The sequence below is a fragment of the Brucella sp. HL-2 genome, assembly GCF_025846885.2.
GTDB classification, from domain to species: domain Bacteria; phylum Pseudomonadota; class Alphaproteobacteria; order Rhizobiales; family Rhizobiaceae; genus Brucella; species Brucella quorumnocens.
This window is the reverse complement of record NZ_JAOYTK010000009.1, coordinates 57,672-115,342: the sequence shown is the minus strand read 5'-3', so window position 1 is coordinate 115,342 and position 57,671 is coordinate 57,672. Positions and strand designations below refer to the sequence as shown.

The following is a 57,671-nucleotide window of genomic DNA, read 5'->3' as shown; positions in this document are numbered from 1 at the left end:
CCAGACTGCGTATCTTCAGCCTGCTTGAAAGATAAGCTGCCTTCACCGCTCAAACCCAATGTGGAGAGATCCAACTGTAAATCCCCTGCCAGCACCGTGTCACCGGAATTAAGGCTAATCGGTGCCAGTCGGGCAATGCCACCGGCGACAGTGAAATCAAACCGTGCGTTACCAGCAGCAAAGCTTCCCTGACCGACTGCCTTGTCTGCAATCGCCGCAAACTGCTTTGCATCTAGTTGGGAAGCGCCTGCAGGTTGATCGCCCATGGCATCAGCCGCTGTAAGCATCCCCGCGAAAGCATTTTGATCAAGGCCATTGATCGCAAAGTTTTCAACATCTGCACTGCCTGATCCTGCGAGAGATGAAACAAGATCGGCCACGCTCGTACCGCTACCATTCAAAGACAGAGCGGCTTTCACCGTACCTGAGAAGGGATTGCTACCGTCTGGCAGACGGTAAAAATCCTGAAGCGCAGCACCGCTCCATTTGAGATCGGAGGTCAAAAGCGCAGTCTTATCATTGTTGCGCAGCGAAACATTGCCAACCAGATAGCCGCCGGCCCAATTACCTGTCAGCTCGCCAAGCGTCAGATCATCCATGCCCTTCTGGAGTCGGGTAGAAAAATCGCTCAAAACTCCAAACCCATCCATATGAGCCTGTGCTGCGTTAAGCTTCATATCAATGAGCAGCGGCAAGGATGGTCGCACAGAAAATGGTGTCTTTGGCCAGATCGATACTTTTGATGCCTTTACAGGCTCAATAGCCTCCTGCCCCAACATGATCGCTGCCAGACTACCAAGCTCGATAGAAGCCAGTTTGGCCTCACCCTTGAGTTGTGGCAGACCGCTATCGGAAAAATTTGCTTCTATGCGCGCCGAAACATCATCTCCGCCGAGCTTGCCAGAAAAGTTCGGAAAGCGAAGAAGGCCTTTTGCAAACTGGAAATCGCTGGAAAGATCAGCGGACAGCCCCTCGCCAAATCCCGGCAAAGAATAACCAGCTGTCGCGATAAATGGCTGCAAATCGTCAGATTTCAACTGAGCCTTACCGCTTGCGGCAATATCGCCTCCAACTAGCGAGAGGATGCCATCGGCGGCAGCCGTTCCATCGGGCGCCGTTAGCTTAAGTTGTGTCCGCATACCGGCGCTCGGCGCACCCTGCATGGTTAAATCCGCCGTCAACTCACCAGCAAGCCCCAAAGGCAGTGACGGCAGGCCCAGAAGCGCGAGAACAGTTTCTCCGTTCTGAGATGTTGCAGTTCCGTTCAGCTGCATCTGCATCGGATCACTCTCGGAACTCCCGCCACTCGTGGTGCCTGAGAGATCCAGCTTCATCCCGCCCGCTTTGCCGGTCACGCTGAAAGATGCTTCACCGCCCTTGGCGGGGGTCTTTGTGTTCGCTTCTTTGGTCCGCGCACTCTTGTCTGTGCCAGCATTCTTGCCAGCACTGTTGTTTGCAGAAGCGACTGGCGCAGCATCACCATTCGGCGCTGCGACTGCATTGGCAATAATGTTAATTTCGGTGTCATCAAACAGGCCCGGATAATTGTCCGCACGTGCCGAAAGCGACCTGAAAAATGGGATTTGTGGATGACGATGCGCGACCAGCGTCAGAAAATGCGACAGATCTGCAGACAGCAAAGTCGCATCCAGCGTACCTGACGGCGCAGACGCAAACGGCTCATAGGCACCCGTCGCCGTTAAAGTCGTACCGGCTACATCGTTGACCATCAGGCGATCAAAATCAAAACGTCCACCATGCACGCGCACAGCAAGATCAACACTACCTGCTTCCATATCCTCGTACTGAACTGGCCCTGCCTTGAAACCGATATCAAGCGCCTGCCCTTCAAGAGAAGCCATGCCATGACCGCTTGAGAAAAAGCCTGTAAAGGCCCGCAACGCATCGCTATCGACTGCGCCACCATGAAGCCTAAGCGTAACAGCTGGCTCAGCAGAGCCAGCGACTTGTCGCAGGAAGCTGCCTTTCAGCGACGTTTGCCCCAATCCGACTTCAAGTTCGTCAATACTCTGCATGCCATCACGCAGATCGACTTTGCCGGAAAAGCCGACGCTATCAAGTTTGCGGATCGATTCATCGACAGTCTCATTGAGCCATGAGGCAAGTCCTGATGGCTGGCGCGAAGCCACAAGCATATCGCCTGCAAAGCCAAAATCCTTACCAACAGAAAGCTTGCCCTTTGCTTCAACCTTCGTGCGTCCCGGCAGATCAGCGGAAAACTGGCGGATATTCCAGCCGTTGCCGTCAGGGCCTGCACTGATCGTCACGGAGCGAATTGTGGTGCCACCGGCAATCACCGCAGGCAAACGCAGTTCCACGTTGCCGGGCATTCCGGGGATTGGTAATTGTTCAAGCATACGGCGGACAAGTGCCACACGATCACCGAGCGGCACGGGTGTAACAGCCTGCTGGTCTTCCGTGGTTTCGACGGGACCCCAGAAAATCTGCTGTCCATCGGCGCTGATATCAAAACGCGGCGTGTCGCCGTAATCAATAAATGCCTTGCCGTTTACCACATAAGGATTATCGGCAGGCCCTTGTTCCATACGGAATTCGCGGGCATCAAACCGGCTTCTGTCCGCCTCGAACTTGCCCGACAGCCGTAAATCGCTAAAAAACGGCTTCTCAGTTGGTGTCTTCTGATTTTTGGTATTCAGTGCAACGGCATCCGCCGAACGAAGCGAGAAGTTGCCTGCATAGTTGAGACGCCCCTCCTTCAAAGTAATATCGCCATCTGTTTCAAAGGATGCGGGAATTGCATCGGGAGAAATACGTGCCCGCAGTCGCAACGAACCATCGGGCTTTGCCTCACCACTGTTGAGATCAAGCGCGAGCTTCTGCCCTTCAATATCCAAAGTACCATTGGCCTGCCAGGGCCCGGAAAGACTATTCGCAGACATCACCGCATTGATAGATGTCGCCGTATGAAGACGTCCGCTTGCTTCATCATGTAGGGTCGCTGTGCCGTCCAGAATTGAAAGCCGCTCGACCTTGATATGGGCCGGATCAATTGGCGTGGAAGGACGAATTGCCCAATCCACCTTACCGTCCTTATCGAGGGAAACAATGGCCTGCGGGCGCTCAACGCGCATATCGAAAATCAAGAGCTGGCCGCGCAGAAACGGCATCAATTCTGCATCCATCGAAAACGTATCAACCGTCATCACCGGACGGGCGACATCACCTACGCGGACATCGGAAAATGCCACAGAAGGAAAAGGCAGTAGACGCGCACTCACATCACCCGTCACATGCACCGGACGGCCAAGTACCCGGCTTGCTTCACGTTCGAAATCGGCACGGTAGCCGCTCCAGTCAACAAAGGGCGGCACGACAAGCGCTGCCGTCAAAAGCAACACCAAAAGCCCTCCGACGATGACGAATATGCGGCCCAAGAAAAAACTCCGGTATTGTGCGAATTTCAGAATTACACGAAAACAAACGGTGAATCACGCTCTCGTTACAGCGCAACATAAAGCATGAGCCCGGAAAGTGTGAAATGCTTTTCGGGTCTAATCATATTTCTGCAAAAACGACATCAGTCCGGCGATAACAAGGCCCGGCGATAACAAGACAAAGTGCCTCACGCCGAGCCGAATTAAAAACCTGATTGAATCAACGTCTGAAAAACGCTCACCAAACCGCTGATTTGATTCACGGAATAAGAATCTTGCCGGGGTTCATAATATTGTCCGGATCAAGCGATTTCTTGATCATGCGCATGTAATCAGTCGCCTCGCCAAGCTCCATGGGGAGGTATTTCATCTTGCCCTGGCCGATACCGTGCTCGCCCGTGCAAGTGCCTTCCATAGCCAGAGCGCGCTTGACCAGTCGATCCATGAACTCTTCCGCCCGCGCCATTTCCGCTGCGTCATCCGTATCGAGTAGCAGAAGAAGATGGAAATTACCGTCGCCGACATGGCCGACCACCGGGGCGATCAGTCCGCTTTCAGCCAAGTCTTTTTCGGTCTCTGCGATGCAATCGGCAAGGCGCGAAATCGGTACGCAAACATCCGTCGAGACACCCTTGGCACCCGGACGCAGAAGGAAGGAGGCCAGATAGGCATCATGCCGCGCACGCCATAGCCGGTCGCGCTCTTCAGGATCATTGGTCCAGCGAAATTCACCTCCGCCATTTTCGGCAGCAATTTCACCAAAAATTTCCGCCTGCTCAGCAACGCCGGTTTCCGTGCCGTGAAACTCTACGAACAAATAGGGTTGTGCTTCATAAGGCAGTTTGGAATGCAGGATCAACGCTTCCATCTGAAGCTTGTTGACCAGCTCAATGCGTGCCACCGGAATACCCATCTGAATGGTTTCGATCACTGCACGGCAGGCCGATTCAACATCGGGGAATGGACAGATGCCGCCCGATACTGCCTGCGGGATGCCCTGCAGTTTCAAAGTAAGCTCGGTGATAATGCCGAGCGTACCTTCCGAGCCAATCAAAAGTCTGGTGAGATCGTAACCCGCTGCGGTCTTCTTCACGCGCTTCGATGTTTCGATCAGGCGACCATCCGGCATGACAGCTTTGAGCGCCATTACGTTTTCGCGCATGGTGCCATAGCGAACCGCATTTGTACCGGAAGCGCGTGTAGAAGCCATGCCGCCAAGCGTTGCATTCGCACCCGGATCAATTGGAAAGAAAAGCCCAGTATCGCGCAGATATTCATTCAATTCCCGTCGCGTGATACCCGGCTCTATCACACAATCAAGGTCTTCTGCATGAACCGCCAGAACACGGTTCATCCCAGTCAAATCGATCGACACGCCACCGGCAGGTGCATTTACCTGGCCCTCAAGCGAGGAACCGGCACCAAATGCGATCACCGGCACCTTATGCTCGGCGCAGATGTGAACGACATCCTGCACGTCTTGTGTTGTCTGTGCGAAAATGACGATGTCGGGTGCCTGCGTCGGCACATATGTCGTCGTGTGGCCATGCTGCTCGCGGATTGCCTGCCCGGTCTGGGCGCGTTCACCAAAACGTTGTTTCAGGATAGCAACAGCGGCTGCAATGCCCTCCTCATTTCGCTGAAGGGCAACCACATTCTGAAGCGACATCGTTCATTCTCCGTATTTCAATTTTCAAACAGCGGTCAAAGCCAGCGCGACCGGGTCCTGTCCCAGATGCTCGGCAATGGCCCGCACGACAAGGTTATGATCTTCGCGTTGCGGCAGACCAGAAACAATGGCCGTTCCGATAACGCCCGCTCCTGCAACATGGATTGGGAAGCCTCCGCCCGCCAATGCATAATCCGCTACATCCAGCGCCTTGTGTGCGGCAAACATTTTGTCGTCGCGGTTCTGCTCCAGAACAAGGCGATAGCTCGAAGCATGAAAGCGACGCACCACGTTGAACTTGCGGCGAAGCCATTCCGTGTTATCGACCGTGGTTCCGGCTGTCGCAGCGAAGAACAAACGGCGATCCCAGAGCGATATATCAATGGCGACTGGAAGCTTCTGCTTTACAGCCAGATCACGTATCCGCTGGCCCAACGAAAACGCGTCGTTTTCATTAAAAGACGTGAAAATCAGCGCCTGCTCCTGTCGGATGATCTGCTTGATATCGTCACTCTGCGGCATGATCAATTTTCTCCCCTGAGCACGTCGCGGAAAAGTGGGAACCGGTTTTCCCATAACGACATGCTGAAAGTAAAATTTAAAGCGCAGCGCGCTTTAAGCTCAATGTGAGTTCTTTTGCGCCCTCATTCGCATGATTGCAACAGGCGAACAGTGTCATCAAACTTGATTGATGGGACACAAGCGGCTAGTGGAACTTTATGGCTCAGAACCCAAATATTGATGTACCCGCAAAAGGTGACCGCATACCGGAGTTTGTGGAAACCGCCGTCTTTAAACGCGATGTATTTTCCGAAACCCGCGCAGGCTATTTTGCAGGCGAACCCGACACACGTATCATCCGTCGTGTGGTCAGCGCTGCACCATGGTGGTCGAAGCCGCTTGCATGGGTTCTGGCGCGGCGCGAAATCCGTGGCCTTAAGACCGTGCGCGGCATCGAAGGTGTTCCACAGCTTCTTTATACCGACCGCGATGGGCTCTATCGTTCGTGGACGGAAGGCACACCGCTGCATCTTGCGCGTCCATCCGATCCAAAATGGTATCGTACAGCACACCGTATTCTACGCGACATGCGGCGCCTTGGCGTTACACATAATGACCTTGCGAAACCACAAAACTGGCTTATGACGCCAGAAGGCGAAGCAGCCGTCATTGATTTCCAGCTTGCAAGCGTGCATCGTCGTCGTGGTGCGTTTTATCGCCTGCTGGCCTATGAAGATTTTCGCCATCTCATCAAGCAGAAGCGCGCCTTTGCTGCCGATCTGATGACGCCGACCGAGAAGCGCATTCTTGCACGCCGTTCGCTGCCGTCGCGTATCTGGCTGGCAACCGGCAAGAAGGTTTATAATTTCGTCACCCGCGGTATCTTCAATTGGTCAGATGGTGAAGGCACAGGCGACCGGATCGACAATGAAGGCCCAACCATCATGGCCGCCCTCAAATCCGATCCGCGCGTAAAGGATATGGCGCTGGCGCTTTATTCGCTGCCAGCGAAAGGCGTTGGCCTTTATGCATTCGTTGAAACGCTGGATGCGGACGAAAAGAGCCTGCGCGCGCGCCTCAAAGGCACCAAACTCGAACTCATCCAGCCGGTAGCACATTTACCGCGTCGGGCTGATGGTACGATCCGCGATGACATCCTTCGTCTGATCGCAATGAACCAGATGACAGAACTCGACGACCTGCTCAGTCGCGAGCCGGAAATGCGTGGTCTGGTCGAAGCTCTGGCTTCACACCGCCTCAATTTTACCGACCGCCGCGTCACGCAGCTCGAATAGTTTAACGCTTTCGCTGGTTTTTCATCGGCGAATCACTACATTCGGTAGCAATGTCCGATTTCCCTGATGATATGCCGTTCTTCGGCAATGAAGCACCGGCTGACCGCGCGCCAGCTGCCGGAGGCATTGCTGCGCGTGCTATGGCAGCGCGCAACCAGCAACGTGGTGAACCTGATTATTTGCAGGGCCTGAATCCTGAACAGCGCCAGGCCGTTCTGACCACCGAAGGTCCGGTTCTGGTTCTTGCAGGTGCAGGCACTGGCAAGACACGTGTGCTTACCACCCGCATCGCGCATATTTTGACGACTGGCCTTGCCTATCCAAGCCAGATCCTTGCCGTGACCTTTACCAACAAGGCTGCGCGCGAGATGAAAGAGCGTATCGGCCATCTGGTCGGCGGCGCTGTCGAAGGCATGCCATGGCTCGGCACGTTTCACTCCATAGGCGTGAAGCTTTTGCGCCGTCATGCGGAACTGGTGAACCTCACTTCTGATTTCACCATTCTCGATACCGACGATGTGATCCGGTTGATCAAGCAGCTTATTCAGGCCGAAGGTCTGGACGACAAGCGCTGGCCGGCTCGCACTTTCGCCAACATGATCGATGGATGGAAGAACAAAGGCTTTGGCCCTGCAGATATTCCGGAAGGCGATGCGCGTTCGTTCGGCAATGGCAAGGGCCGCGAGCTTTATCATTCCTATCAGGAGCGTTTGCGCACCCTGAACGCCTGTGATTTCGGTGATCTGCTGCTGCACCCGATCCGCATCTTCCGCACGCATCCAGACATCCTGCGCGAATATCATGCAAAGTTCCGCTATATTCTGGTGGACGAATATCAGGATACCAACACCGCCCAATATATGTGGCTTCGCCTGCTTGCTCAGCGACCGCAATCAAGGACGACGGCACCAGTGCGAGCCGGTGATCAAAGCGAACTCGGCGCGAGCGAAAACAAAGTAAACTTGTGCTGCGTTGGTGACGACGATCAGTCGATCTATGGCTGGCGTGGTGCGGAAGTGGATAACATTCTCCGCTTCGATAAGGATTTCCCTGGCGCAGTGGTTATCAAGCTTGAGCGCAACTATCGCTCGACAGCGCATATTCTTGGCACAGCCGCTCATCTCATCGCGCACAATGAAGGGCGCCTCGGTAAGACACTTTTCACCGAAGCACCAAATCCCGACGATCCGAAAGTCAAAATCCACGCTGCTTGGGATTCTGAGGAAGAAGCCCGTGCAGTTGGCGAAGCGATCGAACAGGCGCAGCGACAGGGCCATTTGCTCAACAACATGGCGATCCTCGTGCGCGCATCGTTCCAGATGCGCGAATTTGAAGATCGCTTCGTGACGCTCGGCCTCAATTACCGGGTTATCGGTGGTCCGCGTTTCTATGAACGCCTCGAAATCCGCGATGCAATGGCTTATTTGCGCGTCGTGGCCCAACCCGCAGACGATCTGGCCCTTGAGCGCATCATCAACACGCCGAAACGTGGCCTTGGTGAGGCAGCAATCCGTCAGGTGCATGACTATGCCCGTGCACGTGACATTTCGATGTTTGCTGCCGCCTGCGATCTGGTGGAAACCGAAGAACTGAAGCCCAAGCCACGCTCGGCTCTGCGCGAAGTGGTCGATAATTTCCGCCGCTGGCAGTCGCTCATCGACAATACCCCGCATACGGAACTAGCAGAAAACATTCTGGATGAGTCTGGCTACACGGCCATGTGGCAGAACGATAAATCAGCAGAAGCACCGGGACGTCTCGAGAACCTCAAGGAACTTATCCGTTCCATGGAGGAATATGAGAGCCTGCGCGGTTTCCTTGAGCATGTCGCGCTCGTCATGGATGCTGAGAAGAACGAAGATATGGATGCCGTCAACATCATGACGCTCCATTCCGCAAAGGGTCTGGAATTTGAAACCGTCTTTCTGCCCGGTTGGGAAGAAGGACTGTTTCCGCACCAGCGCGCACTGGATGAAGGCGGACGTTCAGGCCTGGAAGAAGAACGCCGTCTTGCCTATGTGGGCGTGACACGGGCCAAAAGGAACCTGCATATCTGGTTCGTTTCCAACCGTCGTATCCATGGCATGTGGCAATCGACTATTCCGTCACGCTTTCTGGAAGAGCTTCCTGAGCCGCATGTGGAAGTGGCCGAGATGGAAGGCAACTACGGTGGCTATGGCAATAGCGGTTATGGACAGTCGCGCTTCGACAAGGCCGATCCGTTCCAGAACACCTATTCAACGCCCGGCTGGCAGCGCGCGCAACAGAACCGCACGGAAGCGACGCGTAACAATTGGGGCTCACGTTCCGGTAGCAAGGTAGAACGCATCGGCTATGGCGAGACGGATTCCGGCTTTGGTGCCGGTCGTGGTTCTGTCAAAGGCCGCACGATTGACGGTGAACTGGTTGCGAAATCGGTAGCCGACAAGCCGTCAGACTATTTCGTTGGCGACCGCGTGTTCCACATCAAGTTTGGCAATGGAACAATCGCAACAATCGACGGCAACAAGCTCACCATCGATTTCGACAAAGCTGGCCAAAAGCGTGTTCTCGACAGCTTCGTCCAGCGCGCATAATCCCTAAGATAAGAACAGCCGGGCCTACTCCGGCTTTCCTTGTTCCCAAGTTACATCACCCTTGAAAAGCGGAACGGTTGAGAGCGATGTCTTGGCCGATCCGTCCTGCACCTGCGTAGCGTGTGCGAGATACAGCAACGTATTGTTTTTCTGATCGTAGATGCGCGTGATGACCAGCTTCTTCCAAATCAGGCTCGTACGCTCTGAAAAGACCCGCTCGCCACCCTTGCCGAGCTTGATGTCGCCAATGGTAATCGGGCCGGATTGCTCGCAGGAAATCGAGGCGTTCGAAGGATTTTCAAACCAGTTGCCTTTTTGCAATCGGTCGATCATCCCGCGTGAGAACGATGCGAGATAACAGGTTACGCCCTGCACTTTCGGGTCCTGCACGGCATCTACCACAATGTCATTACCAAGCCAGTCAACACCAACCTGGCCAACCTCCTCGGCAGAAACAGCTGCTGAGGCCCCGAGCAGTAACATCGGTGCAACCAGGAAACCGGCAAGCTTACTCAATTTGGACATTCGATATCTCCAACAATCTCCACACGACAAGTGGAGAAGCAAATCAGGCAATGCAAGACGGCCGCACTTAAAGCGTGTCGCGTTTGATCATAATATTGCGACACGCTTTAATTCTTTGTTTTCAAGCACGAGTTTATCCCAAAAATGGTTCCGACTTTTGGGAGTCATGCTTAATCGCCCCATTTCTCCAGAAATGCTTCGATTTCAAGTGCCTGAATATCCGGTACTGCCTCATAGAGCTTTTCCACCGGCCAATCCCACCAGCAAAGTTTTAGCAGTTTATCGATAATTTTCTCGTCAAAGCGCTTACGGATGATACGCGCAGGAACGCCCCCGACCACATGATAAGGCGCTACATCTTTTGTCACCACAGCATTGGCGCCGATCACTGCGCCATGACCAATTGTCACGTCCGGAGTAATCACTGCGCCATGGCCGATCCACACGTCATTTCCGATTGTGACACGCTTCGCCTGCCGCCTTGCACGAAAATCACCATCAACACCCAGATAACGGAAATACTCGTTCGGGCGATAACTCACCTTGTGGGTCGTCAGCCGTTCCATTGGATGCTCAAGCGCGTTGATACGCACATTGGCCGCAATCGAGCAAAATTTGCCGATTTCAGCGTAAATCCCCTCGCCGTTTCGTTCAAAATAGGTGAAGTCGCCAACCGTCACTTCACGCAGGATCACGCGCTCGCCAATGTCGGCATAACGGCCCAGTTTCGAAGCTTTAAGCTGTGCTGTTGAATGAATACGGGGTTCGCTATTCTGGAAACGGAGGTCTTCACCCTGCGTCATTTCAAAACTTTCTGAAATCTTTGTATTCTGCTAGACTGAGTTTATCGTTCCAACATCGTTTGCAGCGGCGAGTTAGTGCTTGCATATAAGCGCTTTCCTGTCGCAGATCGATGTAAATTCTAATTAGCGCGCTTATGTGCGATAAACGCAAAACAAAATTCAAGGCTGACTGGACATGAAAAAATTCCTGCCCATCTTCATCTTCGCCTTCATCATCGTAATTGTCGGTGCGGCTGGCTTCAATATGCTGCGTGACCGCAACGCAGCCGACGAGCCTTTCGGCGGATCGTTTAATCTCGTCGCGATGGACGGACAGCCTTTTACTGAAAAAGATCTGCGCGCCACACCTTCTCTGGTTTTCTTCGGCTTCACACATTGCCCGGACGTATGCCCAACCACGCTTTACGAGCTGGACGGCTATCTGAAACAGCTTGGTCCGGAAGCCGCTGATATTAAAGCGTATTTCATCTCTGTAGATCCGGAACGCGATACGCAGGAAATCATGAAAACATACGTCAGCAACGTGTCTGACCGTATCATTGGCGTGACCGGAACGCCTGAAAGCGTCGCTGAAGTGGTGAAGTCTTACCACATCTATGCGAAGAAGGTTCCGACTGAAGATGGCGAATATACCGTGGATCACACGGCTTCCGTGTTTCTGCTCGACAAGGGCGGACGCTTCCGTGGCACTATCGCTTATCAAGAGAATGCAGATACAGCACTGCAAAAGTTGAAGAATCTGGCAAAGGGCCGCGCAAACGGTTAAAGAACTACTCTGAATCTTTTAGAGAGTTTTTACCCATGCCCCAATCACGCCTCTTCTTCTCAGTGGACAAGACGGAAGCAGAACGAATCTATGACATCCTCGAACGCGCGTTCGAGGATGACGGCTTTCCGATCGCGATTACCGAAATCGATGAAGACCGACAGATTTCTGAAGTTTCCGTCTATACCGAGGACGGGGCTGAAGAGCTTGCAGCACGTATCGACGCCCTGGTCGGCGCGGGCAAGTTTGAAACTGAAGAGCTGCCAGACATTGATTGGGTTACACATTCGCTCGAAGGTCTGAAGCCTGTTCGTGCGGGCCGTTTCTTCGTGCATGGTTCGCATGATCGCGACAAGCTGCAGCCAAACGAAATCCCGATTTTGATCGATGCCGGACTTGCTTTTGGTACTGGCCATCATGGCACCACATCCGGCTGCCTTGAAATGATTGAGGAAGTGGTGGAGCGCGAGCATCCAACCAATGCGCTTGATCTTGGAACAGGAAGCGCAGTGCTAGCAATCGCTATCGCCAAGCTTGCACCGATCCCGGTTCTCGCTACAGATATCGACCCGATTGCAGTCACCGTTGCAGCCGAAAACACCGTTCTCAATGATGTGAGTGAACACGTCATCACAGCGACGGCAGAAGGCTTTGACCATCCGATCTTCCGCTCTTACACACCGTTTGATCTGATCGTCGCCAATATTCTTGCCAATCCTTTGGTGGAACTAGCACCATCACTCAAGTCACATCTGGCACCAAGCGGCTCGATCATCCTTTCGGGCATCCTCGACAGCCAGCATGATATGGTGCTTGCAGCCTATCAGGCGCAGGGTCTTACCCACGAGAAAACCTTTCATCGCGAAGGCTGGGTCACAATCCACCTCAAATAATGGCCGCCTCAAATAATGGCCACCTGAATGAGTGGCCACCTGAAATAACGCTGCTTTCCTTATTTTTGCGAGTTACGCTCATGGCTTTTCAGACTTTTGATGTAACCACCGATCCGGCCAATGGTGCGCCGCGTGTAGCTTTGCTACGCGCGAAGCTGGCCGAGCAAAGCCTTGATGGCTTTCTCGTTCCGCGCGCCGATGAACATCAGGGCGAATATGTACCGCTACGCGCCCAGCGCCTTAGCTGGCTCACAGGCTTTACGGGCTCGGCAGGTGCAGCACTGATCCTGAAAAAGCTCGCCTACATTTTCATCGACGGACGTTATGAATTGCAGGTTCGCAATCAGACTGATGGCAATGTGTTTTCCTATGAAAGCCTCGTCACCAATCCGCCTGCAAGCTGGCTCGCAGAAAACGGCAAAGGCCTGACGATTGGCTTTGATCCGTGGTTGCACACGATTGCGGAAGCGGCAGCATTGCGCGAAGCTCTGGAAAGCCAAGGCGGCAAGCTCGTACCAGTCGCCCAAAATCTGGTTGATCTCATCTGGGATGATCAGCCGGAAGCGCCTCTTGCGCCGGTCACTATTCAGCCTGCCCGCTTTGCTGGCCATGAAGCAGAAGACAAGATCAAGGAGATGCAGAAGGCCGTGGCAAGCACGGGCGCAAGCGCGACCGTGCTGACCGACCCGTCATCCGTCGCATGGGTGTTTAACATTCGCGGAAAAGACGTCTCCAATACACCCCTTCCATTGAGTTTTGCGATCATCCCGGCAGAAGGTGAGCCTGAATTGTTCATTGACGAGCGAAAGCTTGCCATCGAACCTCGCGCCTATCTCACGCAGCTCGCCACACTTTGCGAACCGTCCAAGCTTGAAGGCCACCTGAGCGCGCGGGCAGCACAAGGCGAAACCATCCTGCTTGATCCGGCATTAGCTGCAGAAAAGTTGCGCCTTGCAGTTGAAGCCGCTGGTGGTAGCGTGATCCACGGCAAGGACCCCGCCCGCCTGCCCCGCGCAATTAAGAACAAGGCTGAACTCGACGGCTCCCGCTCCGCCCACGAGCGTGATGGCGTGGCCATGGTCAGTTTCCTGTCCTGGCTTGACGGTAAGACACCTGGCACAGTTGATGAAATCGCGGCCGCGCAGCAACTGGAAGCAAGCCGCGACAAGGCTGGTCGCGATTTCCAGATGCCGCTCGAAGAGCTTTCCTTCGATTCGATTTCCGGAGCAGGCCCAGACGGCGCAATTATCCATTATCGCGTCAACACCGATACCAATCGCAAACTCGAAGATGGTGAGCTTTATCTGATCGATTCTGGTGCACAATATCGCGACGGCACAACCGACATCACCCGCACGGTTGCAATCGGCACGATCAAACCCGAAACGATCCGTTCTTTCACGCTTGTTCTCAAAGGCATGATTGCGATCACTACCGCACGTTTCCCGAAAGGCACGCGCGGACAGGACATCGACGTGCTGGCGCGAATTGCACTTTGGAAACAAGGCTTTGATTATGCGCACGGCACCGGTCACGGCGTCGGTAGCTACCTCTCGGTCCATGAAGGCCCACAGAGCATTTCCAAGAAAGGCGCACACGAGCTTCTGCCCGGCATGATCCTTTCCAACGAACCGGGCTACTACAAGCCGGGCGTTTACGGTATCCGCATCGAAAACCTGATCATCGTGAAAGAAGCGGAAGTGCCAGCAGGCGGTGATCTGCCGATGATGAGCTTTGAAACGCTCACCTTCTGCCCCATCGACCGCCGCCTGATCGACAAAACACTACTCACACAGGAAGAGCTTGACTGGTTGAACGCCTATCATGCAAGGGTGCGTGAGAAGCTTATCGGTCATCTCGATGGCGCGCAGGCCAAGTGGCTAGAGACGGCAACGGCTGCTCTTTAAAATTAGGCCGGAAAGAAGTGGCGTAGCGCGATCAACAGCGCTGCGCCCGTAAAAAACATCGTCATCATGCCAACGCGCAATGACAGCAAAACGCAGAAGACGAGCACGAGCAGCTCGCGCCAACCATGATCCGATGCGGGTGCGGCAACGATTGCCGTCAAAACTGCCGCAGGCACTGCATTCAATGCCGCTTCGACGCGATAATGCACACGCTCAAATCGCGATAAAATCAGGTGTCCGCCGACGCGGGTGAGATAGGTGCAGACCGCACCTGCAAGAATGATCCAGATCGTCGTTGACATGGTTTCAAGCCTCCCCTGTTTGCGGCTTTGCGAGGATGGCTGCAAGCAAAACACCACCTACGGCACCCAGCGTCACATGCCACGGCGAGCCGACAAGTTTATAGGCAACCACAGCACAAATAGCGCTGACGATAACCACCGGCCACCAGTGCTCGCGATGGCGGAAACTCATCACCATGCCAAGAAAATAGATCGGCAGCAGGAAGTCGATGCCGAGCGCATAGGGATCAGAAATCAGATTGCCGAACAGCGCCCCTATAAGCGTTTCAAGCAGCCAGCAGACATAGATCGTGAGGCCCAAGCCCATATACCAGGCAAAGCTGATCTTCTTCCCCGTCTCGGCGCGGATTTCAACCTCGGCATATTGTGGATCAACCAGTAGAAAAAAAGCTGCCGCTTTCTGCATGAATGTGAAATGGCGGATACGCCGCCCGACTGTCGCAGAATAAAGCACATGGCGGAAATTAACCGCAAAGATCGACAGAACAATCATCCATGGCGCAATGTTCTGGCCGAAAAGATCGAGCCCGACCATCTGGCTCGCACCCGCATAGAGCATCGCACTCATAAACACGGCTTCGCTGATCGACAGACCGTTATCGAGCGCTACAGCACCGAACAACAAGCCAAACGGGGCGCCTGCGGCAACAATGGGAACACCTCGTTTGACGCCGACCCAAAAATCGTTGCGTGCTGAAGCCGGTGCCGACCGAAAACCCTGATCCACAAAAATCACTCCTCAATCATACCGAGGCGCGGTGCGCGAGCATCTCCGTGCCTTAATATGAGAGTGTGCTTAGGAAATTTTTCGCTAAGTTGAAATCAGTTTTCGCAAAAAATCATACTATAAGAATCCCAGACAAGAAATTGCCCGTGATCAGCTGCATTTCAGCATCACCTATAAGAAAGCATGATGGATCAATGCATTACTCTGATGTTTGCGGAACCGTGCCTTCAATCTTTTTTACCCAATCTATCAGCGGGCGCGACTGCTCGGCAAACTTGAACAATCGATCAGACAAGTCTGCACGAGTGATCGTTTTCGGATCGATTTCCAGGCGCACCGCAAAATGCCGGTTACGAATAGCATCGAGCAAATCCGGTTCTGTCACGCTTTCAAAGCCGCGCGGCGTGCGCTTTAACCGATCATTGTCACTGATCTGCAAACCGCTTTTCTTGAGCTTTGCCACGACAGTGCGATAGTCGTCCGGCTTTTCGACAATTGCATCGCGGATGGCTTGCAGAACTTGTTTCTTCGGCCCCCACCATGCAACGCCTGCATAGCAATCCCGCACACCCGGCAAACCGATGCAGACATAGAAGCAACCGCTCTCGTCCCATTTGGTGCCAGAGTTCGAGAGAAGCGCTGACAAATGCCGGTTATAAGGAGCCTTATCCTTGGAAAAACGCGTGTCCCGCTTGATGCGGAACTGCGCTTTCACACGATCTCCCTTGAACGGTAGCCCGGCTTTTTCAAACCGCCCCGTCAACTCCTCAACCAAATCGCCAAGCGGCTCCTTGAGGTGCTCTTCAAACAGGTCCTTATTCTCAACAAACCACTCGCGGTTTTGATGAAAATCGAGCGCCTTCAGAAAGGGAATGGCCTTGTCGCCGAAACCTTTGAACGGAGCCATCAGCCTTCCCCAACCAATGCGAGCCACGCATCTTCGTCAATCACTTCAATGCCAAGCTCAGAAGCCTTTGCAAGCTTTGATCCGGCACCCGGGCCGGCCACAACCAGATCAGTTTTCTTCGAAACAGAACCTGCCGTCTTGGCTCCATACCGCTCGGCCATGGCTTTGGCCTCGTCACGCGACATGCGTTCAAGGCTGCCGGTAAATACCACCGTCTTGCCTTCCACTGGCGAGCCAGTTGCGACGCGCGCTGCTTCATCGAGCGGCTTCACTTCGGCCAGAAGCGCATTCAGCACTTGCACATTATGCGGTTCGGCATAGAAATCGACGACAGCCTCGGCAACAATACCGCCGATGCCTTCGACAGCAATCAGATCCTGCCACGCTTCATTGCCCTTGTCGGCGCGGTCGCCTTCTTTCGGCGGAACAGCAGATGTCGCGGCCTCGGCAAACTTATCATAGGTGAGATAAGCCTTCGCAAAGCGCTTGGCATTCACTTCGCCAACATGGCGGATACCGAGTCCAAACAGGAACCGATGCAGCGCAATCTCACGCCGGTCATTGATCGCATCATAGAGCTTCTTCACGGACGTTGCGCCAAAGCCCTCGATATTTTCGAGCTTCTTTAAGGGTGATTCAGCCTGTCGCCTTTGCAGCGTGAAAATATCCGCAGGCGATTTGATCTTGAGGTTGTCATCTTCCGCATGGAAGAAGAACTCGACCTGTTTTTCGCCAAGCCCTTCAATATCGAACGCATTGCGCGATACGAAATGACGAATGCGCTCTACCGCTTGAGCAGCGCAAGTCAAACCGCCTGTGCAGCGATAGACCGCTTCGCCTTCTTCACGCACCGCATGGCTGCCACAGACCGGGCATTCATGCGGGAAATGGAACGGCACAGCATCTGCTGGGCGCTTCTCCAACACCACATCGACAATCTGAGGAATGACATCGCCGGCGCGCTGCACGATCACCGTATCGCCGATGCGAATGTCGTGTTCCTCATCGCGGATACGTTCGCCCTTGAGGCCAATTCCCTTGATGTAGTCTTCATTATGCAACGTCGCATTGGTGACAACGACACCGCCGACGGTAATAGGTTCAAGTCGTGCAACCGGTGTCAGCGCGCCTGTACGTCCAACCTGAATGTCTATGCCACGCAGGATCGTCGTCGCCTGTTCTGCCGGGAATTTATGCGCAATGGCCCAGCGCGGGCTGCGTGAACGGAAGCCAAGCCGCGTTTGCAGATCCAGCCGGTCCACTTTGTAGACAACGCCATCAATATCATAATCTAGCTTAGCGCGCTCAAGACCAATGGCGCGATAATGCGCAATCAGCTCATCCGCACTATTAAGCCGCTTCGTCAGCGGATTGACTGGAAAGCCCCATTTGCGGAACACCTCGACCATGCCGTGTTGGGTATCAGCAGGCATGTCCGACATCTCACCCCAGGCATAGGCAAAGAATTTGAGCTTGCGGTTTGCAGTTACCTTGGCATCCAATTGGCGCAGCGATCCCGCTGCTGTATTGCGCGGATTGACGTAAGTCTGTTTGCCCTCAGCTGCCATCTGCTCGTTGAGCGCAAGAAAATCGCTCTTGGCCATATAGACCTCGCCGCGAACTTCCACGACCGCAGGAACACCCGCCGGAAGCTTGTTCGGTATCTCGCCGATGGTGCGGATATTGGCCGTCACATTTTCGCCGGTCGTACCGTCCCCACGCGTGGCAGCACTGACCAGGACGCCATTCTCATAGCGGATCGACATGGAAAGCCCGTCGATCTTCGGTTCAGCCGTGAAAGCAATTGAATTATCCGGCAACTGTCCGAGAAAACGATAAACGCTGCCCACAAAATCGCGCACGTCTTCATCAGAAAACGCATTGCCAAGCGAAAGCATCGGACGCGCATGAACAACCTGCGCGAACTTTGAAACCGGCGTACTGCCAACGCGTAAAGATGGGCTATCTGTGCGCACCAAATGTGGAAAGCGCTCTTCGATTGCATCATTGCGCCGCTTCAGCGCGTCATAATCTGCATCCGAAATCTCAGGCCGGTCATTGGCATGATAGAGCTCATCATGATGAGCTATTTTGCGCGCCAGCCGCTCCAGTTCAGCAACAGCTTCAAGGTCGGTCAGTTTTTCAACGGAGATATCGGACATATGCGTGGCAAAACCTGCTGATTCAATTTTGCTCAACATAAACAAGAAATGAGGCTACGCCTATGAAAACAGCAAATCGCACACAGACTGCTGACAGCTCGCTATATAGCGAGCGCACTGTTCTCGGCCAGCAAGCGCTCAGCAGCAGCGCGCGCTTCATCGGTGATGCTCGCACCGGCAAGCATACGCGCGATTTCTTCCTGCCGCTCATCAACCCCGATCGAACGAATTGAGGTCGACATGCGATCTTCATTGGTCGCGGATTTCGCTATCAGGAAATGCGTCAAGGCACGCGCGGCAACTTGCGGCGCATGGGTGACGGAAAGAACCTGCACGCGAGACGACAACCGCGCCAGACGCTGACCAATGGCATCAGCAACCGCACCACCCACGCCAGTATCGATTTCGTCGAACACAAGCGTCGGGGCAGAACCACGATCAGCAAGCGCCACTTTCAGCGCCAGCAGAAAGCGCGATAGCTCGCCGCCCGAGGCGACCTTCATCATCGGTCCAGCACGGGTGCCCGGATTGGTGCGAACCCAATATTCAACCGTATCAATACCTTCAGCAGCGCGCGCATCGGCATCGGTGGTCATTTCCACGATGAACTCGGCGCGTTCCAGCTTGAGTGCCGGAAGCTCTGCCATAACAGCAGCTTTTAGATGATCAGCCGTGTCCTTGCGGCGTTCAGACAGAGCCTTCGCCGCAGTATCGAAAGAAGCACGCGTTTCGGTTGCCTGTACCTCCAGCTGGATCAGCTTTTCCGCACCCGCATCAAGATCGGCAAGGTCTGCATCCATCTTGTCGCGCAGTGCAGGCAAACCTTCAACCGCAACTGAATATTTACGCGCAGCAGCTCTGAGAGCAAAAAGTCGCTCTTCCACCTGTTCCAGCACACGCGGATCAAAGTCGATCTCACGCATGGCATGGTCAATGCCATCCTGCGCAAGGGCCAAACTATTGAGCGCTTCGTCAATTGCCTTGCAAACCGGCTCAAGAAGATGCGGTGCTTCAGGAATTTTACGCTCCAAGCGACGCACGAGGCTTGCCAGTGTCGGAACCGGTGAACCATTTCCCGACAGAAGCTCGCCTGCTTCATTCACGTCACCGGCGATCTTTTCAGATTTCATCATGATTGCGCGGCGTTCTGCGAGTTCGTCTTCCTCGCCCGGCTGCGGATCTAATTTGGTTAGTTCTGCAACCGACGAGCGTAGATAATCACCTTCCCGTTCCGCTTGCTCGACGCGCGCACGATGTTTTGACAAAGCATTTTCAGCATCGCGCCAAGCCTTGTATCTTTCGCGAACAACAGCGGTCTCGGTATCAAGTCCGCCAAATGCATCCAGCAATGTACGATGAATATCGATATCGATCAGCGCACGGTCATCATGCTGACCGTGGATTTCAACAAGGCGTTTGCCCAGTTCTCGCAGCAGCGCAACGCTTGCAGCCTGATCGTTGATGAAGACGCGCGTGCGGCCATCACCCATCTGGAGACGACGCAGGATAACGTCACCGTCATCATCAAAACCATTATCACGGAGAAAACTTCTGGCAGGGTGTACGCCAGGCACATCAAACACGGCAGTCACCTGCCCCTGATCCGCGCCGTGGCGAACCAGAGAAGCGTCGCCGCGTGCGCCAAGCGCAAGCGACAACGAATCGAGCAAGATGGATTTGCCCGCACCGGTCTCGCCCGTAAGTACGGACAAGCCGGTCTTGAACTCGATGTCGAGCCTTTCAATCAGGACAATATCGCGGATCGATAGGTGCGACAGCATGCGGGTATCGGCTTAGGCGCCGCCACCCGTGATGAGTGCCGAGGCCTTGGCGAGCCACGAACCGCCATTCTCACGTGGCTCAAGACCACCGCTCTGCAAGAGCTTGTAAGAATCCTTATACCAGCGGCTGTCTGGGAAGTTTTTGCCAAGCACCGATGCAGCCATCTGGGCTTCGGAAGTCAGGCCAAGCGCATAATAGGCTTCCACCAGACGAGCCAATGCTTCTTCCACCTGTCGAGTGTTGGAATACTCTTCAACAACCAGACGGAAGCGCTTGATCGCGGCAAGATACTCTTTGCGCTCAAGGTAATAACGGCCAACCTGCATTTCCTTGCCGGCGAGCTGGTCACGAGCAACACGAATCTTCGTCTTAGCGTCATCAACATATTCGGAGGTCGGGAAGCGATCGACCACTTCCTGCATCGCGGCAATTGCACGACGACTTGCGGCCTGATCACGTGTCACGTCAGGAATCTGACGGAAATAGCTCAAGCCGATGATGTAGTAAGCGTAAGCAGATTCAGGCGAAGTCGGATAAAGCGTGTTGTAACGCTTGGCCATGCTGATTGCTTCTTCGTAATTACCCTGACGGTAATTCGTGAAGGCGGCCATGACGAGCGACTTACGTGCCCATTCAGTGTAAGGATGCTGACGATCAACAGCGGCAAACTTCTTCGCAGCTTCGCCGAGACGACCTGCATCTAGGTTAGCAAGACCTTCGTTGTAAAGCTTGTCCGCCGGATCGATCGTCTCCACATACTTGGAAAGATCGATATCGTCGTTTTTGCTAGCACATCCCGCAAGCGGAACAAAAACGGCAAGAGCGCTGGCTAGCAGCGCGGTTTTCGTCTTCACCGGGAATTTCGAACTCGTCATGCGGTCTCCGGCCATCTGGCAACGTCTTTTCTGTCTGGAGCAACGTGAACTCTTCAATTCACGGCTTTCCCCATTCTTCCCAATACATCAGCATCAGCGCATAGGTAAACATAGCCGAGGCTGTTTTGGCAGTTCATAAACCACATGCTGGCGAAATCGGCAATCGTCAAGCTGATCAATCGTCCGAATTTGGCGCGCATAAGGCATGAATACCTCGGCCTAAAGCTATATCTATGCAAACCAATGGCTTTTCCTCATCCAATGCAGAGGCTTGGCTGTCAGTCCACAACAAATACGCCGACTCAAAGCGCAGAAGACCCGGCGATCACGGCCCAATTATGGCCATAAACGTCCGAGCCTTCTACACGAACTTTAAAGCGCCCAAGGCGCAGATATATTTGGCAGTGCAGCTACAAAATCCGAGCTGTCTGTATTCCGGCGCACACCGCTTGCTTCGACGATATCGTAATTCGACTTGTCAGCAAGTAGTGCCTTGACGGTTTCCGCATTCAATCTGTGACCACCGCGATAAGAACGGAAGCAGCCAATAAACGGAAGACCAGCAAGCGAAATATCGCCCACGGCATCCAGCATCTTGTGACGCACGAATTCATCCTTGAAACGCAATCCGCCGGGATTGATTACTGAATTATCGTCGCCAATCACAAGAGAATTATCGAGCGAGGAACCAAGAGCCAGACCTGCCGCCCAAAGGCGCTCAACGTCCTTCATGAAGCCAAAGGTCCGTGCCGTCGATATTTCCTTGCGAAAGGTTTCTTCCGACATATCGGCAGCAAACTTCTGTCGACCGATAAGCGGGCACTCAAAGTCAATCTCGACCTCAAAGCGTGTCCCAGAATACGGCTGGAATTCACCCCATGAACCACCGGCTTCAACGCGCACTGTCTTCAAAATGCGAATAAAGCGCCGCTTTGCTTCCTGCAACACGATACCGGCTTCGTCAAAAGACTCTATGAAACGTGCTGACGTTCCATCGAGAATTGGAATTTCAGGCCCATCCACTTCGATAATCAGATTGTCGATCCCAACCGCAGCGATTGCGGCCATCAGGTGTTCAACGGTATTGACGCGTGCTTCCTGCGGCCCCAGTGCGGTAGACAGATCCGTCGCACCAATTTCCGAGACATGAGCGTGGATGTCGCGCGAAGCAGTCCCCAGGTCCGAGCGCTGGAAAATGATACCCGCATCCGCATCAGCCGGTAGAAACGTCACCGACGCGGGCGCTCCGCCATGAACGCCAACGCCAGATAGCGTAACCGCGCGACCGATTGTTTTTTGATAAGCGCTCAAAACCAGTCCAATCTAATTATCATATGAAGTAAGAGCGAAACCTCTACCGAGATGCCCCCACCGAGCGTGCAGTGCCTGTATTAAGCAATCACCAGTTTCCGTCATGTATTTCTATAATAAGATAGATATGGCGAAAATAGCGACGAACGCACGAAAAGTGGCTCGCGTCCATATGCGAACCTTATCATGCTATCTCGTAGAAAATAGTGATGCTCGGCAGCTGTTCAAAATCACGCTTTCTTACAAAGTATAACGACAGCTACTAATACCAAAGTTCATTGAGTAAGACTCATCGGACTTTGGTTAAGTCCGTGTGGCGATTGAACCTTTTCAAGGCGTGATGCGTCAGCATCGTAGCGCCTTGGTATAAAGCCAGTCATGGAAATGCAGAGGACGGCTTTCCCACAACAACATGCTTCAAAACCACGAGCTGAAGCGTGTGAGGCAACAATTGTGAACAACGGTATCTAACGAAAAAAGCCGTGGGAAAAATCCCACGGCTTTTTCTATTTCAAAGTCGGATCAGATGATTAGTTCGACTGGCGGCGCAGGAATGCCGGGATTTCGAGCTGATCTTCTTCTGAGGCAGCGCGTGGCTGCGGACGACCCTGATCATCGAGCTGGCCACGGCGTGGAGCATAGATCGAGCTGTCCTGCTGCATTGGGCGGCGCTGTTCCGGCTGGCGCATTGCAGGCTCACGATGCTGCGCTGGCTCCAGACGAGCTGCTGGCTGTTCTTCTTCACGGCGCGACGACAAACCATGGGTCAGGCGCTTGAGAAGGCTCATCGGTCCGCGTTCTTCCTGAACAGGCTGCTGAGGCGCTGCACGACGTGCATTGATTTCTGCCTGAGCGACTGGGGGAAAGTCAGACACCGCCGGCATGCGTGGAGCAGGACGTGGCTGTGGAGCTGGTTCTGCATGCATCTGCTGTGGCTGCTGGTATGCCTGCGGCTGCATCGCATGAGCCGTCGCCTGATTGTTGATCATCTGCGGCTGTGGAGCTGCAGGACGGGCAACAGGTGCGCGTTCAAAGCTGTCAGCAGCAGGAGCCTGGAAAATACGGCTCTGCGGACGGAAGTCTGGAGCAGCCGAAGCTGCAGGTGCAGCAGTCGCAGCTGGCATTTCACTTTCGATCGACTGAGCAGCCGGAGCGGCTGATTCAGCCTGACGTGGTTGTTCAGTAACCGGAAGACGCAGAGCGCCATGCGGAGCCATTGGCTTTGCCTGCTGAGCGGCTGGTTTTACTGGCTGGCGAAATTCCAGCGGCGCCGGGGCCGCATCTCCAATCTGCTTGTCGATGCCGGTTGCAACAACGGATACACGGATGACGCCTTCGAGGCCTTCGTCGAAGGTCGCGCCGAGAATGATGTTGGCTTCCGGATCAACTTCTTCGCGGATACGGGTTGCAGCTTCATCGACTTCAAAGAGGGTCATGTCACGACCACCAGTGATCGAGATCAGGAGACCCTTTGCACCGCGCATCGAAGTTTCGTCGAGCAGTGGATTAGCAATCGCGGCTTCAGCAGCAGCCATCGCACGGCCTTCGCCCGAAGCTTCGCCGGTGCCCATCATCGCCTTGCCCATTTCGCGCATGACAGAACGAACGTCAGCAAAGTCGAGATTGATGAGGCCTTCCTTGACCATCAGATCGGTGATGCAGGCAACACCGGAATAGAGCACCTGATCGGCCATTGCGAAGGCGTCAGCGAAGGTGGTTTTGTCGTTGGCAATGCGGAAGAGGTTCTGGTTCGGAATGACGATCAGGGTATCGACGTTCTTCTGCAGTTCTTCGATGCCGTACTCAGCCGTCTTCATGCGGCGAGCACCTTCGAAGTGGAAAGGCTTGGTAACAACGCCAACGGTGAGGATACCGCGTTCGCGTGCTGCACGTGCCACAACAGGAGCGGCACCTGTACCGGTGCCACCGCCCATGCCTGCCGTTACGAAGCACATATGCGTGCCGTTAAGATGATCGACGATTTCATCGATGCATTCTTCAGCGGCTGCGCGGCCAACTTCTGGCTGAGAGCCAGCACCGAGGCCTTCGGTGACAGCAGCGCCAAGCTGGATCATGCGTTCAGACTTTGACATCGTCAGAGCCTGCGCGTCGGTGTTGGCAACGACAAAATCCACGCCGCGTAGACCGGCATTGATCATGTTGTTTACCGCGTTGCCGCCGCCACCGCCGACACCGAATACGGTGATGCGAGGCTTCAGCTCGGTGATGTCCGGCTTTTGCAGATTAATGGTCATGGTTCTCGTTCCTCTTAAGCCTCTCACCGCTTCGCCGCCGCGGTGCTAATTGGTTATTACGCTGATGGTTACGCCCACATCACGCAATCAAATCACTCAATGTGTACTCAAAAACTCTCTCTCAGCCATTGGCCGACACGTTGAATCCGCCCGCCCGTACCAGTCATAAGACCGGAGGAGGCTGCCTTCACTGACCGTTCTTCAATGCCTGCCACCTGAGGGTAGATCAGAAGCCCGACGGTCGCGGAGAAAGCCGCACCCTTAGCCGCCTCAGGCAATCCCGCTATGCCTAGCGGACGCCCGATACGTACATTTCTTGCAAGAATCCGTCGCGCAGCTTCAGGCATGCCCGGCAACTGGCTTGCGCCGCCTGTCAGGACAACACGCTTGCCGACAATATGTCCGAGGCCGGACTGGTTCAGCCTGTCGCGAACCAGTTCCAGTGTTTCTTCCACTCTTGCACGGATGATCCGCGTCAGTACCGAGCGCGGATATTGATTGGGTACATCACGCTCGTCGTCGCCGATTGGCGGAACTGAGATGAGGTCGCGGTCATCGGCAGCGCTTGGCAGCGCCGAGCCGTACATGACCTTGAGACGCTCAGCATCCTCCATACGGGTGGAGAAGCCGCGTGCCACGTCCATCGTGACGTGATTGCCGCCAATGGCAACAGCATCAGCGTGAATGAACTTACCTTCGGAGAAGACCGAAATCGTCGTCGTGCCACCGCCCATATCGATGCAAGCCGCACCCATTTCAGCTTCATCACCTACGAGCGCCGCAAGGCCACTCGCATAAGGGGTCGCAACGATAGCTTCGACCGAAAGGTGGCAACGATTGATGCAGAGTTCGAGATTGCGCAATGGCGCTGCATCAGCGGTTAGCACGTGCATGTCAACGCCGAGGCTATCGCCCAGCATTCCGAGCGGATCGCGAATGCCGCGTTCACCATCGAGCGTGTAGCCAACCGGCAGCGAATGAACAAGGTGACGTTCTGCTGCAAGAGCCTGCTTGGCGCCAGCGGCCAGTACTCGGCGAATATCAGTCTGCTCGACTTCATGACCGCCGAGATTGACGCTCGCGGTAAAGGTTTCACTCTTGAGGCGTCCAGCAGAAATATTGACGATAAGGCTATCAACCGTCAGCCCAGCCATGCGCTCGGCAGCATCAACTGCGAGACGAATGGACTGTTCAGCCGCATCCAGATCAATGATGACACCGGACTTCACACCGCGCGAACGCTGATGACCGATGCCAAGCACTTCCATGCGATGCGTGCGACCCGGCAGCAGCGCGCCACTTTCATGTGGACGCAAGCGCGCAATTACACAGGAAACCTTGCTTGAACCAACATCCAGAACCGTTAGAAGGCGCACCTTGCGCCCTGAAGTTCCGACCTGTGATGAACCTTTTCCGCCAAGAATACTCATACGCGCTTCCCCGTGCGGGATAATTCTTTTTTACGCTCCGCCAAAAACTTCTGGCGTTGCTCCATGCCACTCGCAGTCAATTGAACGGTAACGCGATCATCCAGACGAAGATCGACAGATGCGATATCACGCGACAGAAGTTGCTTTTCGCTATCCAGACGCTCAACCTCGGCGAGAGCCTTCATCGGCTCATCTTCCGGCAGCATAATGCGAACGCCATTTTCGAGCAGAATATCCCAACGGCGGTCAGCGACGCGGATATAGGCACGAACCTTGCCAGCCAGCCCCGGATAGGCCGCAACCTCGTCTACGAAGCCCTTAACGCGCTTTTCGGCACCCTCACCCACGACAAGCGGGAGAGCGTTGTAACGACCCGGACGAAATGGAACGATGGTATCGCCGGCAGAATCAATCAGAGAAAGCTCCTGGCCGTTCTGCCAGACGGCGAATGCCTTGCGCTCTTCGAGAGAAACAAGCAGCGTACCCGGATAAACCTTACGCACTTCTGCGCCTTCAACCCAAGGCAGCTTGGCGATAGCCTGACGCGCCTGTTCGGCACTCAAACCGACCAGTGAGGTTTCACCATCCAGCTCAAGCTGACCCAGAATATCGATGTCAGAAGTTTCGCTGTTGCCAACGACCTTTACGTCTTCAATCGCAAAGCCAAATGTCGAAGCCGTTGCCTTGACCATGTTTTCGGAATGGCCGCCAAGGACCATGCCATAAATACCAGTTGCTCCGAGAAAGCCGAGCATGCCAATCGTGCCAGCATAGCGTGGAACGTTGATATTGCCCTGAAACAGACGGACAGCAAAGCGGAATGGCTTCCGCAGAAGGCGCGGCAGAACAAAGGCTGCACCCGATGCATCCCGCATCGCGCCCGAACGCCTATATTCCTGAGATCTGCCGTTTACCGCAAACAAGACGCGTCCTCCACCATCCAACTCAACAATTCACCAAAAGAGATACCTGCCGCCTTCGCGATATCAGGCACGAGCGATGTAGGAGTCATTCCTGGCTGGGTGTTAATTTCCAGCCAAATAACTTCGCCTTCTTCGGAAAAACGATCATCGAAACGGAAGTCTGATCTGCTTACGCCCCGACACCCGATTGCCCGATGCGCCGTAAGGGCCATTGTTTGTATTTTTTGGTAAATATTTGGTAAAATTTTTGCCGGACATGCGTGAGTTGATGCGCCAGCCACATATTTTGAATCATAATCGTAGAACTGATGACCCACTGGAATGATCTCGCAGACATCCATCGCGCGATCACCCATCACAGCGCAGGTCAATTCACGACCGGCAATATAACCCTCGACCATGACCTCATCGCCATAGCGCCAGTCAGTAGAACCAATAATCTGAGGCGGATGCGACTGGTCTTCCTTGACGATAACGACACCGAAGCTTGAGCCTTCACGCACAGGTTTGACGACGTATGGCGGCTCCATCGGATGCTCTGAACCAATATCAAAACGGTTCATCAAACGTGATGGCGCAATAGCCACACCGGCAGCAGCAGCAACCTTCTTGGCGCGATCTTTGTCCATAGCAAGCGCCGAAGCGAGCACGCCGGAATGCGTGTAAGGGATCTGAAGATATTCGAGGATACCCTGAATAGCGCCATCCTCACCAAAAGGGCCATGCAACGCATTGAACGCCACATCAGGCCTCAGCTCTGCAAGAACGCTGGCGACATTGCGGTCGACATCGATACGCGTGACGCGGTAGCCGCACTCTTCAAGCGTTGTCGCACAGGCAGCACCGGAGGATAGGCTGACAGGACGCTCAGAAGAGAAACCGCCCATCAAAACGGCAACATGCTTTACAGCCTTCTGTCCAGCCACGTTAGTCATCCCCTCTGCACATTCCCTGCGCTCGAATCAAAAATAGAATCAGGATAGCCCGGCGACACAAGCCGCAGACACCCAAGTCAGGAAAACCCTGACGAATCAAATCACTGTACGGTTAACCATAAAGAATCAGAGAGTTGATTCCGTGGCAAGCCCCTATCAAAAGGGGAGCAACTTACGCATGACTCAACAAGCGCAAAAAAGCCCGGTATTTCAGTGGGAAATCCGGGCTTCTTAAAATGTTAATTTTTATAAGAATTCTTTCACTTGCTTGCCTTCTTGGAACAAGCCGAGCCGTTTAATCTCCCAATGAAGGCGAATGCCGGAATTCTCATAAACTTTAGCGCGAACTGTCTCACCGAGCGTTTCGAGGTCATATCCGGTCGCATTGCCGGTATTGATCATGAAATTGCAGTGCATCTCTGACATCTGCGCCCCACCGACACGCAGACCACGACAGCCTGCCTTGTCGATTTCTTTCCATGCGGATGTGCCTTCGGGGTTCTTGAAGGTTGAACCGCCGGTTTTTTCGCGCACAGGCTGTACTGTCTCGCGGTGATTCTGCACCTCGTCCATCGCCTTTTTGATTTCCTCCCGGTCGCCCGGAATGCCCTCAAACAATGCTGAGGTAAAGATCAAATCTGGTGAAGTCGATGAGTGCCGATAGGCATAGCCCATATCGGCATTGGACAGGATGTGCAGATCGCCCTTGCGATCAAGTGCGCGCACTTCCACCACGCGTTCGCGCGTTTCAACGCCATTAGCACCCGCATTCATGCGCAAAGCGCCACCGATGCCACCGGGAATGCCGTGATAGAAATGAAAGCCACCAAGACCAGCGTCAAGGGCCGCAGCAGCCACGCGCTTGTCTGGCGTTGCCGTCCCTGCCCTGAGCTGCGTTTCAGAAACCTGCTGAACTTCTCCAAAGCCCTTGGCCGACAAACGAACCACAAAGCCCGGGATACCGCCGTCACGTACCATCAGATTGGAGCCGATACCTACAACCAGAAGCGGAATCTCTTCTGGCACAGCTTTCAGAAATTCCGACAAATCTTCTTCGTCAGCTGGTTGGAACAAAACCTGTGCAGGGCCACCGGCACGGAACCAAGTGATCTTGTCCATGCCAGTATCCGGCATCAGCTTGCCGCGCAGGCCCGACAGCTTGCCGTCGAGCTTCTTGAGAAGCGCCTCGCCGCTTTCCATTACTTGCTTCCCTGTTCAGCCAGTTCTTTGGGAAGCGCATAAGCCCATTGCGTAATATTGCCTGCACCCAGACAAACCACGAAATCACCGGGTTCAGCGATGGATGCCACCAGTGGCGCAAGTGCCTCCGGCCCGCTTGCATAACGCGCGTCGCGGTGACCAGCCGTTTTGATACGCGAAACCAGCGCTTCCGAATTCACGCCCTCAATCGGGTCTTCGCCAGCGGTATAAACTGGCGTCACAATGACTGTATCGGCGTCGTTGAAGCACGCTGCAAACTCATCAAACAGGCTGTGCAGACGCGTATAGCGATGCGGCTGGACGATACCGACGACTCGCCCCTTGGTTGCTTCGCGTGCGGCTTTCAGCACAGCGCGGATTTCAACGGGGTGATGTCCATAATCATCAAATATCTCGACACCATTCCACGAACCCGTATGCGTAAAGCGGCGTTTCACACCACCGAATGCTCCAAGACCACGACGGATATCGTCGGGTGAAATACCCAGCTCATGCGCCACGGCAATCGCAGCTGTGGCGTTGGAAACATTGTGCAGACCCGGCATTGGCAGACGCAGGTCTTTGATCTCCGTCGTCTCACCCTTGCGCGAACGGATCAGCACGTCAAACAGGCTGACAGCACCTTCCATGCGATGGTTGAGAAAACGCACATCAGCCTGCGGGTTTTGCCCATAGGTCACAATACGACGATCCTCAATGCGGCTCACCAGAGCCTGAACTTCCGGATGATCGAGGCACATCACACCAAAACCGTAGAATGGCACGTTCTCAACGAACTGCGCGAAAGCTGCGCGCACATTGTCGAAATTGCCGTAATGGTCGAGGTGTTCGGGATCGATATTGGTTACAACCGCGATATCAGCTGGAAGCTTCAGGAACGTGCCGTCGCTTTCATCCGCTTCAACAACCATCCAATCGCCATCGCCCATACGGGCATTGGTGCCATATGCATTGATGATGCCGCCATTGATGACGGTAGGATCAAGATGACCGGCATCAAGCAAGGCTGCCACCATTGAGGTCGTTGTGGTTTTGCCGTGTGTGCCGCCAATAGCAACTGCACGTCGGAAGCGCATCAGTTCAGCCAGCATTTCAGCGCGGCGAACGATTGGCAGAAGTTTTTCACGTGCAGCGACAAGCTCAGGGTTGTTTTTGCGGATCGCAGTCGAGACGACTATCACTTCCGCGTCGCCAAGGTTCTCGGCCTTGTGGCCGACAAAGACCTCAATGCCCTTCTCGCGCAGACGCTGCACATTGGCGCTGTCTGATTGATCAGAGCCTTGAACCTTATAGCCGAGATTGTGCAGCACTTCCGCAATGCCGCTCATGCCGATGCCGCCTATCCCGATAAAATGGACAAGCCCGATATTCAGCGGCATTTTCATGGCCGGTTTCCTTTTTTCAATTCTTGTACTGATTTACCTGCTGCAATAGCCTCTGCCAGATCAGCAAGCAACTGTGCGGCATCCGGCTTACCAACGCTTTTTGCAGCTTTTGCCTGTTGTTCAAGCCTTTCAGGCTCGTTCATAGCTAAACTGATGATCTCAGCCAGTCGCTGTGCAGTCAGCTCAGACTGTCGCACGACCTGACCACCACCTGCTGCCGCGAGCGCCGCCGCATTGGCTGCCTGATCATGATCGAGCGCATGCGGGAACGGCACCAGCATGGCTGGACGGCCAATCGCCGCGATTTCTGAAACCGTCGAAGCACCCGAACGGGAGATCACGAAATGCGCATCCGCAATGCGTGCAGGCATGTCGTTGAAGAACGGTGCCACATCGGCGGGGATTTTCAGATTCTGATAAGCCGTACGAACGGCAGCCTCGTCCTCTTTACGTGCCTGCTGTGTAATCAGCAACCGTGCGCGTTCGGCGTCCGACAACAGCGCAATCGCTTCAGGTATGGCATTCGAGAAGAACTGCGCTCCCTGACTTCCACCAAACACCAGCAGACGAAAACGCTGGCCTTCTTTTGCAGGCTTATAGGGCATATTGGCTGCAGCAAGCACAGGTGGGCGAACCGGATTACCGGTCGCAATAATCTTGTCGGCGTGTGCACCGCTCGTCTCAGGCAGGAAACCACCGGCAATTGCTTTCACGCGTCCCGCAAGGCCCTTATTGGCGCGACCCATGACGGCGTTCTGTTCATGTACGACGGTTGGGATTCCCAAATTACTTGCAGCATAAAGCGGTGGCAGCGTTGGATAGCCACCAAAGCCTGCAACCAGTTTCGGTTTCAATCGACGAAATAGTCTGCGCGAATCAAGATTGCCCTGCCACAACGACCAGAAGGTCTTTATGAGTGCTATTGGATTGCGGCCTGAAATAGTGGCTGAACGGATCACATGCACATGGTCTTCGGCAAATGCACCGGCAAAACGCTGAGCACGCGCATCAGTCGCCAGATGCACATCCCAACCACGTATCTTCAATTCATGAGCCAGCGCTTCCGCCGGAAACAGATGACCGCCAGTTCCCCCGGCGGCCAATACGATTACGCCTTTTCCCATATTCCCCTCACAAAGCCGGAATGCGCTCACCCATACTGACCGTATGCGTCATACGCGCTTCCGGACGGCGGCGTGTCAGCGCCAGAAGAATACCCATGGTGATCGCAATAGCGACCAGCGAGGAACCACCATAGGAAATGAATGGCAGCGTCATACCCTTGGCAGGCATCAGATGCAGATTAACCGCCATGTTGATGATCGACTGGAAGCCAAACAGAATGACGATACCGGACACAGCCAAACGTGTGAAAGCATCGCGCTCACGAAGCGCAATCGAAAGCCCGCGGATCACGATGAACGCAAAAAGCGCCATGATGATCATGCACAGAATGATGCCGTATTCTTCAGCCGCAACCGAGAAGATAAAGTCAGTGTGGCTGTCAGGGATGATGCGCTTGACCGTACCTTCGCCTGGACCTTGTCCAAACCAACCGCCGCGCAGAATGGCTTCGCGGCCTGCGTCCACCTGGAACGTATCGCCCTCACCCGTCATGAAGCGGTTAACACGGCCTGCAACGTGATCAAATGTCAGATAAGCGCCAAAAGCACCGCAGACTGCGATGCCGCCGAGAACCAGAATCCAGAACATTGGCAGGCCTGCCAGGAAGAACATTGCACCCCATGTGCCCGTCGTCAGCATGGTCTGGCCAAGGTCAGGCTGGAGCACAAGAAGCCCGACAGTCGCGATAAAAAGCAGCATTGCAAGGAAATTGCCCGGCATTTCGCCGCCACGTTCCCGCTCAGAGAAAAGCCACGCGCAAATGACCACAAATGCGGGCTTCATGAACTCGGATGGCTGAATGGAAATGCCCGCAAGGCTTACCCAGCGGCGCGCGCCCTTGATCTCAATACCGACGAAAAGCGCTGCCGCCATCAGCAACAGCGATGCGCCCAGCAAAACCAGCGCGAAGCGCCTGATCTGGCGTGGCGTCAGGAATGACACCCCGATCATCACGATCACAGCCGGGATCATGAAGAAGGTCTGGCGCTCAACAAAATGGAAGCTGTCGAGGCCGATGCGCTGCGCAACGGCAGGACTTGCCGCAAAGGATAACAACACGCCAAGCCCCATCAAGGCCAGACATGCAGCCAGAAAGTAACGGTCGATTGTCCACCACCAATTGGCGACAGGACCGCGGTCAACACGACTTACCATCAGCTTTCCCCTCTCATCGGCTCAACACCCGGGAGCGCAAGAACGGCGTTACGGAATGCATCACCGCGTTTTTCAAAATTCTGAAACTGATCGAAACTCGCACATGCAGGTGAGAGCAGCACCGCAGGTTCGTTTGCTGCATCATTGCCTGCATCACGTGCAGCATGCTCGACGGCAATGGCCAAGGTGTCGGAAATCTCGAACGACACGGCATCCCCAAGCGTCGCAGCAAACTGCGCCGCTGCTTCACCAATAAGATAGGCTTTGGTGATGCGCGGGAAGAAGCTCGATAGCGATGTGATGCCACCAGCCTTGGGAACGCCTCCGGCGATCCAATAAATGTGATTGGCGAAAGACGACAGTGCAGGTGCAGTCGCTTCCGCATTGGTTGCTTTGGAATCGTTGACGAACAGAACTTTGCCGCGATATCCCACCTGCTCCATGCGGTGTGCAAGACCCGGAAAGCTCTTCAGACCAGCACGAATTTCTTCGATTGAAAGTCCAATAGACAAACAGGCAGCGACTGCAGCCAACGCATTCTGCGCATTATGCGCGCCGCGCAGCGAACCAATACCTTCAAGTGAAGTCAGTTCTTCGATCTGACCATTTGTTGTCGAATAAAGCTTTGCGCCGTCAGCGAAGCTTCCATTCTCAAGGCGCTTATTCTTGGAGATACGTGCGACTTTTACACCCTTACTCTCAAGGCGTGTCGCAATGTCCGCGCAATATTCATCGTCCACACCAATGATTGCCACACCGCTTTTCTCAACAAGCCGTTCTTTAATGGCGGCATAGTTTTCCATGGAGCCATGGCGGTCGAGATGATCAGGCGTAAGATTGAGAAGAAGACCGGCAGTCGGATTAAGCGAAGGCGCCAGATCAATCTGGTAAGACGAACACTCGACCACATAGAAGCGGCTTGGTGCAGGCGGTTCCAGTGTGAGAATGGCCGTTCCAATATTGCCGCCAAGCTGCATATCGCGACCGGACGCCTTGATAATATGCGCGATCAGCGCAGTCGTGGTCGATTTACCGTTGGTGCCGGTTATGGCGATGAACGGGCAATCGGGCGCGATATGATTACGCTCGCGCGCAAAGAGTTCAACGTCACCGATGACTTCAACGCCTGCGGCACGCGCCAGATCAACCGTCCAATGTGGCTTCGGATGAGTGAGAGGTACACCCGGCGAAAGCACAAAGGCAGCGAACTGCGACCAGTCCGCCTGCCTCAAATCACCAGTCGCCAACCCCGCGCTCTGAGCGCGGGCAACGCTGTCGGGATTATCATCCCAGGCAATGATCTTCGCCCCACCAGCCACGATGGCCTTGGCAGTGGCGATGCCCGACCCGCCCAATCCGAAGAGGGCTACAGTCTTATCTTTAAGGGCGGTGATCGGGATCATTCTTCGGGCCTGTTATCTGAGCTTCAAGGTAGAAAGGCCGATCATGGCGAGGATGATCGCCACGATCCAGAAGCGGATCACGACCTGACTTTCCGTCCAGCCCTTCTTTTCAAAATGATGGTGAATTGGCGCCATCAGGAACACGCGCTTACCGGTGAGCTTGAACGAGCCGACCTGAATAATGACCGAAAGCGCTTCAACCACGAACAAACCGCCAATGATCGCAAGAACGATTTCGTGCTTGGTCGCAACTGCAACTGTTCCAAGCATGCCGCCCAAGGCCAGCGAGCCAGTGTCACCCATGAAGATAGCGGCAGGTGGCGCATTGAACCAAAGGAAGCCAAGGCCAGCACCAATGACCGCACCAAGCACCACGGCAAGCTCACCCGTTCCAGGCACAAAATGAATTTGCAGGTAATCAGCAAAAATCGCATTGCCCGAAAGATAAGCGATGAAGCCAAATGAAGCGGCCGCAACCATCACTGGCACGATTGCAAGGCCGTCAAGACCGTCCGTCAGATTCACGGCATTGCCCGCACCAACCATGACGAAGGCTGCGAAAGGAATAAAGAACCAGCCGAGGTTCATGACGAACTGCTTCATAAACGGGAACGTCAGCGACGAAGAGAAAGGTTCCTGACCAGCGCGCATGATGATGAAGGCCGCAACAGCTGCGATCAGAAACTCGATAGCGAGACGCGACTTGCCGGAAAAGCCCTTGTCCGACTGCTTCGTGACCTTGAGATAATCGTCATAAAAGCCAATGGCGCCGAAGCCAACAGTAACCATGAGCACAACCCAGACATAGACGCTGGAAAGATTGGCCCAGAAGAAACATGAAACGAGAATACCCGTCATGATCATCAGGCCGCCCATGGTCGGCGTTCCGGCTTTTTTGAAGTGGGTCTGCGGACCGTCAGCGCGGATTGGCTGACCTTTTCCCTGCCGCGCGCGCAGCGAATTGATGATGGTCGGTCCGAACAGAAACACGATCAGTGCCGAGGTAATCATCGCGCCGCCGGTGCGGAACGTGATGTAGCGGAACACGTTGAACGGTGTCACATGCTCGGCAAAAATTGTAAGAAGCATCAACATGCGGAAAAAAATCCCTCAAAATCGCCTATTCAGCAGGCACCACCGGCGGAAATTGGTTTGTCAGCGCCTTGACGATCTTGGAGAAGCCGATCCCCTTGGAGGATTTCACCATGACAACATCGCCGGGGCGGACCGCTTTCATCACCAGCGGCAACAATTCATCGGTGCTCTGCCTGTATTCGACGTGAATTTCAACCGGCAACGCGTTTTTGAGCACCGACATTTCACGTCCGCCGATGTAAAGCACATTCACTTCTGCATCGACGATAGGCCGTGCAAGATCGGCGTGGAGCTTTCCGGACTGGCGACCAAGCTCAAGCATATCGCCTAAAATTGCGATGCGGCGACCACGTGGCCCCTCCGGCGGAGTGGCCTGGAGAAGCGACAGCGATGCGCGCATCGAAGTTGGATTTGCGTTGTAGCTTTCGTCGATCAACGTGAAAGAACCACCATCCGGATGTTCCAGCACGTGACGTGCACCGCGTCCACCTTCTGCCGAAAGCGTCGCCATTGCGATGGCAACCTTTGCCATATCCGCACCGACAAGATGAGCCGCGCCCAGAACAGCCAGCATGTTCTGCACGATATGGCGTCCCGGCATACCAACCTTTACGACTGCCTCTTCGCTGCCGATCTTGACCGTCATGCATGAGCAGGTCGGATGCATCTTCGCTTCGCGCAGGCGATAATCGGAACGGGCATTCTCGCCAAAAGTCACGATATGCTCGATGCCTGCCTTTTCAGCCAGTTCTTCAAGCTGTTTGAAACGCTTGTCATCACGATTGAGAAGCGCGTAACCGCCCGGCACAACACCTTCAAAAATCTCAGCTTTCGCGACTGCGATTTCTTCAAGATTGGCAAAATGCCCGAGATGCGCAGGTGCAATCAGTGTGATCAGCGCCACATGCGGACGCACCATCTTCACCAGCGGACGAATTTCGTCGTGATGATTCATGCCGATCTCGAACACACCATAATCGGTATCGGCAGGCATACGGGCGAGCGTCAGCGGCACACCCCAATGATTGTTGAACGAAGCAACAGAAGCGTGAACTTTGCCTGAATCGACCAGCACATGACGCAGCGCTTCTTTGGTTGTGGTTTTGCCGACTGAGCCGGTAACAGCGATTATCTGTGCCGTGGATCGTTCGCGCGAAGCAATACCGAGCTTGGTGAGGGCCTCAAGCACGTCCTCGACCACAATCATCGGAACTTTAAGATTACCGAGTGCAGGAAGACGGGATTCATTGACAACCAGAAGACCTGCACCCGCCGCCATGGCAGCGGTTGCAAAATCATGACCATCAAACAGATCGCCTTTGATCGCGAAAAAAGCTTCGCCGTCCTTTAGCGTGCGGCTATCGATGGAAATCCCGGTGATACCCGCAGGCAACGTACCGAAAGGCCGGCCTTCCATGGCCTCCACCATATCGGCAGATGTCCAAAGCCAGTCACTCATTCCTTATGCTCCTCAAGGCGCGCAGCCAGTGCTGCCGCCACTTCCGTATGATCCGAGAACGGCAGCGTGATGTCGCCGACGATCTGGCCTTCTTCATGCCCTTTACCAGCAACAACGAGTGTGTCGCCCGGCATCATCATCGATACAGCGGTGAAAATTGCTTCGCGGCGGTCGCCAATTTCAGTCGCGCCCGGTGCCGCTGCCATGATTTCCGAACGGATTTGTGCAGGCACTTCCGAACGCGGATTATCATCGGTGACAATGGCCACATCCGCGAGGCGCGCAGCAATTTCGCCCATGATCGGACGCTTGCCCTTGTCGCGATCGCCACCGCAGCCAAACACCACAATCACACGACCCGTCGTGAATGGACGGACGGAAGTCAGAACATTTTCGAGCGCTTCCGGCTTATGTGCATAATCGACGTAAGCGGGAGCACCCTCTTCCGTAGCACCAACCAGATCAAGACGACCCGGCGCACCTTTAAGACGCTCAAGCGCGCGCATAGCAGCAGCCGCAGGAACACCTGTCACGATTGCGAGGCCTGCTGATACGAGAGCATTCGCCACCTGAAAATCACCTGCCAGCGGCAACGCGATTTCGAAGATTTCATCGGCAATGCGAACCTCAACATGCTGGCGGAAACGCTCATGCTCGACACGTTTAATGGTGATGAAATCACCCTTGCGGCCAACAGTCTTGACGTCACAACCAGCAGCCTTCGCCGCTTCAATCGCCTGCGGCGAGAACTGATCATCTGCAAAAATGATTGCAGGCGATCCTTTTGGCAAAAGTGTATCGAACAGGCGCATTTTTGCGTTCAGATATTCTTCGATCGTCGCATGATAATCCATGTGATCGCGACCGAGATTGGTGAAAGCACCGGCGGCAAGCTTCACACCGTCAAGGCGGCGTTGATCAAGACCGTGCGACGAGGCTTCCATTGCGGCATGAGTAACACCTTCATCGGCGAGTTCAGCCAGAACACGATGCAGCTCAACAGGATCGGGTGTGGTCAGCGAATTATAATCGCTGCGCGTTGGCGAAAAGACGCCAGTCGTTCCGATATTGGCTGCAGGAAAACCTGCATAAGCCCAGATCTGTCGTGTGAAAGAAGCGACGGACGTCTTGCCGCTCGTACCGGTGACAGCGACCATGACTTCGGGCTGTTTGCCATAAAATTGGGCGGCAGCAACTGCCAAAGCGTGACGCGGATCATCCACATGCAGCACCGGCACGCCCGGATTTTCCAGAGTCACATTCTTGCCCGCGATAATCGCAACTGCGCCGCGCTTGACTGCATCGGCAGCATAGGCAGAACCATCAGCCTTTACACCCTTGAGGGCCGCAAAAAGGAAGCCGCGTTCGACCTTACGAGAGTCTGACGTGACGCCGGTAATGTCCACTTCGCCCGCAGTGCCGGAGGCCAGTTCTTTAAAGAGTGTAATTTCCTTCAGCTTCATGGTCTTACCAAATCCAGGTTCAGTGGTGTAGCTTCCGCTCCCAATGGCGAAACTGCACGGGTCAGTCGTTTATCGAATCAGCGGAAGCGATCTCTGCTTCTGCTGGCGCAAATTCCTGTTTAAAATCGGGCTTAACCCCCAAAAAGGTGGCTGAGCGACGAATAATGTCTGCAACCATCGGGGCGGCATTAAGACCAGCGGTTGCGCTGTACTTGCCTTCTTCTGGTTTTGGCTCATCAATGATCGTCAAAACAACATAGGTCGGATCGTCCATCGGGAAGGATGCTAGGAACGCGTTGAAGCGTACATCTTTCGAATAACGGCCGTGCACAACCTTTTCCGCCGTGCCAGTTTTACCGCCAACGCGATAGCCCTGAACCGTCGCGCGCTTACCCGAACCACCCGGAGCGGTGGAGTTCAGACGATAAAGATAGCGCATATCGGCAGAAACCTGCGGATGTATAATCTGCTGCGCAACCTGATCGGCCTGAGCCTGTGTACGGGTCAGGAATGTCGGTTCAATTAGCTTGCCGCCATTCATCAACGCGGCAGCACCCACTGCCGTTTGAAGCGGTGTCGTCATCATGCCGTGACCAAAAGAAATGGTCATGGAGTGAACTTTCTTCCAGACGCGTGGTTCGACCGGACGCGCAACTTCCGGCAATTCCGTCTGCATGCGATCAAGCAGGCCGATCTTCTTGAGGAACGCGCGATGGCCTTCGATGCCAACCACATTCGCCTCATGACCTGAACCGATATTAGACGAGAAGATAAACACTTCGGGCAGCGTCAACACGCGGCCTTTACCGTGGAAGTCGCGGATGGTCTGGCGACCAATCACCAGTGGCCGTGATGCGTCGATCCTCGAGTTAAGATTAAACTTGCCGGAATCGAGCGCCATTGCTGTCGTGAAGCTCTTGATCGTCGAGCCCATTTCGTAGGTGCCCGCCGACATACGGTTCAGACGATCCTTGTCGAGTGCATGCACTGGATTGTTGGGATCGAAATCAGGAACAGAAGCCATGGCGATAACTTCGCCGGTCTTCACATTCAGCACCACAGCACCCGCGGCAATTGCGCGATAGCGGTCGACGGCCTTGACCAGCACGTCACGCATAATGTGCTGAACACGAATATCAATCGAAAGCCGAACTGGCTCAAGCGACTGGCCGGTTGCCATACCGACCGCACGCAGATCACTTAGACCCTGGCTGTCGATATATTTCTCCATGCCGGCAATGCCCTGATTGTCGACATTCACGAGGCCGAGAACATGAGATGCCGTTGGGCCGCCAGGATAGAAACGGCGCTTTTCGGTACGGAAACCGATACCCGGCACACCAAGCGCCATGATCTGGCTCTGCTGGCGTGGCGTCAAACCGCGCTTGATCCAGACGAAGCCTGCACCACTCTTGAGACGGCGATAGGTTGCTTCCCAGTCGAGATCAGGAATGACCGTCGAAAGAAGTTCGATGGTTTCATCCGGATCGACGATCTTGCGCGGCTCGGCAAAGAGCGAAGATGTTTTGATATCTGTCGCAAGAATTTCACCGTTGCGATCCAGAATGTCGGGACGCGATGCGAGCTGGTGTACGGCAGGACCGTTGGAATCATCGTCCTCACCACCAATCACGCCAAAATAGACTAGCTTGCCACCAATCACGCCGTAAATGCCGACAAAGCAGGCAATTGCCATCCACAGACGATTGCGTGCGCGATTGCCATGCTTCTTACGAGAACCAACAAACGCCATATTGCCTGCCAGCTTTTCATTGCCAACCGGCGCATTGCCGTTATTCAGATTTGGACCGCTATTAAGACTTTGGCCCTGGTCGAGGTTCTGCTTGTTCTTTTTGGAAAATCCGAGCTTCAGCCGCATGATCAGTGCCTAGCTCCATTCTTCTTGATGCTGCCGGTGGTTGTTGCATCGGGTACGAGAACACCGCTTGCCACCAGTTCATCACTGCCTGAAATAAGTTTCTGAATATCGTCCAGCTGGCGTTCCGGAATGTCCTGCACACCCATCGCAAGCTGCTCTGCTTCGATCGGCTGCAGCTTAAGTTCCTCAGAATAAACGCCCACGAGGCTCTGCAAGCGACCCGGCTGGGTCATCAAAGCCCAATCCGCGCGCAGAAGCGTAATCGTATCCTTTTCGGAATCAATCTGGCGCTTGAGCTTGGCAATAACAGCGATCTGCCTCTCCGCATCATACTTGATGGTATAGGTGATCGTTGCTGCTACCAGCATCGCCGCTATCATGATGAGTTCAAAAGTACGCAGCACTCGTTCAACTCCGGGCCAGTTCATGCGTTTCGGGCAATTTGGGCAGCCCGAAAAGCGAAAGATCATCTTCAAGAGGCGGGTTTTCGGTCCTCAGACCAGCGCGCAATTTTGCAGAGCGCGCACGTGGATTGCGCTCTTCTTCTTCTGCAGTTGGACCAACGGCACCTTTCACTGCAGGTGTAAAACTCGGATAGCGCACATGCGTCTCAGGCAGATGCCTTGAACCGGCACTGCCGCCAGCGCGGTCGGCAAAGTAGCGTTTGACCATGCGGTCTTCGAGCGAATGGAACGTAACGACGACCAGACGTCCGCCCGGCTTGAGAACGCGCTCGGCTGCAAGCAATGCCCGCGCCAGCTCGCCCAACTCGTCATTCACATAGATGCGCAGCGCCTGAAACACGCGCGTAGCAGGATGAATAGGCACTTTCGGATTGCGACCGACCAGCGATTCTATAGCATTGGCGAGATCCAGAGTGCGCGTAAAAGGCTGTGTTTCGCGGCGCTTTTCGATCATGCGTGCGATACGGCCCGCATTGCGTTCTTCACCCAGAAAATTGAAGATGCGAGCAAGATCGCCCATCTTCAGACGGTTCACCACATCAGCAGCACTTGGCCCATTGCGTGACATGCGCATGTCGAGAGGCCCGTCCTTCTGGAAGGAAAAGCCACGCTCGGCTTCGTCGATCTGCATCGACGAGACGCCGATATCGAGCACAACGCCATCAACTTTCTCGCCTTCACCCTCGACTTTTTCAACGGCTTTATCCAACGCCGAAAAGCGGCTCTCGACCAGATTGAGCTTGCCGTCGAACTGCTTTTCCATAGCGCGACCAGCTGCAATTGCGGTCGGGTCGCGATCAATAGCGATGACATTGGCACCCTCTTCCAGAATACGCCGCGTATAACCGCCCGCACCAAACGTGCCGTCGACGATTACCTTGCCGGATTCAGGCTTCAAGGCTTCAATCACTTCGGAAATGAGCACCGGAACGTGACGGTCCTTAGCCCCTTCAGCTTGAGATGTGTCTCCGCCGAGGCTAGCCATCATTCCGATCCTTTCTCGGGCTCACATCCCGCTAAACTGTCTTTGTCTGCATGAATTCCGGCCAATTGTAGACAAGTCCCAGCTTGGCGGATTCGATCAAACAGTTATCGGATATTAAGCTTAATGAACCGTTATCCTTTGCTACGCACATGCAGAAAACCGGGCGTTATACAAAAGTTTTTCGAGCACGCTTTTACGGAACAAATCGACGACAAATCGTGCTTTTGAACGGCAGTTCAATACCGCAATATCCAGTACAGCTCGATCACATATTTATGAGAAAAGCCCCCGTTCGCGGCCGTTGACGGAAAAGCTTCACAGGTTTATTAATTGCAAATAATTCGCAATTGCATTTTGAAAGCACACAGAATGGCATTTAAGATGGTCCCTCGGGGGAGTACTCCCCCCGCACAACACGACGTCACATTTGAAGGCTGGCGTCGTGATCGTGGCGAAGCGTCCATGTCAGACGTACACCGGTCAATCCGGGTCAGCCGATCAGGCTCAAAACTTCGCCGCGCGACGGCGTTCTTCGGCCCCGGCTATCTGGTTGCCGTCGGCTATATGGACCCTGGCAACTGGGCGACTTCCCTCGCTGGCGGCTCCCGCTTCGGCTATATGTTGCTGTCGGTCGTGCTGATTTCCAATCTGATGGCCGTGCTTTTGCAGGCACTCTGCACCCGGCTTGCAGTTGCGACAGGTCGCGATCTCGCGCAAGCTTGCCGGGATGCCTATCCGCGTTTCCTCGCATGGCCCTTGTGGCTTTTGGCTGAACTCGCCATTTGCGCCACAGACTTGGCTGAAGTCATCGGCACGGCAATCGGTCTTAATCTTCTTTTCGGCATTCCACTGGAAATCGGCGTCATCATCACCGCAGCAGACGTACTCCTCGTTCTCTATTTACAGAATAAGGGCTTTCGCCGCGTCGAAGCACTCATCATCACGCTGTTGGGCGTGATTGCTCTCTGCTTCCTGATCCAGATTTTGATGGCAGAACCCAAATGGGGCGAAGTAATCCGCGGCTTTGCGCCAACGACTGAAATTCTCCGAAATCCGGATATGCTTTATATAGCATTGGGTATTATTGGTGCGACGGTGATGCCGCATAATCTCTACCTGCACTCAGGCATCATTCAAACCCGCGATTATGGACATACCCTGCCGGAAAAGCGCGAAGCGATCCGATTTGCGACGCTGGACTCCACCATCGCCCTCACCTTCGCATTGCTGGTCAATGCCTCGATCCTGATCCTCGCCGCAGCAAGCTTCCACGCAACCGGCAATACCGGGGTAGAGGATCTCGACAAAGCCCATGCTTTGCTCAATCCGCTGCTCGGCTCGGCACTGGCGCCTACCCTCTTTGCAATTGCGCTTCTGTGCTGCGGGCTCAATTCGACCATTACGGCAACCATGGCCGGTCAAATCGTGATGGAAGGCTTTATCGATATCAAGTTGAAGCCCTGGCTTCGCCGCGCCATCACACGTTTCGTTGCGATTGTGCCCGCAGCCATTGTCACCATCATGTATGGTTCGCAGGGAACGACCGAGCTCCTTATCCTGTCACAGGTCGTACTCAGCCTGCAGCTGCCTTTTGCGATCATACCGCTGGTGATGTTCACGGCAGAAAAGAAGAAAATGGGCGCTTTGGTTGCCCCGCGCTGGGTTACAATCCTTGCAGCAATCACCGCCGCCATCATCGTCGTCTTGAACATGAAACTCATCTACGACTTCTTCACAGGCGTACCGATTTGAGGCGGCACAGCGGCTTTCCAACCCGGAAAGCCGCTGTTTTTTATTTGACCGCTGAATTGCCACCATCGGCATAAAGCGCTGAGCCAGCTACAAAGCTTGCCATTGGTCCTGCAAGAAAGAGTGCTGCCTGGGCAATTTCCTCGGGCCGCGCTATCCGCTTCATTGCATGTAGACCCGCTGCCCATTCTTTCTGTGCGTCGCTACCTGCCATCGGCGTATCGACACCGCCCGGCAAAAGCGCATTGGCTCTGATGCCCTGCGAGCCATAGTCCGCGGTGATACCCTTTACCAATCCCATCAACCCAGCCTTTGCCGCACCATAGAGTGACATTCCTGGAATCCCAACGCTGGTGCCGACAAAAGTTGATGTGAAAATGATTGCACCACCGCCAGACATGAGCATCGATGGTATCTGCAATTTTGCGCCGAGAAATGCAGATGTCAGATTTCCAGCAATCACATTGTCCCAGTCATCAAGGCTAGCTTCTATCAGCGGCCTGATCGGACCAACGGTACCCGCATTATTAAAGGCAATATCAAGACGGCCAAATTCACGTTGAGCAGCAGCGACCAGTTGTTCATGTGTTTCAACTCGGGAAGCATCCCCAACCACATAACGTGCTTTTCCACCAAGCTCTTTGATGACCCTCGCCACCGACTCAAGCGCTCCCTCGTTACGCGCATTCAGAACGACAGCCGCACCTTGCGAAGCAAACAGCATTGCCGTAGCGCGCCCTATTCCCGATGATGCACCGGTAATGATCACGACCTTATCTTTTAAGCTCGACATGAAAACCTCCTTGGTTGAGAGGCTCTGAAATAGATGCGCAATAAGAACACAACTATCCGTTTCCTGCGATCAAACAGAAATGTCGATTAGCCAATATAAGTGAAAAAGTGTCAGTCGGTCTGTAAGCCGGGTTCTGTATGGCTGGACTTGCGTCCAACGTGGCAGCCATTCATCTGGGACGGATGTCGCCACCCGCCTCTTGCAACCCACCCGGACGGCTGATCCGGAAACTGATTATCAGCCCTTGCGGGCTGATGCGCCGTCCCTATTCGGTTTTGCTCCCAGTGGGGTTTACCGTGCCGCCTGTGTTGCCACCGGCGCGGTGGGCTCTTACCCCACCCTTTCACCCTTACCCCGTCATCCCTGCCGCTTCGTGAAGCGGTACGGAAGACGGGGCGGTCTACTTTCTGTGGCACTATCCCTAGGGTCACCCCCGCCGGGCGTTACCCGGCACCGTATTTCCATGGAGCCCGGACTTTCCTCACCTGCCGCCTTTCGGCATATGACAAGCGCGGCTGCCCGACCGACTGACGGCGCGTGTATAGCATGATCGTGGAAAGTGGGAACCGGGTTTTGAAAAAAACTATAGACAACAGAAAAGCCGGCAGCGAAACCGCTACCGGCTTTTCGTTCACATCATCGGTTTGGAACTCTACGCAACCGACAACGTAAATCTGGAGCACATCCCGAAAAGTGGGAACCGGATTTCGGAACGAGATGTGCGTTAAAACAAATATTTAAAGGCCGGCCATATAGGTCTTAACCGAGCTGCAATACTTTGCAGAGGTCGGGTTCATGCGCTTTGCGCCATGACCGGCATTGTACTTGAGGATGGTGCCGCAGGTGCTGCCGCCGCCAAGCTTCTGTGCCATGGCAAGATACTTCATGCCGAACTGGATGTTGGTTGAAGGCTCATAGAGGCCCTTTGCCGAACCCGTGTAACCCAGACCGCGAGCTGTCGAGAGCTTGATCTGCATCAGACCAATTTCACCGGCAGCACCCCGAACGTTTGGCTGGAAATTGCTTTCGTGACGAACAACGGCATGAGCCAGCGAGGAAGATACGCCGTAAGTTGCAGCATAACGATTGATGATCTGTGAGTAACCCTTGCCGCCCTGCACAGACTTTGAAGTCTCGCCACGCGACTTGGAACGCTTTGCACTTTTAGCTGTTGGCGCAGCACGCTTGGTGATGACCGAAACCTTCTTGGCAGTCTGTTTCTGATCTGCCCGTACAGCCGCGCGGGATGCCTTTTCAGACTTGTTGGCTTCAGCGGTCTTGCTCTGTGCTCTTGCCTTGAGCAGATCTGCGAGATTGGTTGGCTCATTAACGGGAGCACTCATCGCAGAATTAAGGCCAAATGAACTCATGGCGCCAATGAGGGCGCATACAACAACAAATTTTACTTTCATAACCTACCGTCTTGGATCGTTTTTATGGGGCATTGCTGGTCTTGGGGGCAGCGTTGCCGTTTATTTATGATCCCGCTCGACAAGCATTTTTGCCCGCCCGTCACCGCTGGGAATGGCAGATCATTTGCTGGGGAAATGCAGCCGAAGATTGGTTGGGGAAGTAAAATAGTCTTACAGGTTGTAATAAACGCTGTCACATTTCGTGATGCGCGCCACAGTGGAAGAGGATCACCACCTAAAGCTGCAATTGTTCTAATTTGATGAAATTATTACGGAAATATGAAAGTCCGACACTGCTCGATCCTGCCGGACCATGCGTGGTCAAGCGGTAACATTTTGCAATGAAAAAATCAACCTGTAGAGGGTATCTATAGTAGATACGTCGGCTACACCGTCCACATTTTGTGTCCGAAAATGTCGCTGAAACGCCTTAATCACGGTTTGTGTGGCCTCATCGAACACACCATTGATCTCGATTTTATAGCCATAAAGGGCAAGCATGGACTGCAAAGCCTCCACTGGCTGGCCCTGTTCGCCACGCGCGAGGAAGCGCCCGCCACGGATCGGCGTTGGTTCAATGTAGTGGCCAATGCCTGCTTCATACAGTTTCTTCCATGGGAAGTTATGCCCCGGGTCCGTCTTGCGTTCAGGCGCAATGTCGGAATGCGCAAGAACATTTTCCGGGCGGATCTCATAGCGTCCGCATATGCTGCGACAAAGATCGATGACGGTTTCAATCTGCCTATCTGCGAAAGGTGGATAGTTTTCCAAGTCACCTGGATTGACAATCTCGATGCCAATGGACGCCGAGTTGATATCGGTTTCACCCTTCCAGAAGCTTTGACCTGCATGCCATGCTCGTGCCTTTTCAGACACCATCTGCACCACACGACCATCTTCGTGAACGAGATAATGAGCAGAAACTTCCCGCTCGGGTGACTTGAGTACATCCAAAGCTTCTTCAGCTGTTGCCAGCCCTGTATAATGCAGGATGAGGAAGGTCGGCGTCTTGCCATCGCGGCGGGGACCAAAATTGGGTGACGCATCCAGAGAAGCGGCCGGATAGTCGGGCTTTTCCAAAGACAGTTCCGCTACAAGTTCTTCCTGCGAAGCGTCTGCGCTGCTCATGCGGGCTCCAATTGTTTTTCGACACTTGCCCAAGCCGCATTGATGGCTGCAAGACGTGCATTCGCGATATTTATGAATTCCAGCGGAAGACCTTCCGCATAAAGCCGATCCGGATGGTGTTCTTTCACCAATGAACGGTAGCGCTTGCGCGCGTCCTCAAAAGAAACGCCGCGCACCAGCCCGAGAATGGCATAAGGATCGCCCTCGCCTCGATTGACATGCCTCAATGCGATACGCTCGAAACTTTCCTCATCGAAGCCGAAAATCTCGGCAACGCTGGACAGGAAAGCCATTTCCTTATCGTGCACATAGCCGTCAGCGGTTGCAATGTGAAAAAGTCCGTCGAGAATATCTTCAAGGAGATGACAGTTCTCATCACCTTCACGGCAAAGGCCAGCGAGCTGACGCGCATAGCTCTCATAACCTGCAACATCCTGCTGCGCGAGATTATACAAGCGAACGACATGGGCATGTTCTTCTGGCGGCACGGAGAAAATGCTCTGGAACGCGCGAAACTCGTCCTGCGTCACCACGCCATCGGCTTTGGCCATTTTGGCAGAAAGCGCAATCATCGCAATGGAGAATGCAACGCGCCTGCGCGTATCCGCATCGCCTTCGAAAACCGTTCGCACAGCCTCGATAACGCTTGAAATAGCGTTCAGCGTGACGGAGGTGACAAATTCACCAATGCGAACCCAGATAGACATGAATCGTTTCTATATAATTCCGTAAAGGCTGGAAACAGCAACCCGTTGCAATCGACGAAAAAACAATAATTTAGAAGAATATTGCGCTGTGCAGAGACAATTATTGCGCAGCCTGACGAGCCTCGAACGAACGCTGCGCGGCAGCGACTGCCGCTTCACCAGCGGCCTGAATCTGGTCAGCGCTTTGGACCACAGACTTGGCTGCGGCTTCTGCATTGCTGCGTGCACGTTCAATGGCTGCATTCTGCTCTTCAGGTGTCATGACACCTGAATTGTCCTGCAAAGCCTTCATCAGATCAGGGCCAGCCTGCTTATCAGCGTCAGGCGCTGGAGTAGCTGTAGTTTGTTCCGGCTGAGTTGGAGCAGCAGCCTGCTCGTCCTCTCCTCTGCCGCAAGCGGCAAGGGCAACAAGAACAATAGCGGAAATCAGAAACAGAAAATGACGGCTCATAACAAAAGCCATAACCGAAGAAAGCCTGCGTTTGAACATGGAAAACGCAGTTATATTGTCTTTATTGACGACCACTGCAAAATTATCCATCAGCTTTGCTCCTTTCGGGGCAAATGGCGGCCCATTGATTGGACCGCCATTCGTTTGCCAGCAAATACAACTGGCATTAAAATCACGCAAACTGCAATTTTAAGCATGTCTTTATCCGAAAACGGGTTCCCACTTTTGGGAGACATGCTTTAGTTTGCAGGAGGCGAACCAGTCGTTCCTGGAGTCGATGGCGCAGGTGCTGGTGTCGTCGGCGTGGTTGTATCGTTATTTGAAGGCGCTGCCGGTGCAGCCGGCGCTTCAGGCGAGGGCGATGCCGGTGCCTTGCTGGCGTCGTTTGAATTGTCGCTGCAAGCTGCAAGCCCCAAAAACGATACGGCAGCAACCGAAGTAATCAAAAACTTCTTCATGATGGCTCTCCTTCCCTAAAATTCAGCGTTGCGGGGATATAGCCAACGCCGTTTTGGTTTTCCGTGTCTGACCGATCAGTCCGATCAATCACCTTACGAAGACGGTCGTCACACCACTCTTAGTCCCCGGTGTTGCTTTTCGACGACGCCAACGTCACACCAGAAAACGGCGAGGATGGGGAAAGGTTCTCTCAAATTGTCTTACGGCTGGTAACAAACCGCCATAATAACAAAGTTTTAACCTTAGTTTCCCGCCGAAACAGCCGTCACGCCCCTGTTACCGGCAGATGCTTAACTCTGGCAAACAAGGTTGGATTCGCCTTGGAACCTTCGCGCATCTTGCCCGAAACGATTCAGAATTTCGGAATGCGCTCTTAAAATACGGGGAGCATGGAATGACCGGCCAAGATGCCAACGGCACAATCCTCAAGCGCGCAGTCACACAAAACCATGCGCTTTCACGCGATGGCGTCTCCGAAAGATTGTTCGCCTGGCTTTTCAAAGGACTGGTCTATCCGCAAATATGGGAAGATCCTGAAGTAGATATGGCGGCACTTTCCATTCAACCGGGCCATCGTATCGTTACCATCGCGTCAGGCGGCTGCAACGCTCTCTCTTATCTAACGGCTGATCCGGCATCGGTAGAGGCTGTAGACCTCAACAGCGCCCATGTTGCCTTCAACCGTCTGAAACTGGGCGCCTTGAAGCATCTGCCAGATTATGCCAGCTTCTATCGCTTCTATGGAAAAGCGGATGACAAGGCCAATCTCGCCGCTTATCAGCGTTTCATCCGTCCGCATCTCGACGGGGAAAGTCGCGCATATTGGGAAAAGCGCAAATGGAGTGGTCGCCAGCGCATTTCTATATTCTCGCGCGATCTCTATCGCCACGGCCTTCTGGGCGTCTTTATCGGCATGGGCCATCGTGTGGCCCGTCTCTATGGCATTGACCCGCGCGACATCCTTAAAGCCCGCACGATGGAAGAACAGCGCACTTTCTTCGACACCGCCCTCGCCCCCTTGTTTGAAAAACGCATGGTACGCTGGGCGACCGCTCGCAAATCCTCACTGTTTGGTCTGGGTATTCCGCCTCAGCAATATGATGCACTGGCAACAGCCGGAAATGGCGACATGGCATTCGTCCTGCGTGCCCGGCTTGAGAAACTCGCTTGCGCTTTCCCGCTGACCGAGAACTATTTCGCCTGGCAGGCTTTTGGACGCGGTTATAGCGGCGACGAAGAAACGGGCCCTTTGCCGCCTTACCTTTCAAGGGCAAATTTCGACACGGTTCGCGCCCGCGTTGATCGTATGACCGTACGCAATGCCAATTACACAGAGTTTCTCAGCCACAAGTCCGCCGGATCGGTGGATCGCTACATCTTGCTCGACGCACAGGACTGGATGAACGACGTGCAGCTCAATGCACTTTGGAGCGAAATTACCCGCACAGCAGCTATGGGCGCACGCGTTATCTTTCGCACTGCGGCAGAGCCAAGCCTCTTGCCGGGTCGGGTTGATCCATCAATCCTTGAACACTGGCACTATCACGAAGAAGAATCTCGCCAGTTGCATGATCGCGACCGCTCTTCAATCTATGGCGGCTTCCACCTCTATATACTGAAGGATGCGTGACATGGGCACAAATCCGCAACGAGCACAGAGGCAGGTCAAGGGCATTGATCATGCCAGCCTGATGGATAGGGTCTATCGGCGGCAGCGGCATTTCTATGATGCCACGCGCAAATATTACCTTTTGGGCCGCGATCCTATGATTGCCGGACTAAACGTGCCGGAAGGTGGCAGCGTGCTCGAAATCGGCTGCGGCACGGGACGCAATCTTGTCAAAGCAGCACAGAGCTATCCCGGTGCTACGCTCTTCGGCATCGATATTTCGGCTGAAATGCTCGACACCGCACTTCAGGCAGCACAGCGTTCAGGAATTGCAGATCGCACCAGACTTGAACGTGCCGACGCCACGCATTTCGATCCTGCTGCCCTTTTCGGCCAGGATAGCTTTGATCGTATCTTCATTTCCTATGCGGTTTCGATGATACCGCAATGGCAATCGGTCATTCGGGAAAGCATCCGACATTTAAACCCCGGTGGCGAGCTGCATATCGTCGATTTTGGCGATCAGAAGCGCCTGCCGCGATGGTTTAAGAAGGCGCTTTTCACATGGCTCACATGGTTCCATGTGACACCGCGTAATGATCTCTTCAGTGTCGCGGATCAAATGGCTGCGGAACAGGGCGCCACCTCCAAAAGCATAAATCTTTATCGTGGCTTTGCTTGGATTGCGGTCATTCGGGCCAGATAGATTTCCGACGGCACCCTTGATTATCCTTCAGCTGGTGCGACACAATCTATTTCCCGCAAAGTTTTGCCAGCATAACTGATGACGTTCGCACCCGGATCGCGTAACCGTTGTTGAGATTGATTCGCGACATCGGGACCACTGTATGAACCGTCTGGCCAACCGCAGCATTCTTGCCCTTGGTGTTTTCCTTCTGTCTGCTTGTACGACAGTGGATTACGACTTCTCCGATGTGAAAAAATCCGGCAACTCAATGCAGCAGATGGCGCGACCAACCGGAGCGGTTAACGCACCGCGTTTCGGTGACCGCAAACCGTTTGAATGGACCGGCAGGACACCGTGGCATTATCCGATCCACGGCACGGATGTTTCCAAATATCAGGTCGATGTCGACTGGAGCGCAGTGAGGCGCAGCGGAATTTCCTTTGTCTTCATCAAGGCAACCGAAGGCGGCGACCGTTTCGATGACCGCTTCACCGAACATTGGAACGGCGCGAAACAGGCTGGCATTCCACGCAGCGCCTATCACTTCTATTATTTCTGCCGTCCAGCTATCGAACAGGCGCGCTGGTACATTCAGAATGTGCCGCGCGATCCGAATGCTCTGCCGCCCGTTCTCGACATGGAATGGAACGCACAGTCACCAAGCTGCAAGCTGAGACCAAATGCGGCCATCGTCCGCAAGGAAATGAAGATTTTCCTTGATGCGATAGAAAAGCATTATGGCAAGCGCCCGATCATTTATACGACAGTTGATTTCTTCGACGAAAATGATCTGAACCAGCTGCGCGAATACCCATTCTGGCTGCGCTCGACCGCGGGGCATCCGACAGAAAAATATGGGCCCCACCCTTGGACATTCTGGCAATATACCGGAACGGGTACTATTCCGGGTATCAAGGGCGATGCCGATATAAATGTCTTTGCAGGTAGCGCGGGTGCCTGGAAAAAGTGGCTGGAAAGCAACAAGGTCCGTTAACTCATCGTTAATTGGGTACTCACACCAAGTTTTGCTTCATTTCCGATGCGTGATGAGGCAATAGCTTGAAAAACCCGACGGGGAGACTTCCCCTATGAATTGTGAGTTTTCTCGATGAAAATTATAGCTTCAGTGATGGCTACCGCCTTGCTGGCATCGACTGTAATGTCTGTCGCCCAATCTGGCGCAAAGGCTTCCGGTTCTCCCGCACCGTCTGCCAGCGCCGACAGCACCGTCAACTTGCCTAAGCCCGAATGCGAAACTGATTACGGTCAGTGGATGGACAATCTGACTAAGGAAGCACGCGAAGCAGGCGTTGGCGAAAAGGGCATTGCCGAACTGCATAAGGCGTCGCTCGAACAGAAAGTTCTTGATCGCGACCGCAAGCAGACTGTCTTCAACCTGACATTCACCGATTTTTCAAAGCGCCTCATCTCGGAAGCGCGCCTCAAGAACGGCCAGAGCAATCTGATCAAGCATGCCGATGTTTTCAAGAAAGTCGAAGACACCTATGGCGTTCCAGGCCCTGTTCTTGCCGCCTTTTGGGGGCTTGAAACCGATTACGGTGCCATTCAGGGCGATTTTGACACGCTCAATGCACTTGTGACACTTTCTTATGACTGCCGCCGTCCGGATCTGTTTCGCCCGCAGCTGATCGCTCTTCTCAAGCTGTTCGATACCGGCGTTGTTGATGCTGCCACAACTGGCGCATGGGCTGGCGAAATCGGCATGATGCAGCTTCTGCCTAAGGATTATCTCGAGCGCGGCGTTGATGGCGACGGCGACGGCAAGGTGGATCTGAAGAACAGCGTTCCCGATGCGATGATGACCGCTGGCCGCATGATTTCCGAACTCGGCTGGAAGCGCGGCGAGCCGTGGCTCGAAGAAGTACGCATCACCAAGGATCTGCCTTGGGAAGAATCCATCCGCACCAATCGCAAGCCACATTCATGGTGGGCTGAGCAGGGCGTGGTTGGACTTAAAGGTCCACTCGGTCCAGATGACGGCGATGCATCGCTGCTTCTGCCACTGGGTCGCAAAGGCCCTGCATTCCTGTCCTATGCGAATTTTGATATTTTCGTAGAATGGAACAAGTCGATTGTTTACGCGACAACGGCTGCCTATTTCGCCACCCGCCTCGCTGGTGCTCCAGCCTTCAATCCCGGCAATCCCGATCAGGGTTTGACGCAGGAGCAAATGAAGGAATTGCAGACCAAGCTTCAAGCCCGCGGCTATGACATGGGAAAAATCGACGGCGTTTTTGGCGTACTGACGCGTGATGCCGTTCGCACCGAACAGTTGCGCCTTGGAATGCCTGCCGATTCATGGCCAACGCCTGAATTGCTCGAAAAGCTCTAAACCAAAGTAAATCAAAGGCGCGGACCACCCCCGCGCCTTTCAACTTTTGCAAGTTATTCCAAGCGCCATGATTTCCACCCTTATCATCGTTCTGCCCGTCTTCGCTCTCATCTTTTCAGGTTGGGGTGCATTCAAGCTGAAGATATTGGGGCCGCATGCAATCGCAGAGCTCAACCGTTTCGTTGTCTATCTGGCCCTGCCAGCCCTGCTTTTCGACATCATGGCCAATACCCACGGCAGCGATTTGTGGCAACCCGGCTTTATCAGCGTCTTTCTATTGAGCAGCGCTATCGCCTTTGCCCTGCCTTTCATCATCCGCCTTCGCGGCAAGTTATCTTTGGCCGACAATGCGCTTGATGGACTGAACGCCGCCTATCCCAATACGGGCTATATGGGCATCCCGCTTTCGATGATCGCTTTCGGATCCGGCGTTCTGGCTGCTACAACGATTTCTATCATCATCACCGTCTGCGTAACCTTTGCCTTTGCGATTATCTTGATCGAAATCGGAATGCAGACTGAAAAGAAGCCACTCCGCCTTATCTGGAAAGTCGCGCGGTCCCTGATCCGCAATCCGCTTATCTTTGCGCCCGCTCTGGGAACGCTCGTGTCGTTTTCAGGCCTGACGATCCCGGCTCCCGCCGAAACCTTTCTGAAAATGCTGGGCGGTGCGGCTTCGCCTTGCGCACTTGTAGCGCTTGGCCTTTTCCTTGCACAAACGCGCAAGATCGAGCGCGACAGCATCAACGCCATCGCATTCCTCGTTTCGGTCAAGCTGATCGTCATGCCACTGGCAACATGGTTGCTTGCGGTCTATGTCTTCGGACTTCCTCCGCATCTGGCTCAAAGCGCAACACTGCTCGCAGCGTTACCCGCAGGCACGGGTCCCTTCATGCTTGCGGAGCATTATCGCCGCGAAGCGGCCATTACGTCGAATGTGATCCTTTATTCAACCGTTCTTTCGGTGTTCACCTTGTCGGGATTCCTCGCACTGATCCGTTAAACGATGACGTAAAATAGCCAGTTCATCGTTCGGAGCGAGGCCAAAATTGGCGGTTTCGTGGCATTTTCATGAAATGTGAACAAATTTTTACAGTTAAAAATTTCAATGACTTAGCTAGTAAACAAAAGGTTTTTTTCCCTATCACCCCTTATTGCAGTACGAAATGTTCTTTTGTTTAAGCCAATTTGCGCTTAGATTCCGGGTCTCTACCAGCGCGTGCCCGACCTCGTCGGGTGCATATAAGGAGACAGACCAATGGGACTTACGCGATCTCTGAATGTCCTCATGATCTGTGCAGCATTCGCATTTGTTGCAGCGTTGATAGCAGGCGTTATTCCCTGAATTGGGATAGCCAAGCCATTATGGCGGCATCGGTTCTTGAGGATAGACCGATCCGTTTTAGAAGCAATTCCAGTAACAGTGCAAAGCGGTTTTACTGGAATTGCGAAACAAAACCCAAAAAGAAAGCCCGGTTTTCAAACCGGGCTTTTTTCATTTCATGCAACTTCTAAAGCAGTTTCCGTATTGGGTCTGATGCCAATCATATGGCAGATCGCAAACGGCAGATCGGCTCTGTTCATCGTGTAGAAATGGAAATCCTGCACGCCTCGTTCGATGAGGTCCATCACCTGCTCCGCAGCAATCGCAGCAGCAACGAGCTGATGGGTCTGCGGATCATTATCCAGCCCCTCAAAGCGTTCAGCGAGCCAAGTCGGAATATGCGTGGCCGACCGCGCACAGAAGTTTTTCACCTGCTTGAAATTATGAATTGGCAGTACACCCGGCACGATTGGGATGTAAATGCCAGCACGGCGCACACGTTCGACATAGCGCTCGAAAAGCTCGTTATCAAAGAAGAACTGCGTAATGGCACGGGTTGCACCATTATCGACCTTGCGCTTGAGCATATCGATGTCGGTTGCAAAGTCCGGGCTTTCCGGGTGCTTCTCAGGATAAGCGGAAACCGAAATGTCGAAATCATCGATCTGGCGCAATCCGGACACCAGCTCAGCGCTGCTCTGATATCCTCCGGGCGTCGAGACATATTTTTCGCCGATACCTGCTGCGGGGTCCCCACGCAACGCCACGAAGCGTTTCACGCCCAGGCTTGCAAATTCACGTACGACTTCGTCGACTTCTTCCTTCGTCGCATCCACGCATGTGAGATGTGCAGCCGCATCTACATCGGTTTCTTTCAGGATACGCGCCACAGTGCGGATCGTGCGTTCACGTGTGGAACCGCCTGCGCCATAAGTTACTGACACGAATTTCGGCTTCAACGGCGCAAGACGCGTCACGGTTTCCCACAGGCGCTGTTCCATTTCTTCCGTCTTGGGTGGAAAAAACTCGAACGATACGCGGGTGGTCTGGCCGATATCCGATCGGCGGGAAAGACCGTAAAAGCCCATTAGACTGTCTCCGTTATGCTTGCATTTTGGTGCGCTGGCTCGGCAATCAGCAAGCGTGGGTCGCGGCCAAGCCAAAGCTTAACCGTCAATCCGTCGTCACCATTTGCAGCCTTCGGCCCCAATTCAGTCGTCTTGGCAGGTTCAAGCCCTGCATCCTTCATCCATCCCAGCATTTGCTCATCGCTAAAGCCGAGCCTGAGATGGGCATGTTCCTCACGCAGGAACTCGAGTTTGTGCGGTGCAAAATCGACGATCAGCAAACGCCCACCCGGGCGAAGCGCGCGCGCCGCTTCACGGATTGCAGCAAGCGGATCATCGAGGAAATGTAGAACCTGATGGATCGTCACCAGATCGAAATTCTCGCGTTCGACAGGCAGCGCATAGACGTCGCCCTGCCGTACCTGCGCGTTGCCTACCGATGCGAGATCGAGATTGGCACGCGCTACGGAAAGCATGTCGCGGTTGATATCGATGCCCAATCCGCGCACATAAAGCGGCGAAAACAGTTCTAACAATCGGCCCGTACCCGTACCGACATCGAGCATCGCCTGAAAATGCTTGTCACCAATGATGCCTTTGAGAGCGACTTCAACCGCGTTTTCGGAAACATGCAGCTTGCGGATTTCGTCCCAGCTACCAGCATTGGCACTGAAATAAGCCGCAGCCTTTTCCTGACGGCTTGATTTGACCTGCGACAACCGTTCCATATCGCGTTCGATCAGTGGATCAGCTGCATCGAGCCGCAGCAGCAGATTGCGTGCGACTTCCCCACACAGCGCATTGTCCGACAGGCGGAAATAAGCCCAGGCACCTTCCTGATAGCGATCAATAAGATCAGCTTCACCCAGCAGCTTGAGATGGCGCGAAACACGCGGCTGCGACTGCCCCAAAATTGTGGTCAGATCTGAAACGGTGAGATCGCCCTTGGAAAGAAGCGCAAGGATGCGCAAGCGGCTTGGTTCTGCCACTGCTTTTAACACATCCACCATCTGATCGAGCTGCAGGCGCAATTCGCAATCTCCATACGCTTCTAAAGATATAAAGATATGTTTATATGAATCGCGGATCACACGCAAGGAATTTTCGCGACCCAATGCACAGCAAACTATACCTCCCTTATGGGAAGTCATTTGAGCTGAAGGACAACCGAGTTATGATTATTGCGAATCTTGCTTCGAGCGCCCTAACATACTGGACTACGCGCCGCCTTTTCGGGAACTGATTTTGATTCTTCGGCGGATACGGTAGCGTGAAAGGAAGACGGCTATGAGTGCAGGCACTGTGCGTCAGAAGGCAATCGCAAAATCCCTCACGCTTTTGCTTCCTGCGGTCCCCTATTCCGATTCAGAGCCAATTCGCGCGGCAGCTCTTGCACCACATATGAAAACGCTTCCACCATCAATTGCCGTATGGCTCGCGACGGTAGCCCATGTTCGTCACATGCACACCGATTATGACGTCCTGCGTGATGATGGCTATGACAAGGATTCGGCACGCTTCTTTGTGATGGATGCCATCAACTCAAAGCTGACGGAATGGCGCGCGACACGCCTTGTCACTTCGGATGAGGATGAAGCGGCGGTAACATAACCGCCGCCTACAGCATCTTTCTTGCAAATCTCAGTGGGTACCATGTCCTTGCAGATAGCCATGTTTGCGGGGATCTGGCATTACAAGTCCCACGATAAACACGATCACCATCATGATGGTAACATACCAGAAGAACCCGCTTTCAAAGCCGACCTTCTTGAACCAGAGTGCTACATATTCGGCTGTGCCGCCAAAGATCGCATTGGCAATCGCATAAGAGAACCCGACGCCCAAAGCGCGCACTTCTGCGGGAAACAATTCTGATTTCACGATACCGCCAATTGACGTGTACATGCTCACAATGGCCGAGGCGATTGCGATGTAAACAAACGCCATGGTCGGACTCTGCACCGACCCAAGCACAGTCAGCAGCGGAATAGTGGTCAACACCGATACGCCCCCAAATGCGATCATCATCGGCTTACGTCCGACCTTGTCGGAGATATAACCAAACAACGGCTGCATCAGCATGAAAGCGAACAGAGCAACGGTCATAACCTCGCTTGCCGTTTCCTTGTTCATGCCTGCTGTGTTGACCAGATATTTCTGCATGTAGGTCGTGAAGGTATAGAAGGTCAGCGAACCGCCGGCCGTGAAGCCCACGACAACCAGAAACGCCTTGCGATGGTTCTGCCAGATATTGGAGAAACTGCCAGCAGCCTTGTTGGCACGCGATTCCTCAGTCGAGGTTTCATGCAATGTACGGCGCAGAAACAGTGCTACGAT

Annotated in this window: 47 protein-coding genes, 1 other RNA gene and 1 pseudogene (2 of these 49 cut by a window edge); 12 read left to right on the top strand and 37 right to left on the bottom strand. The window is 54.1% G+C overall.

The window, feature by feature from the left end; all coding sequences use genetic code 11:
- The 3 genes from OIV19_RS12780 to OIV19_RS12770 form a co-directional block, all read right to left on the bottom strand.
- Nucleotides 1-3,416, bottom strand: the 5' portion of a protein-coding gene (locus OIV19_RS12780) for an AsmA family protein (RefSeq protein ID WP_264231866.1). Its footprint begins 415 nt before the window's first position; 3,416 of the gene's 3,831 nt are visible here — the first part of the coding sequence; the start codon lies at nt 3,414-3,416; its stop codon lies off the left edge, out of view.
- Nucleotides 3,417-3,675: 259 nt separating this feature from the next.
- Entirely contained in the window at nt 3,676-5,085 is a 1,410-nt protein-coding gene (locus tag OIV19_RS12775) for an FAD-binding oxidoreductase (protein ID WP_095446942.1), read from the bottom strand.
- A gap of 24 nt (nt 5,086-5,109) precedes the next feature.
- Nucleotides 5,110-5,607, bottom strand: a complete 498-nt coding sequence (locus OIV19_RS12770) for a heme-degrading domain-containing protein (RefSeq protein WP_095446943.1) — start codon at nt 5,605-5,607, stop codon at nt 5,110-5,112.
- A gap of 197 nt (nt 5,608-5,804) precedes the next feature.
- Here OIV19_RS12770 and OIV19_RS12765 point away from each other — a divergent pair, with 197 nt between their 5' ends.
- Both OIV19_RS12765 and OIV19_RS12760 read left to right on the top strand, forming a co-directional pair.
- Entirely contained in the window at nt 5,805-6,881 is a 1,077-nt protein-coding gene (locus OIV19_RS12765) for a serine/threonine protein kinase (protein WP_264231865.1), read from the top strand.
- 50 nt (nt 6,882-6,931) lie between these two features.
- Entirely contained in the window at nt 6,932-9,457 is a 2,526-nt protein-coding gene (locus tag OIV19_RS12760; protein WP_264231864.1) for a UvrD-helicase domain-containing protein, read from the top strand.
- Nucleotides 9,458-9,481: 24 nt separating this feature from the next.
- Here the strand turns inward: OIV19_RS12760 and OIV19_RS12755 are convergent, their stop codons facing one another.
- On the bottom strand, nt 9,482-9,982 hold the full coding sequence (locus OIV19_RS12755) for a CreA family protein (protein ID WP_095446946.1): 501 nt from the start codon (nt 9,980-9,982) through the stop codon (nt 9,482-9,484).
- A 170-nt stretch (nt 9,983-10,152) separates the two neighbouring features.
- A complete protein-coding gene (locus OIV19_RS12750; protein ID WP_095446947.1) occupies nt 10,153-10,785 on the bottom strand; it encodes a DapH/DapD/GlmU-related protein in 633 nt (210 codons plus the stop codon).
- Between the two features lie 175 nt (nt 10,786-10,960).
- Between OIV19_RS12750 and OIV19_RS12745 the strand changes: the two genes are divergently transcribed.
- The 3 genes from OIV19_RS12745 (at nt 10,961) to OIV19_RS12735 (ending at nt 14,351) form a co-directional block, all read left to right on the top strand.
- Nucleotides 10,961-11,551: an SCO family protein gene (locus OIV19_RS12745; RefSeq protein ID WP_095446948.1), complete on the top strand. Its 591-nt coding sequence runs from the start codon at nt 10,961-10,963 to the stop codon at nt 11,549-11,551.
- Nucleotides 11,552-11,586: 35 nt separating this feature from the next.
- On the top strand, nt 11,587-12,444 hold the full coding sequence (locus OIV19_RS12740; RefSeq protein ID WP_264231863.1) for a 50S ribosomal protein L11 methyltransferase: 858 nt from the start codon (nt 11,587-11,589) through the stop codon (nt 12,442-12,444).
- 80 nt (nt 12,445-12,524) lie between these two features.
- A complete protein-coding gene (locus tag OIV19_RS12735) occupies nt 12,525-14,351 on the top strand; it encodes an aminopeptidase P family protein (RefSeq protein WP_264231862.1) in 1,827 nt (608 codons plus the stop codon).
- A gap of 2 nt (nt 14,352-14,353) precedes the next feature.
- On the opposite strand, the gene OIV19_RS12730 is transcribed toward OIV19_RS12735, so the two are convergent.
- From OIV19_RS12730 to rsmH, 22 genes are all read right to left on the bottom strand, one after another.
- The gene (locus OIV19_RS12730) at nt 14,354-14,653 is read right to left on the bottom strand and encodes an AzlD family protein (RefSeq protein WP_095446951.1); all 300 of its coding nucleotides are present in this window, start codon (nt 14,651-14,653) and stop codon (nt 14,354-14,356) included.
- Nucleotides 14,654-14,657: 4 nt separating this feature from the next.
- A complete protein-coding gene (locus OIV19_RS12725; RefSeq protein ID WP_264231861.1) occupies nt 14,658-15,380 on the bottom strand; it encodes an AzlC family ABC transporter permease in 723 nt (240 codons plus the stop codon).
- Between the two features lie 199 nt (nt 15,381-15,579).
- Nucleotides 15,580-16,287 carry a DUF2461 domain-containing protein gene (locus OIV19_RS12720; RefSeq protein WP_264231860.1) on the bottom strand — a complete coding sequence of 236 codons (708 nt, stop codon included), beginning with the start codon at nt 16,285-16,287 and terminating at the stop codon, nt 15,580-15,582.
- Entirely contained in the window at nt 16,287-18,449 is a 2,163-nt protein-coding gene (gene ligA / locus OIV19_RS12715; RefSeq protein WP_264231859.1) for an NAD-dependent DNA ligase LigA, read from the bottom strand. Before ligA ends, OIV19_RS12720 begins: the two co-directional genes overlap by 1 nt.
- A 101-nt stretch (nt 18,450-18,550) precedes the next feature.
- Nucleotides 18,551-20,230, bottom strand: a complete 1,680-nt coding sequence (gene recN, locus OIV19_RS12710) for a DNA repair protein RecN (protein ID WP_264231858.1) — start codon at nt 20,228-20,230, stop codon at nt 18,551-18,553.
- Nucleotides 20,231-20,242: 12 nt separating this feature from the next.
- A complete protein-coding gene (locus OIV19_RS12705; RefSeq protein ID WP_095446954.1) occupies nt 20,243-21,106 on the bottom strand; it encodes an outer membrane protein assembly factor BamD in 864 nt (287 codons plus the stop codon).
- A gap of 372 nt (nt 21,107-21,478) precedes the next feature.
- Nucleotides 21,479-22,417, bottom strand: coding sequence for a UDP-3-O-acyl-N-acetylglucosamine deacetylase (lpxC, locus tag OIV19_RS12700; protein ID WP_264231857.1), 939 nt, complete (start codon nt 22,415-22,417; stop codon nt 21,479-21,481).
- A 530-nt stretch (nt 22,418-22,947) separates the two neighbouring features.
- Entirely contained in the window at nt 22,948-24,672 is a 1,725-nt protein-coding gene (gene ftsZ / locus OIV19_RS12695; RefSeq protein ID WP_151094996.1) for a cell division protein FtsZ, read from the bottom strand.
- Between the two features lie 107 nt (nt 24,673-24,779).
- Nucleotides 24,780-26,102: a cell division protein FtsA gene (gene ftsA / locus OIV19_RS12690; protein WP_191793728.1), complete on the bottom strand. Its 1,323-nt coding sequence runs from the start codon at nt 26,100-26,102 to the stop codon at nt 24,780-24,782.
- Nucleotides 26,099-27,025 carry a cell division protein FtsQ/DivIB gene (locus OIV19_RS12685; RefSeq protein ID WP_095446958.1) on the bottom strand — a complete coding sequence of 309 codons (927 nt, stop codon included), beginning with the start codon at nt 27,023-27,025 and terminating at the stop codon, nt 26,099-26,101. The genes ftsA and OIV19_RS12685 overlap by 4 nt, the downstream gene beginning before the upstream one ends.
- A complete protein-coding gene (locus OIV19_RS12680) occupies nt 27,013-27,912 on the bottom strand; it encodes a D-alanine--D-alanine ligase (protein WP_244923307.1) in 900 nt (299 codons plus the stop codon). The genes OIV19_RS12685 and OIV19_RS12680 overlap by 13 nt, the downstream gene beginning before the upstream one ends.
- A gap of 294 nt (nt 27,913-28,206) precedes the next feature.
- The gene (gene murB, locus OIV19_RS12675) at nt 28,207-29,160 is read right to left on the bottom strand and encodes a UDP-N-acetylmuramate dehydrogenase (RefSeq protein WP_264231856.1); all 954 of its coding nucleotides are present in this window, start codon (nt 29,158-29,160) and stop codon (nt 28,207-28,209) included.
- Nucleotides 29,160-30,566 carry a UDP-N-acetylmuramate--L-alanine ligase gene (gene murC, locus OIV19_RS12670; RefSeq protein ID WP_151094988.1) on the bottom strand — a complete coding sequence of 469 codons (1,407 nt, stop codon included), beginning with the start codon at nt 30,564-30,566 and terminating at the stop codon, nt 29,160-29,162. Before murC ends, murB begins: the two co-directional genes overlap by 1 nt.
- Complete coding sequence (gene murG / locus OIV19_RS12665; protein ID WP_264231855.1) at nt 30,563-31,690, bottom strand: undecaprenyldiphospho-muramoylpentapeptide beta-N-acetylglucosaminyltransferase; 1,128 nt, start codon at nt 31,688-31,690, stop codon at nt 30,563-30,565. Before murG ends, murC begins: the two co-directional genes overlap by 4 nt.
- 7 nt (nt 31,691-31,697) lie before the next feature.
- Nucleotides 31,698-32,846 (bottom strand): putative lipid II flippase FtsW, encoded by a 1,149-nt coding sequence (gene ftsW, locus OIV19_RS12660; protein WP_095446963.1) that lies wholly within the window; start codon nt 32,844-32,846, stop codon nt 31,698-31,700.
- The gene (gene murD, locus OIV19_RS12655) at nt 32,846-34,249 is read right to left on the bottom strand and encodes a UDP-N-acetylmuramoyl-L-alanine--D-glutamate ligase (protein ID WP_264231854.1); all 1,404 of its coding nucleotides are present in this window, start codon (nt 34,247-34,249) and stop codon (nt 32,846-32,848) included. The genes ftsW and murD overlap by 1 nt, the downstream gene beginning before the upstream one ends.
- Nucleotides 34,250-34,261: 12 nt before the next feature.
- Nucleotides 34,262-35,344 carry a phospho-N-acetylmuramoyl-pentapeptide-transferase gene (gene mraY / locus OIV19_RS12650; RefSeq protein WP_095446965.1) on the bottom strand — a complete coding sequence of 361 codons (1,083 nt, stop codon included), beginning with the start codon at nt 35,342-35,344 and terminating at the stop codon, nt 34,262-34,264.
- Nucleotides 35,345-35,369: 25 nt separating this feature from the next.
- Nucleotides 35,370-36,803, bottom strand: a complete 1,434-nt coding sequence (locus tag OIV19_RS12645) for a UDP-N-acetylmuramoylalanyl-D-glutamyl-2,6-diaminopimelate--D-alanyl-D-alanine ligase (RefSeq protein ID WP_151094983.1) — start codon at nt 36,801-36,803, stop codon at nt 35,370-35,372.
- Nucleotides 36,800-38,266 (bottom strand): UDP-N-acetylmuramoyl-L-alanyl-D-glutamate--2,6-diaminopimelate ligase, encoded by a 1,467-nt coding sequence (locus OIV19_RS12640; RefSeq protein ID WP_264231853.1) that lies wholly within the window; start codon nt 38,264-38,266, stop codon nt 36,800-36,802. Before OIV19_RS12640 ends, OIV19_RS12645 begins: the two co-directional genes overlap by 4 nt.
- A 61-nt stretch (nt 38,267-38,327) precedes the next feature.
- On the bottom strand, nt 38,328-40,019 hold the full coding sequence (locus tag OIV19_RS12635; protein WP_498831045.1) for a peptidoglycan D,D-transpeptidase FtsI family protein: 1,692 nt from the start codon (nt 40,017-40,019) through the stop codon (nt 38,328-38,330).
- Between the two features lie 128 nt (nt 40,020-40,147).
- Nucleotides 40,148-40,549, bottom strand: a complete 402-nt coding sequence (ftsL, locus tag OIV19_RS12630; protein ID WP_095446969.1) for a cell division protein FtsL — start codon at nt 40,547-40,549, stop codon at nt 40,148-40,150.
- Between the two features lie 4 nt (nt 40,550-40,553).
- Entirely contained in the window at nt 40,554-41,597 is a 1,044-nt protein-coding gene (gene rsmH, locus OIV19_RS12625) for a 16S rRNA (cytosine(1402)-N(4))-methyltransferase RsmH (RefSeq protein ID WP_264231851.1), read from the bottom strand.
- 378 nt (nt 41,598-41,975) lie between these two features.
- Here rsmH and OIV19_RS12620 point away from each other — a divergent pair, with 378 nt between their 5' ends.
- Nucleotides 41,976-43,346 (top strand): Nramp family divalent metal transporter, encoded by a 1,371-nt coding sequence (locus OIV19_RS12620; RefSeq protein WP_264231874.1) that lies wholly within the window; start codon nt 41,976-41,978, stop codon nt 43,344-43,346.
- 40 nt (nt 43,347-43,386) lie between these two features.
- Here OIV19_RS12620 and OIV19_RS12615 read toward each other — a convergent pair whose 3' ends face one another.
- The 7 genes and pseudogenes from OIV19_RS12615 to OIV19_RS12585 form a co-directional block, all read right to left on the bottom strand.
- The gene (locus OIV19_RS12615; protein WP_264231850.1) at nt 43,387-44,136 is read right to left on the bottom strand and encodes an SDR family oxidoreductase; all 750 of its coding nucleotides are present in this window, start codon (nt 44,134-44,136) and stop codon (nt 43,387-43,389) included.
- 106 nt (nt 44,137-44,242) lie between these two features.
- Nucleotides 44,243-44,667, bottom strand: an RNA gene (gene rnpB, locus OIV19_RS12610) — RNase P RNA component class A.
- 206 nt (nt 44,668-44,873) lie between these two features.
- Nucleotides 44,874-45,548, bottom strand: a complete 675-nt coding sequence (locus OIV19_RS12605; RefSeq protein WP_095446972.1) for a lytic transglycosylase domain-containing protein — start codon at nt 45,546-45,548, stop codon at nt 44,874-44,876.
- A gap of 321 nt (nt 45,549-45,869) precedes the next feature.
- The gene (locus OIV19_RS12600; RefSeq protein ID WP_095446973.1) at nt 45,870-46,676 is read right to left on the bottom strand and encodes an N-acetylmuramoyl-L-alanine amidase; all 807 of its coding nucleotides are present in this window, start codon (nt 46,674-46,676) and stop codon (nt 45,870-45,872) included.
- Nucleotides 46,673-47,383 (bottom strand): J domain-containing protein, encoded by a 711-nt coding sequence (locus OIV19_RS12595; protein WP_095446974.1) that lies wholly within the window; start codon nt 47,381-47,383, stop codon nt 46,673-46,675. The genes OIV19_RS12600 and OIV19_RS12595 overlap by 4 nt, the downstream gene beginning before the upstream one ends.
- A 100-nt stretch (nt 47,384-47,483) precedes the next feature.
- Nucleotides 47,484-47,884: pseudogene (locus tag OIV19_RS12590) on the bottom strand (hypothetical protein).
- 189 nt (nt 47,885-48,073) lie between these two features.
- Nucleotides 48,074-48,292 carry a hypothetical protein gene (locus OIV19_RS12585; protein ID WP_084486930.1) on the bottom strand — a complete coding sequence of 73 codons (219 nt, stop codon included), beginning with the start codon at nt 48,290-48,292 and terminating at the stop codon, nt 48,074-48,076.
- A gap of 395 nt (nt 48,293-48,687) precedes the next feature.
- On the opposite strand from OIV19_RS12585, the gene OIV19_RS12580 reads away from it, so the two are divergent.
- The 5 genes from OIV19_RS12580 (at nt 48,688) to OIV19_RS12560 (ending at nt 53,946) form a co-directional block, all read left to right on the top strand.
- The gene (locus tag OIV19_RS12580; RefSeq protein WP_264231848.1) at nt 48,688-49,923 is read left to right on the top strand and encodes a BtaA family protein; all 1,236 of its coding nucleotides are present in this window, start codon (nt 48,688-48,690) and stop codon (nt 49,921-49,923) included.
- 1 nt (nt 49,924) lies between these two features.
- Nucleotides 49,925-50,608: a class I SAM-dependent methyltransferase gene (locus OIV19_RS12575; protein ID WP_264231847.1), complete on the top strand. Its 684-nt coding sequence runs from the start codon at nt 49,925-49,927 to the stop codon at nt 50,606-50,608.
- A 142-nt stretch (nt 50,609-50,750) separates the two neighbouring features.
- Nucleotides 50,751-51,584 carry a glycoside hydrolase family 25 protein gene (locus OIV19_RS12570; RefSeq protein WP_264231846.1) on the top strand — a complete coding sequence of 278 codons (834 nt, stop codon included), beginning with the start codon at nt 50,751-50,753 and terminating at the stop codon, nt 51,582-51,584.
- 114 nt (nt 51,585-51,698) lie between these two features.
- On the top strand, nt 51,699-52,943 hold the full coding sequence (locus tag OIV19_RS12565) for a lytic murein transglycosylase (protein ID WP_095446979.1): 1,245 nt from the start codon (nt 51,699-51,701) through the stop codon (nt 52,941-52,943).
- Between the two features lie 67 nt (nt 52,944-53,010).
- Entirely contained in the window at nt 53,011-53,946 is a 936-nt protein-coding gene (locus tag OIV19_RS12560) for an AEC family transporter (RefSeq protein WP_264231845.1), read from the top strand.
- A gap of 497 nt (nt 53,947-54,443) precedes the next feature.
- Here OIV19_RS12560 and metF read toward each other — a convergent pair whose 3' ends face one another.
- Complete coding sequence (metF, locus tag OIV19_RS12555) at nt 54,444-55,355, bottom strand: methylenetetrahydrofolate reductase [NAD(P)H] (RefSeq protein ID WP_095446981.1); 912 nt, start codon at nt 55,353-55,355, stop codon at nt 54,444-54,446.
- Entirely contained in the window at nt 55,355-56,344 is a 990-nt protein-coding gene (locus OIV19_RS12550) for an ArsR/SmtB family transcription factor (protein WP_095447932.1), read from the bottom strand. The genes metF and OIV19_RS12550 overlap by 1 nt, the downstream gene beginning before the upstream one ends.
- Before the next feature lie 277 nt (nt 56,345-56,621).
- On the opposite strand from OIV19_RS12550, the gene OIV19_RS12545 reads away from it, so the two are divergent.
- Complete coding sequence (locus OIV19_RS12545) at nt 56,622-56,945, top strand: DUF2293 domain-containing protein (RefSeq protein ID WP_095446982.1); 324 nt, start codon at nt 56,622-56,624, stop codon at nt 56,943-56,945.
- 30 nt (nt 56,946-56,975) lie between these two features.
- On the opposite strand, the gene OIV19_RS12540 is transcribed toward OIV19_RS12545, so the two are convergent.
- On the bottom strand, nt 56,976-57,671 hold the 3' portion of the coding sequence (locus tag OIV19_RS12540; protein ID WP_095446983.1) for an MFS family transporter. 642 nt of this gene lie beyond the right edge of the window; the window shows 696 of its 1,338 coding nt (coding positions 643-1,338); its start codon lies off the right edge, out of view; its stop codon occupies nt 56,976-56,978.

Coding starts and splice junctions, on each gene's coding strand:
- ftsW (WP_095446963.1), bottom strand. CDS start 32,846: ATGGTAAGTCGTGTTGACCGCGGTCCTGTCGCCAATTGGTGGTGGACA.
- OIV19_RS12735 (WP_264231862.1), top strand. CDS start 12,525: ATGGCTTTTCAGACTTTTGATGTAACCACCGATCCGGCCAATGGTGCG.
- murG (WP_264231855.1), bottom strand. CDS start 31,690: ATGGGAAAAGGCGTAATCGTATTGGCCGCCGGGGGAACTGGCGGTCAT.
- murB (WP_264231856.1), bottom strand. CDS start 29,160: ATGGAAAGCGGCGAGGCGCTTCTCAAGAAGCTCGACGGCAAGCTGTCG.
- OIV19_RS12565 (WP_095446979.1), top strand. CDS start 51,699: ATGAAAATTATAGCTTCAGTGATGGCTACCGCCTTGCTGGCATCGACT.
- OIV19_RS12640 (WP_264231853.1), bottom strand. CDS start 38,266: ATGAAGCTGAAGGAAATTACACTCTTTAAAGAACTGGCCTCCGGCACT.
- ligA (WP_264231859.1), bottom strand. CDS start 18,449: ATGTCCGATATCTCCGTTGAAAAACTGACCGACCTTGAAGCTGTTGCT.
- OIV19_RS12740 (WP_264231863.1), top strand. CDS start 11,587: ATGCCCCAATCACGCCTCTTCTTCTCAGTGGACAAGACGGAAGCAGAA.
- OIV19_RS12545 (WP_095446982.1), top strand. CDS start 56,622: ATGAGTGCAGGCACTGTGCGTCAGAAGGCAATCGCAAAATCCCTCACG.
- OIV19_RS12570 (WP_264231846.1), top strand. CDS start 50,751: ATGAACCGTCTGGCCAACCGCAGCATTCTTGCCCTTGGTGTTTTCCTT.
- OIV19_RS12750 (WP_095446947.1), bottom strand. CDS start 10,785: ATGACGCAGGGTGAAGACCTCCGTTTCCAGAATAGCGAACCCCGTATT.
- OIV19_RS12615 (WP_264231850.1), bottom strand. CDS start 44,136: ATGTCGAGCTTAAAAGATAAGGTCGTGATCATTACCGGTGCATCATCG.
- OIV19_RS12575 (WP_264231847.1), top strand. CDS start 49,925: ATGGGCACAAATCCGCAACGAGCACAGAGGCAGGTCAAGGGCATTGAT.
- OIV19_RS12645 (WP_151094983.1), bottom strand. CDS start 36,803: ATGAGTGACTGGCTTTGGACATCTGCCGATATGGTGGAGGCCATGGAA.
- recN (WP_264231858.1), bottom strand. CDS start 20,230: ATGCTGTCGCACCTATCGATCCGCGATATTGTCCTGATTGAAAGGCTC.
- OIV19_RS12760 (WP_264231864.1), top strand. CDS start 6,932: ATGTCCGATTTCCCTGATGATATGCCGTTCTTCGGCAATGAAGCACCG.
- OIV19_RS12770 (WP_095446943.1), bottom strand. CDS start 5,607: ATGCCGCAGAGTGACGATATCAAGCAGATCATCCGACAGGAGCAGGCG.
- OIV19_RS12605 (WP_095446972.1), bottom strand. CDS start 45,548: ATGAAAGTAAAATTTGTTGTTGTATGCGCCCTCATTGGCGCCATGAGT.
- OIV19_RS12635 (WP_498831045.1), bottom strand. CDS start 40,019: ATGGCGTTTGTTGGTTCTCGTAAGAAGCATGGCAATCGCGCACGCAAT.
- OIV19_RS12560 (WP_264231845.1), top strand. CDS start 53,011: ATGATTTCCACCCTTATCATCGTTCTGCCCGTCTTCGCTCTCATCTTT.
- ftsA (WP_191793728.1), bottom strand. CDS start 26,102: ATGAGTATTCTTGGCGGAAAAGGTTCATCACAGGTCGGAACTTCAGGG.
- OIV19_RS12680 (WP_244923307.1), bottom strand. CDS start 27,912: ATGGGCGGTTTCTCTTCTGAGCGTCCTGTCAGCCTATCCTCCGGTGCT.
- metF (WP_095446981.1), bottom strand. CDS start 55,355: ATGGGCTTTTACGGTCTTTCCCGCCGATCGGATATCGGCCAGACCACC.
- OIV19_RS12755 (WP_095446946.1), bottom strand. CDS start 9,982: ATGTCCAAATTGAGTAAGCTTGCCGGTTTCCTGGTTGCACCGATGTTA.
- OIV19_RS12620 (WP_264231874.1), top strand. CDS start 41,976: ATGGTCCCTCGGGGGAGTACTCCCCCCGCACAACACGACGTCACATTT.
- murD (WP_264231854.1), bottom strand. CDS start 34,249: ATGATCCCGATCACCGCCCTTAAAGATAAGACTGTAGCCCTCTTCGGA.
- rsmH (WP_264231851.1), bottom strand. CDS start 41,597: ATGATGGCTAGCCTCGGCGGAGACACATCTCAAGCTGAAGGGGCTAAG.
- ftsZ (WP_151094996.1), bottom strand. CDS start 24,672: ATGACCATTAATCTGCAAAAGCCGGACATCACCGAGCTGAAGCCTCGC.
- murC (WP_151094988.1), bottom strand. CDS start 30,566: ATGAAAATGCCGCTGAATATCGGGCTTGTCCATTTTATCGGGATAGGC.
- OIV19_RS12730 (WP_095446951.1), bottom strand. CDS start 14,653: ATGTCAACGACGATCTGGATCATTCTTGCAGGTGCGGTCTGCACCTAT.
- OIV19_RS12580 (WP_264231848.1), top strand. CDS start 48,688: ATGACCGGCCAAGATGCCAACGGCACAATCCTCAAGCGCGCAGTCACA.
- OIV19_RS12720 (WP_264231860.1), bottom strand. CDS start 16,287: ATGGCTCCGTTCAAAGGTTTCGGCGACAAGGCCATTCCCTTTCTGAAG.
- mraY (WP_095446965.1), bottom strand. CDS start 35,344: ATGTTGATGCTTCTTACAATTTTTGCCGAGCATGTGACACCGTTCAAC.
- OIV19_RS12745 (WP_095446948.1), top strand. CDS start 10,961: ATGAAAAAATTCCTGCCCATCTTCATCTTCGCCTTCATCATCGTAATT.
- OIV19_RS12595 (WP_095446974.1), bottom strand. CDS start 47,383: ATGTCTATCTGGGTTCGCATTGGTGAATTTGTCACCTCCGTCACGCTG.
- OIV19_RS12705 (WP_095446954.1), bottom strand. CDS start 21,106: ATGACGAGTTCGAAATTCCCGGTGAAGACGAAAACCGCGCTGCTAGCC.
- OIV19_RS12765 (WP_264231865.1), top strand. CDS start 5,805: ATGGCTCAGAACCCAAATATTGATGTACCCGCAAAAGGTGACCGCATA.
- OIV19_RS12775 (WP_095446942.1), bottom strand. CDS start 5,085: ATGTCGCTTCAGAATGTGGTTGCCCTTCAGCGAAATGAGGAGGGCATT.
- OIV19_RS12550 (WP_095447932.1), bottom strand. CDS start 56,344: ATGGTGGATGTGTTAAAAGCAGTGGCAGAACCAAGCCGCTTGCGCATC.
- OIV19_RS12600 (WP_095446973.1), bottom strand. CDS start 46,676: ATGAGCAGCGCAGACGCTTCGCAGGAAGAACTTGTAGCGGAACTGTCT.
- OIV19_RS12585 (WP_084486930.1), bottom strand. CDS start 48,292: ATGAAGAAGTTTTTGATTACTTCGGTTGCTGCCGTATCGTTTTTGGGG.